51 protein-coding genes (2 of these 51 only partly in view) are annotated in these 57165 nt (G+C 67.5%); 26 read left to right on the top strand and 25 right to left on the bottom strand.

Features of this window, described 5'->3' with window-relative positions:
• Positions 1-317 carry the start of a nucleotide 5'-monophosphate nucleosidase PpnN gene (gene ppnN / locus ISF28_RS01020; protein WP_198115285.1) on the bottom strand. The gene continues 1054 nt to the left of window position 1, outside the view, so the window shows 317 of its 1371 coding nt (coding positions 1-317); its start codon is at positions 315-317; the stop codon falls past the left edge of the window.
• Between the two features lie 234 nt (positions 318-551).
• Here ppnN and ISF28_RS01015 point away from each other — a divergent pair, with 234 nt between their 5' ends.
• Positions 552-2054 (top strand): peptide MFS transporter, encoded by a 1503-nt coding sequence (locus ISF28_RS01015; RefSeq protein WP_198115284.1) that lies wholly within the window; start codon positions 552-554, stop codon positions 2052-2054.
• Between the two features lie 53 nt (positions 2055-2107).
• Here the strand turns inward: ISF28_RS01015 and ISF28_RS01010 are convergent, their stop codons facing one another.
• Positions 2108-3037 carry an NAD-dependent epimerase/dehydratase family protein gene (locus tag ISF28_RS01010; RefSeq protein WP_198115283.1) on the bottom strand — a complete coding sequence of 310 codons (930 nt, stop codon included), beginning with the start codon at positions 3035-3037 and terminating at the stop codon, positions 2108-2110.
• 129 nt (positions 3038-3166) lie between these two features.
• Between ISF28_RS01010 and ISF28_RS01005 the strand changes: the two genes are divergently transcribed.
• Positions 3167-4063, top strand: a complete 897-nt coding sequence (locus ISF28_RS01005; RefSeq protein WP_198115282.1) for a LysR substrate-binding domain-containing protein — start codon at positions 3167-3169, stop codon at positions 4061-4063.
• A 24-nt stretch (positions 4064-4087) separates the two neighbouring features.
• Here the strand turns inward: ISF28_RS01005 and ISF28_RS01000 are convergent, their stop codons facing one another.
• On the bottom strand, positions 4088-6355 hold the full coding sequence (locus tag ISF28_RS01000; RefSeq protein ID WP_198115281.1) for an OPT family oligopeptide transporter: 2268 nt from the start codon (positions 6353-6355) through the stop codon (positions 4088-4090).
• 191 nt (positions 6356-6546) lie between these two features.
• On the opposite strand from ISF28_RS01000, the gene ISF28_RS00995 reads away from it, so the two are divergent.
• The 7 genes from ISF28_RS00995 to ISF28_RS00965 all read left to right on the top strand — a co-directional run bounded on the left by ISF28_RS00995 (position 6547) and on the right by ISF28_RS00965 (position 19047).
• Positions 6547-8970: a penicillin-binding protein 1A gene (locus ISF28_RS00995; RefSeq protein WP_198115280.1), complete on the top strand. Its 2424-nt coding sequence runs from the start codon at positions 6547-6549 to the stop codon at positions 8968-8970.
• A gap of 184 nt (positions 8971-9154) precedes the next feature.
• Positions 9155-9436 (top strand): hypothetical protein, encoded by a 282-nt coding sequence (locus tag ISF28_RS00990; RefSeq protein ID WP_198115279.1) that lies wholly within the window; start codon positions 9155-9157, stop codon positions 9434-9436.
• Between the two features lie 126 nt (positions 9437-9562).
• Positions 9563-13018, top strand: coding sequence for a transcription-repair coupling factor (gene mfd / locus ISF28_RS00985; protein ID WP_198115278.1), 3456 nt, complete (start codon positions 9563-9565; stop codon positions 13016-13018).
• Between the two features lie 20 nt (positions 13019-13038).
• Complete coding sequence (serB, locus tag ISF28_RS00980; protein WP_198115277.1) at positions 13039-13887, top strand: phosphoserine phosphatase SerB; 849 nt, start codon at positions 13039-13041, stop codon at positions 13885-13887.
• Positions 13888-13965: 78 nt separating this feature from the next.
• Complete coding sequence (locus ISF28_RS00975; RefSeq protein ID WP_198115276.1) at positions 13966-15810, top strand: eCIS core domain-containing protein; 1845 nt, start codon at positions 13966-13968, stop codon at positions 15808-15810.
• Between the two features lie 55 nt (positions 15811-15865).
• Positions 15866-16237, top strand: coding sequence for a hypothetical protein (locus ISF28_RS00970; protein WP_198115275.1), 372 nt, complete (start codon positions 15866-15868; stop codon positions 16235-16237).
• Positions 16238-16536: 299 nt separating this feature from the next.
• Positions 16537-19047: a TonB-dependent receptor plug domain-containing protein gene (locus ISF28_RS00965; RefSeq protein WP_198115274.1), complete on the top strand. Its 2511-nt coding sequence runs from the start codon at positions 16537-16539 to the stop codon at positions 19045-19047.
• Between the two features lie 49 nt (positions 19048-19096).
• Here the strand turns inward: ISF28_RS00965 and ISF28_RS00960 are convergent, their stop codons facing one another.
• Together ISF28_RS00960 and ISF28_RS00955 are read right to left on the bottom strand one after the other, a co-directional pair.
• Positions 19097-20080: an aldo/keto reductase gene (locus ISF28_RS00960; RefSeq protein ID WP_198115273.1), complete on the bottom strand. Its 984-nt coding sequence runs from the start codon at positions 20078-20080 to the stop codon at positions 19097-19099.
• A gap of 82 nt (positions 20081-20162) precedes the next feature.
• Positions 20163-21080, bottom strand: coding sequence for an EamA family transporter (locus ISF28_RS00955; RefSeq protein ID WP_198115272.1), 918 nt, complete (start codon positions 21078-21080; stop codon positions 20163-20165).
• A gap of 191 nt (positions 21081-21271) precedes the next feature.
• Between ISF28_RS00955 and ISF28_RS00950 the strand changes: the two genes are divergently transcribed.
• The 5 genes from ISF28_RS00950 to ISF28_RS00930 all read left to right on the top strand — a co-directional run bounded on the left by ISF28_RS00950 (position 21272) and on the right by ISF28_RS00930 (position 26770).
• Positions 21272-21706 carry a hypothetical protein gene (locus ISF28_RS00950; RefSeq protein WP_198115271.1) on the top strand — a complete coding sequence of 145 codons (435 nt, stop codon included), beginning with the start codon at positions 21272-21274 and terminating at the stop codon, positions 21704-21706.
• Positions 21707-21962: 256 nt separating this feature from the next.
• On the top strand, positions 21963-23120 hold the full coding sequence (locus ISF28_RS00945) for an ABC transporter substrate-binding protein (RefSeq protein ID WP_198115270.1): 1158 nt from the start codon (positions 21963-21965) through the stop codon (positions 23118-23120).
• Between the two features lie 81 nt (positions 23121-23201).
• Positions 23202-24092: a branched-chain amino acid ABC transporter permease gene (locus ISF28_RS00940; protein WP_198115269.1), complete on the top strand. Its 891-nt coding sequence runs from the start codon at positions 23202-23204 to the stop codon at positions 24090-24092.
• Between the two features lie 2 nt (positions 24093-24094).
• Positions 24095-26038: a branched-chain amino acid ABC transporter ATP-binding protein/permease gene (locus ISF28_RS00935; protein WP_198115268.1), complete on the top strand. Its 1944-nt coding sequence runs from the start codon at positions 24095-24097 to the stop codon at positions 26036-26038.
• Between the two features lie 9 nt (positions 26039-26047).
• Positions 26048-26770 carry an ABC transporter ATP-binding protein gene (locus ISF28_RS00930; RefSeq protein WP_198115267.1) on the top strand — a complete coding sequence of 241 codons (723 nt, stop codon included), beginning with the start codon at positions 26048-26050 and terminating at the stop codon, positions 26768-26770.
• Here ISF28_RS00930 and ISF28_RS00925 read toward each other — a convergent pair.
• Both ISF28_RS00925 and ISF28_RS00920 read right to left on the bottom strand, forming a co-directional pair.
• Positions 26749-27915 carry an aminotransferase class V-fold PLP-dependent enzyme gene (locus tag ISF28_RS00925; RefSeq protein ID WP_198115266.1) on the bottom strand — a complete coding sequence of 389 codons (1167 nt, stop codon included), beginning with the start codon at positions 27913-27915 and terminating at the stop codon, positions 26749-26751. The genes ISF28_RS00930 and ISF28_RS00925 overlap by 22 nt on opposite strands.
• Positions 27916-27964: 49 nt before the next feature.
• Positions 27965-29113, bottom strand: a complete 1149-nt coding sequence (locus ISF28_RS00920; protein WP_198115265.1) for a glycerate kinase — start codon at positions 29111-29113, stop codon at positions 27965-27967.
• 60 nt (positions 29114-29173) lie between these two features.
• Between ISF28_RS00920 and ISF28_RS00915 the strand changes: the two genes are divergently transcribed.
• Genes ISF28_RS00915 through ISF28_RS00905 form a run of 3 tightly spaced genes read left to right on the top strand, consistent with a single transcriptional unit; the run spans position 29174 to position 31455 of the window.
• Positions 29174-30430: a hypothetical protein gene (locus ISF28_RS00915; protein WP_198115264.1), complete on the top strand. Its 1257-nt coding sequence runs from the start codon at positions 29174-29176 to the stop codon at positions 30428-30430.
• A gap of 27 nt (positions 30431-30457) precedes the next feature.
• Positions 30458-31057, top strand: a complete 600-nt coding sequence (locus ISF28_RS00910) for an ATP-binding cassette domain-containing protein (RefSeq protein WP_370663365.1) — start codon at positions 30458-30460, stop codon at positions 31055-31057.
• A 50-nt stretch (positions 31058-31107) separates the two neighbouring features.
• Positions 31108-31455: a hypothetical protein gene (locus ISF28_RS00905; protein ID WP_198115262.1), complete on the top strand. Its 348-nt coding sequence runs from the start codon at positions 31108-31110 to the stop codon at positions 31453-31455.
• Positions 31456-31477: 22 nt separating this feature from the next.
• Here ISF28_RS00905 and ISF28_RS00900 read toward each other — a convergent pair whose 3' ends face one another.
• From ISF28_RS00900 to ISF28_RS00890, 3 genes are read right to left on the bottom strand one after another with little or no spacing between them, the layout of a single operon-like run.
• Positions 31478-31891 carry a hypothetical protein gene (locus tag ISF28_RS00900; RefSeq protein WP_198115261.1) on the bottom strand — a complete coding sequence of 138 codons (414 nt, stop codon included), beginning with the start codon at positions 31889-31891 and terminating at the stop codon, positions 31478-31480.
• A gap of 4 nt (positions 31892-31895) precedes the next feature.
• Positions 31896-32702 (bottom strand): Mut7-C RNAse domain-containing protein, encoded by an 807-nt coding sequence (locus ISF28_RS00895; RefSeq protein ID WP_198115260.1) that lies wholly within the window; start codon positions 32700-32702, stop codon positions 31896-31898.
• Positions 32666-33451, bottom strand: coding sequence for a DUF72 domain-containing protein (locus tag ISF28_RS00890; RefSeq protein WP_198115259.1), 786 nt, complete (start codon positions 33449-33451; stop codon positions 32666-32668). The genes ISF28_RS00895 and ISF28_RS00890 overlap by 37 nt, the downstream gene beginning before the upstream one ends.
• Positions 33452-33562: 111 nt before the next feature.
• On the opposite strand from ISF28_RS00890, the gene trxC reads away from it, so the two are divergent.
• The 4 genes from trxC to ISF28_RS00870 all read left to right on the top strand — a co-directional run bounded on the left by trxC (position 33563) and on the right by ISF28_RS00870 (position 37887).
• Positions 33563-34006 (top strand): thioredoxin TrxC, encoded by a 444-nt coding sequence (gene trxC / locus ISF28_RS00885; RefSeq protein WP_198115258.1) that lies wholly within the window; start codon positions 33563-33565, stop codon positions 34004-34006.
• A gap of 259 nt (positions 34007-34265) precedes the next feature.
• Positions 34266-36293: a methyl-accepting chemotaxis protein gene (locus ISF28_RS00880; RefSeq protein ID WP_198115257.1), complete on the top strand. Its 2028-nt coding sequence runs from the start codon at positions 34266-34268 to the stop codon at positions 36291-36293.
• Positions 36286-37509 carry a hypothetical protein gene (locus ISF28_RS00875; RefSeq protein WP_198115256.1) on the top strand — a complete coding sequence of 408 codons (1224 nt, stop codon included), beginning with the start codon at positions 36286-36288 and terminating at the stop codon, positions 37507-37509. The genes ISF28_RS00880 and ISF28_RS00875 overlap by 8 nt, the downstream gene beginning before the upstream one ends.
• 15 nt (positions 37510-37524) lie before the next feature.
• On the top strand, positions 37525-37887 hold the full coding sequence (locus ISF28_RS00870) for a DUF4870 family protein (RefSeq protein ID WP_198115255.1): 363 nt from the start codon (positions 37525-37527) through the stop codon (positions 37885-37887).
• Here the strand turns inward: ISF28_RS00870 and ISF28_RS00865 are convergent, their stop codons facing one another.
• Both ISF28_RS00865 and rimO read right to left on the bottom strand, forming a co-directional pair.
• Positions 37888-39054, bottom strand: coding sequence for a cystathionine beta-lyase (locus ISF28_RS00865; RefSeq protein ID WP_198115254.1), 1167 nt, complete (start codon positions 39052-39054; stop codon positions 37888-37890).
• Between the two features lie 28 nt (positions 39055-39082).
• Positions 39083-40501: a 30S ribosomal protein S12 methylthiotransferase RimO gene (rimO, locus tag ISF28_RS00860; protein ID WP_198115253.1), complete on the bottom strand. Its 1419-nt coding sequence runs from the start codon at positions 40499-40501 to the stop codon at positions 39083-39085.
• 206 nt (positions 40502-40707) lie between these two features.
• Here rimO and ISF28_RS00855 point away from each other — a divergent pair, with 206 nt between their 5' ends.
• Positions 40708-41514, top strand: a complete 807-nt coding sequence (locus ISF28_RS00855) for a hypothetical protein (protein ID WP_198115252.1) — start codon at positions 40708-40710, stop codon at positions 41512-41514.
• 121 nt (positions 41515-41635) lie between these two features.
• On the opposite strand, the gene phaR is transcribed toward ISF28_RS00855, so the two are convergent.
• Together phaR and phaC are read right to left on the bottom strand one after the other, a co-directional pair.
• Positions 41636-42190 carry a polyhydroxyalkanoate synthesis repressor PhaR gene (gene phaR / locus ISF28_RS00850; RefSeq protein ID WP_198115251.1) on the bottom strand — a complete coding sequence of 185 codons (555 nt, stop codon included), beginning with the start codon at positions 42188-42190 and terminating at the stop codon, positions 41636-41638.
• Between the two features lie 176 nt (positions 42191-42366).
• Positions 42367-44121: a class I poly(R)-hydroxyalkanoic acid synthase gene (gene phaC / locus ISF28_RS00845; RefSeq protein ID WP_198115250.1), complete on the bottom strand. Its 1755-nt coding sequence runs from the start codon at positions 44119-44121 to the stop codon at positions 42367-42369.
• A gap of 50 nt (positions 44122-44171) precedes the next feature.
• Here phaC and ISF28_RS00840 point away from each other — a divergent pair, with 50 nt between their 5' ends.
• Positions 44172-44468 (top strand): hypothetical protein, encoded by a 297-nt coding sequence (locus tag ISF28_RS00840; RefSeq protein WP_198115691.1) that lies wholly within the window; start codon positions 44172-44174, stop codon positions 44466-44468.
• A gap of 42 nt (positions 44469-44510) precedes the next feature.
• Here ISF28_RS00840 and pgeF read toward each other — a convergent pair whose 3' ends face one another.
• The gene (gene pgeF / locus ISF28_RS00835) at positions 44511-45311 is read right to left on the bottom strand and encodes a peptidoglycan editing factor PgeF (protein ID WP_198115249.1); all 801 of its coding nucleotides are present in this window, start codon (positions 45309-45311) and stop codon (positions 44511-44513) included.
• Entirely contained in the window at positions 45311-46360 is a 1050-nt protein-coding gene (locus ISF28_RS00830; protein WP_198115248.1) for an RluA family pseudouridine synthase, read from the bottom strand. The genes pgeF and ISF28_RS00830 overlap by 1 nt, the downstream gene beginning before the upstream one ends.
• A gap of 66 nt (positions 46361-46426) precedes the next feature.
• On the opposite strand from ISF28_RS00830, the gene ISF28_RS00825 reads away from it, so the two are divergent.
• A complete protein-coding gene (locus tag ISF28_RS00825) occupies positions 46427-47266 on the top strand; it encodes an outer membrane protein assembly factor BamD (protein ID WP_198115247.1) in 840 nt (279 codons plus the stop codon).
• 277 nt (positions 47267-47543) lie between these two features.
• On the opposite strand, the gene yaaA is transcribed toward ISF28_RS00825, so the two are convergent.
• Entirely contained in the window at positions 47544-48314 is a 771-nt protein-coding gene (yaaA, locus tag ISF28_RS00820) for a peroxide stress protein YaaA (RefSeq protein WP_198115246.1), read from the bottom strand.
• 34 nt (positions 48315-48348) lie between these two features.
• Here yaaA and ISF28_RS00815 point away from each other — a divergent pair, with 34 nt between their 5' ends.
• Both ISF28_RS00815 and ISF28_RS00810 read left to right on the top strand, forming a co-directional pair.
• On the top strand, positions 48349-48804 hold the full coding sequence (locus ISF28_RS00815) for a putative toxin-antitoxin system toxin component, PIN family (RefSeq protein ID WP_198115245.1): 456 nt from the start codon (positions 48349-48351) through the stop codon (positions 48802-48804).
• Between the two features lie 28 nt (positions 48805-48832).
• Positions 48833-49990, top strand: coding sequence for a pyridoxal phosphate-dependent aminotransferase (locus ISF28_RS00810; RefSeq protein ID WP_198115244.1), 1158 nt, complete (start codon positions 48833-48835; stop codon positions 49988-49990).
• 88 nt (positions 49991-50078) lie between these two features.
• Here ISF28_RS00810 and ISF28_RS00805 read toward each other — a convergent pair whose 3' ends face one another.
• From ISF28_RS00805 to ISF28_RS30845, 8 genes are all read right to left on the bottom strand, one after another.
• Positions 50079-51308 (bottom strand): tetratricopeptide repeat protein, encoded by a 1230-nt coding sequence (locus tag ISF28_RS00805; RefSeq protein ID WP_198115243.1) that lies wholly within the window; start codon positions 51306-51308, stop codon positions 50079-50081.
• 11 nt (positions 51309-51319) lie between these two features.
• Positions 51320-52213 (bottom strand): ExeA family protein, encoded by an 894-nt coding sequence (locus ISF28_RS00800; RefSeq protein ID WP_198115242.1) that lies wholly within the window; start codon positions 52211-52213, stop codon positions 51320-51322.
• The gene (gene mshL / locus ISF28_RS00795) at positions 52214-54019 is read right to left on the bottom strand and encodes a pilus (MSHA type) biogenesis protein MshL (RefSeq protein ID WP_229518790.1); all 1806 of its coding nucleotides are present in this window, start codon (positions 54017-54019) and stop codon (positions 52214-52216) included.
• Positions 54020-54031: 12 nt separating this feature from the next.
• Positions 54032-54415: a hypothetical protein gene (locus tag ISF28_RS00790; RefSeq protein ID WP_198115241.1), complete on the bottom strand. Its 384-nt coding sequence runs from the start codon at positions 54413-54415 to the stop codon at positions 54032-54034.
• Positions 54400-55098 carry a hypothetical protein gene (locus ISF28_RS00785; RefSeq protein WP_198115240.1) on the bottom strand — a complete coding sequence of 233 codons (699 nt, stop codon included), beginning with the start codon at positions 55096-55098 and terminating at the stop codon, positions 54400-54402. Before ISF28_RS00785 ends, ISF28_RS00790 begins: the two co-directional genes overlap by 16 nt.
• Complete coding sequence (locus ISF28_RS00780) at positions 55095-55766, bottom strand: PilN domain-containing protein (RefSeq protein WP_198115239.1); 672 nt, start codon at positions 55764-55766, stop codon at positions 55095-55097. Before ISF28_RS00780 ends, ISF28_RS00785 begins: the two co-directional genes overlap by 4 nt.
• A complete protein-coding gene (gene pilM / locus ISF28_RS00775; RefSeq protein ID WP_198115238.1) occupies positions 55763-56710 on the bottom strand; it encodes a pilus assembly protein PilM in 948 nt (315 codons plus the stop codon). The genes ISF28_RS00780 and pilM overlap by 4 nt, the downstream gene beginning before the upstream one ends.
• A gap of 218 nt (positions 56711-56928) precedes the next feature.
• Positions 56929-57165 carry the 3' end of a type II secretion system protein gene (locus tag ISF28_RS30845; RefSeq protein ID WP_198115237.1) on the bottom strand. 279 nt of this gene lie beyond the right edge of the window, so the window shows 237 of its 516 coding nt (coding positions 280-516); the start codon falls outside the window, past its right edge; it ends in the stop codon at positions 56929-56931.

Raw genomic sequence — 57165 nt, 5'->3', positions numbered from 1 at the left:
AGCACCGAGAACAGGTGCTCGTGGATACCCTTGATCATCTTGCCGTCGACGAAGGCGTGCGCCGGCGCGCCGCGGATATCGAGCTTGATGCCGCGTTCGCGCTGGATGATCTTGATGTCGAAATCCTTGTAGCGCTCGAGCAGTTCCTTGCCGTCGTCGATCGAACTGCCGGAGTTGAGCACGGCCAGTGCGCATTTGCGAAAGATCTGGTACAGCCCGCCCTGGCTCGTATCGAGGAGCTTGGCCACCTCGGCCTTCGACAGGACTTCCAGACGTCCTTCCGGAGATATCAGCGTGTCGACAACGTCGTAATTCATGGTTAATTCCTTTTCTCTTCTGTGAATCGGTGAGGCTTTGCGCCAATATACGACAACTCACAGGAGTTTGGGCCACCCTTTTCGCCGTGGCCGCGCCGGCGTATGGACGCGCCGTAAAAAGCTGGCCCGGCATGCACGATTTACACTAAAATGCGACGCGGGGCCGCCGGCCTTACCCAGGCCGGACATGCCCCGATTACGCATTCATTCTTATAAAGATAGGGGAGGAACCGCATGAGCGGTGCAGCTACTACAACCGCCGAACCGAAAGCGGTACCGGAATTCAAACAGATCCTGGGGCATCCGGCCCCGCTGTGGATGCTGTTCATGACGGAATTCTGGGAACGATTCGCTTTCTACGGCATCCGTTGGGCCCTGGTGCTCTACATCGTCGCCCAATTCTACGGCGGCAGCGGCGTGGGCCAGGCCGACGCCAACCTGACCTACGGTTCCTACCTCGCCCTGGTGTACGCCGGCGCCGTGTTCGGCGGCTACATCGCCGACCGCGTGATCGGCTACCAGCGCTCGATCCTCGTCGGCGCATCGTTCATGATACTCGGGCTGTTCGCCATCACGATCCCGAACCCGGACGTGTTCAAGCTGGGCCTCGCCACCATCATCGTCGGCAACGGCATGTTCAAGCCGAACATCTCCGCCATGGTCGGACAACTGTACGGCATCAACGACCAGCGCCGCGATTCCGGCTTCACGATCTTCTACATGGGCATCAACGGCGGCGGCTTCCTCGCCCCGATCCTCACGGGCGTGCTGGCGGACGCGATGTCCAGCCAGACCGGCGTCCCGGCCTACAAGGTCGTGTTCTTCGCGTCCGGCGTGGGCATGTTCCTGTCGCTGATCTGGTTCCAGATCGGCCGCCGCATGCTGAAGGGCATCGGCGCCGCCACCGGCCCGCTGGCCAATCCGATGCGCGTCGTCGGCGTCGTCATCGGCTCGCTCGTCGTCACCCCCGTCGTCTACTTCGTGCTGAAGCTGGGCGCGGAAAAGCTGCAGGGCGTGCTGTCGGTCCTCTTCATCATCCTCGCGGTCATGCTGATGGTGGAAGGCATCCGCGGCGGCGCGGTCGTGCGCGACAAGACGATCGCGATGCTCGTCATCTTCTTCTTCAACGTGATGTTCTGGTGCTTCTTCGAGCAGGCCGGCAGCTCGTTCACCTTCCTGGCCGAATACATCGTGCGCCGCGACTTCGGCACCTGGGTGTTCCCGACCGGCTGGTTCCAGTCCGTCAATACGCTGGCCATCATCGTGATCGCGCCGATCGTCGCCGCCGTATGGACCGCGATGGGCCGCAACAATCCATCGATCCCGCGCAAGTTCGGCCTGGGCCTGATCTTCAACGGCCTCGCGTTCCTGCTGCTGATGTTCGCGCTGCAGCACCTCGTCGGCCCGGACAGCAAGATCCCGTTCTGGACGCTGTTCATGGTCTACGTGATCCAGTCCATCGGTGAACTGTGCCTGTCGCCGATCGGCCTGTCGATGGTGACCAAGCTGGCGCCGCCCCGCCTCGTCGGCCTGGGCATGGGCGGCTGGTTCCTGTCGACCGGCATCGGCAACAACCTGTCGGGCATCTTCGCGTCCGTCGTGTCGGGCGAAAAAGGCATGACCGTGGCCTCGGCGCTGTCCGGCTATACGTTCGGCTTCTGGGCCCTGATCGGCGCCGGCGTGCTGCTGTTCCTGATCGCGCCGCTGATCCAGAAACTGATGCACGGCGTTAAGTAGCGCTACGCCTCGCCACGATGACGGCGGCCTGCGGGCCGCCGTTGTCGTTCCGGTCATACGAACGCCAGGTCGTGCAGTTGAATCGTGTCGTCGATCCAGTCGTCGCAATGCCCGAACCGGTAGCCGAGCGCCTTCGCGCGCGACGTGTCGAGCACCATGGCGCCCGGCAGGTCGAACGGCGACAGGCGCCCCGGCTCCACCGGCGCCGCGGCCGGCCGCATCGTCACGTCCGTATCGAGCACGGCGCCGATCCGCTCGAACAGCCCGGCCGCCGACAGCGCGCCGTCGCACGCCGCGTTGACCGGCCCCGTGAAGTCCTGCATGCCCACCCAGGCGAGGAAATCGGCCGCGCCCTGCAGCGGCATGAAGGACAGCGCCGCGTCCGCGTTCGAATATTCCAGCGCCTCGCCGAGCCGCGCCAGTTCGACGTAGTGCGCGAGGCGGCCGGTAAAATCCTCCGGCCCGGCCAGCACGTGCGCCAGGCGCGGCGTGACGAGCGGCAGGGAGCCGTCGCGCACGAGATAGGCTTCGGCCTGCACCTTGCCCCTGACATAACACTCGGTGGCGCGGCACGGGTCGTGCCACGGGTAGCCCGTGTCGATCGTCTGCGCCCCGGCGGCCAGGTCCGATTCCGCCAGCGGCCGCCCCAGGCCATAGCCGAGGACGCGGTAGGCGTCGATCGTCGACGCCATCACGTAGCGGCCGACCTTGCCCGCGAACGTGCGCACGGCGATGGCCGCGTCGAGCGGGTTGTAGCACATCTGGTCGTAGACGATGTCGAACGGCCCGAGACCGGCGAACGCGTTGCGCATGGCGGTCTCGTTGCGGCGGTCGACGCGCACGCGCGCGATGCGCCCGCCGAACGGATCCGGCGCGTAGCCGCGGGTCGCGATGGTCACGCGATGGCCGGCGCGCAGCAGGCGCTGCACCAGCAGCTTGCCGATGTAACGGGTACCGCCGATCACCAAGATATCCTTAGGCATGGAGTCTTCCCTAGTCTGTGGGCATAGCACGGTCGAGATCAATCCGCTATATTTTGTAACCGGAAACGCAATTGTTCAAACTAGAAAAATAAACGGTATGAATAAGAAAAACTTATGCTGGAGTGAGCCTTGAAACCGCTGCGCAGCCTCTCCGGCCTGATCGATTTCGATTGCGCGGCGCGCTGGGGCAGCTTCAAGCTGGCCGCGCGCGAACTGCACAAGACGCCGGCCGCCGTCAGCCTGCAGGTCAAGCAGCTCGAGGAGGCCATCGGCTTTGCCCTGTTCGTGCGGCATCCGCGCCACATCGCGCTGACGGCCAAGGGCCAGGAACTGGCGATCGCCGTGGCGCGCATGCTGGCCGACCTGCGCACCAAGGTGGCGGCGCTGCAGCGCGGCAGCGACGAAGCCGTGCTGCGCATCTCGACGACGCACTCGTTCGCGATCAAGTGGCTGGTGCCGCGCATGTCGCGTTTCACGAAGCTGTACCCCGAGCTGGACCTGCGCATCGACTCCAACGACACGCCGGTCGACATCGAGGACGACGCCGTCGACGTGGCGATCCGCTACGGCCCGGTGAAGGACGGCGATCCCGCCCTGCTCTTCCGCGAGCGCCTCGTGCCCGTGTACAGTCCCGACCTGCTGGCCGATGGACAGGAAGCGCTGCAGCTATCGGACCTCACCCGCTTTCCGCTGCTGTGCGAGCGCACGCCGGAAACGTGGCTGCAGCTGCTCAACGAAAACCGCGCGCTGAAGGGCGACTACGATTTTGCGCGTACGTACAGCCACTGGGGCGTGCTGGCGCAGGCGGCGGTGGCGGGCCAGGGCATCGGCCTCGTGCCGTACGGGATCGCGTTCGAGGACATCCGCGCCGGCACCCTGCTGCAGCTCGCATGCAAGAGCGCGCCGTTCGGCTACGGCTACCGGCTCCTCGTCAATCCGCACAAGGAGGCGATGACGAAGGTCCAGCATTTCCGGGCGTGGATCCTGGCGGAGATGGAGTCGATGGCCGCGACGCTCGACGCGTGACGCGGCGTGCCCGCCATGCCGCGATCATTTCGCGGCCTTCTCCCGGCCGACGACGTACAGCAGCACGCAGATCACCGCATACGGAATCAGGGACAGCAGATCCGAAGTCGCGCCCGCGAAGAACGGATTCATCGCCTCGGCCCACTTGTTCATGGCCGTGTCGAAATCCGTCATCACGCCCGCCGTGACGGCGATGATGATGCCCGCCAGCGCCCCGCCCGCGATATACCCCGACGCCAGCAAGGTGCCCGCGCTGCGGTCGCCCGCGGCCTGCAGCTCGTCCTCGGACAGGCCCGTGTACTGCGGCAGCCGGTTGTTGCGGCGGTCGACCAGCCAGCGGATGATGCCGCCGACCGCGATCGGCAAGGTCGACACGAGCGGCAGGTACACGCCCACCGTGAACGCGAGCGACGCGACGCCGGACATCTCCAGCACGACGGCCACCATCACGCCGAACAGCACGAGGGTCCACGGCAGCTGGTGGCCGAGGATGCCCTTGATGATGTAGGACATCAGCACGGCCTTCGGCGCATCGTATTTCTTGACTTCGGAACCGTCCGGGCGCGTGTGGTACTGGCCGTTGATGCCCGGGTCGACGAGATAGGCCAGCGAACCGTCCGCGCGCACGAGGTATTTGCCGGCCGGGCCGCCGGCCGTGTCCGTCTTTTGCCAGACTTTGTACGTGGCGTGATCGGACGCCGCCTGCGGCCCCTGCAGCCGCATGGTTTCCGTCAGCTTCGACGCGTCCGTCGTCACGTGCGGCGCCACCTGCGCGGCCGGGACGTACACGGTGCCCGCGTCGTTCAGCTTGAGCAGGATCGGCCCCAGGACCAGCGCCGACGCGAGCGCGCCCGCCAGGATCGCGTACTGCTGCAGCTTCGGCGTGGAACCGACGAGGAAGCCCGTCTTGAGGTCTTGCGACGTCGTGCCCGCATTGCTTGCGGCGATGCAGACAATGGCGCCCACCGACAGCGCCGTCACGTAATAGCGCCCGCCCGTCCAGCCCATCAGAAGGAAGATGAGGCAGGTGAACAGCAGCGTGGCCACGGCCATGCCGGAAATCGGATTCGACGACGAGCCCACCTCGCCCGTCAGGCGCGACGACACGGTCGAAAACAGGAAGCCGAACACGAGGATCAGCAACGCGCCCAGCACGTTCATGTGCAGCGGCGCGGCGAACGTGATCGCGGCGATGATGCCCAGGCAGCCGATGACGACCCATTTCAGCGGGATGTCCTGCTCGGTGCGCAGCGACGTGTCGACCGCGGTGCCCTTGCCTGCGTTCCTGCCGATGCCGGCCAGCCCGCCCTTCAGGCCGTGCCAGATCGTGGGCATGGAGCGCACGAGCGAGATCAGGCCGCCGGCCGCCACGGCCCCCGCGCCGATGTACAGCACGTAGGCGCTGCGCACGTCGTCCGGGCTCATGTCGCGGATCAGCATCGTGCCCGGCGCCACGGGGACCGTCAGCCCGTCGCCGAAAAACTTGATCATCGGGATCAGGAGCAGGTAGGACAGCACGCCGCCGCCCGCCATGATCATCCCGAGGCGCGGGCCGATGATGTAGCCGACGCCCAGCAGCTCGGGCGAGATCTCGGCGCCGGCCGAACCGGCCTTCAACGGCGCGTCGAAGATGAAGTTGACCGTATCCTTCCACAGCTTGAGCGAGATGTTGAGGACCTTGTACAGCAGGCCGAGGCCGAAGCCGCCGAAGATGATGAAGGCGCGCAGGCGCGCTTCCTTCGCTTCGTCCGAGCCAGCCTCGCGCACCTCGCCGGCCGCCGCGCGCGACGTTTCCGTCGCCGCCGCCTTGAGCACTTCGGCGCAGGCCGTCCCTTCCGGGTATTTCAGTTCGCGGTGCTGGTCGACGATCATCGTGCGGCGCATCGGGATCATCATGAGGATGCCCAGCAGGCCGCCCAGCACGCCCACGAGCATGACGCGAGAAATTTCCAGGTCGAACCCGAGGATCATGATGGCGGGCATGGTGACGCCGAGGCCGAACGCGAGCGATTCGCCGGCCGAGCCGGCCGTCTGCGTGATGCTGTTCTCGAGGATCGTCGCTTCGCGCCCGCCGGCCTTTTTGGCGACGCCGAACAGCGTGATCGCGATGACGGCGACGGGAATCGAGGCGCTGACGGTGAGCCCCACCTTGAGCACGAGGTACAGCGACGACGCGCCGAAGATCATCCCGAGCACGGTGCCCATGATCAGCGCGCGCCAGGTCAGCTCCGGCAGCGTGCACGAGGCCGGTATGTAAGGCTTGACGACGGGCGGCACGGGATCGTAGGGCATGGGCGGAATTTCCTTCAGGCGCGGGTAGCGTGGAACGATACTGCCGGGATCGCCGGGCAGTCTTTGCAGGCGTGACTATCGCACATGCCGTAGTGGAAGAAAAGCGGATTATAATTTCCGCGTTTTCCTTTCTTTCGCCCGTATACACGGCCACAATCGGGTCTTTGGACCCGCATCAAGAGAGTTCAGTTTTGGCAACTACCCCCAAGCCGGCAACGCCGCGCGCCCGCCGCCAGCGCGGCTTCCTGATCCCGGCACTGGCCATCCTGGCCGCCGCCGTCGTCCTGTTCATCGCCGGCGTCGCCGGTTACATCGTGTTCCGCGTCCTGCCCAACGTGCCGGCGCTGGATGCCGTGACCGACTACCGGCCCAAGATTCCCCTGCGCGTCTACACGGCAGACAACGTCCTCATCGGCGAGTTCGGCGAAGAGCACCGCGATTTCGTCCCGATCAAGAAAATCCCCGACCTGATGAAGAAGTCGCTGCTCGCCATCGAGGACGCCCGCTTCTACGAGCACGGCGCCATCGACTGGAAACGGGCGCTGGGCGCCGTCGGGTCGAACCTGCGCGGCGGCTTCGGCAGGGGCGGCGCGTCGACGATCACGATGCAGGTGGCGCGCAACTTCTTCCTGTCGCGCGAAAAACGCCTGTCGCGCAAGATCAACGAAATCGCGCTCGCGTACAAGATCGAGGCGGCCTTGTCGAAGGACGAAATCCTCGAGCTGTACATGAACCAGATCTACCTGGGCCAGCGCGCCTACGGCTTCTCGAGTGCCGCGCGCATCTATTTCAACAAGACGCTGGACCAGCTGTCCGTCGCCGAAATGGCCATGCTGGCGGGCCTGCCGCAAAACCCGGCGCGCCACAATCCGGTCGCGAATCCCAAGCAGGCGCGCGTGCGCCAGCACGCGGTGCTGGCCCGCATGCGCGCGCTGAACTACATCACGGAAGAGCAATACCAGAAGGCGCTCGCCGAGCCGCTGCGCGTCAACCAGCGCGGCGTGCAGGAGTACGGCACGCACGCGGAATACGTCGCGGAACTGGCGCGCCTGGCCGTGTACAACCAGTTCAAGGAAGACGCCTACACGAAGGGCATCAGGGTCTACACGACGATCCTGAAACCCGAGCAGGACGCCGCGTATGCCTCCGTGCGCCGCAACGTGCTGACCTACGACCAGCGCCACGGCTGGCGCGGTCCGGAAGACCACATGGACCTGCCGTCCGACCCGGCCGAACGCGAGGACGCGATCAACGACACGCTCGGCAAGCGCCCCGTCAGCGATGGCCTGATCCCGGCCGTCGTGCTGGCCGCGACCGCGAAGACGGTGCGGGTCGAAACGGTCGACGGCGACGTCGTCGACCTGACCGGCGCGGGCCTGAAATTCGCCCAGGCCGGCCTGTCGGCCAACGCCAAGGAGAAGATGCGCCTGACGCCGGGCGCGATCATCCGCGTGGCCAAGGATGCGAAGGGCAACTGGAGCGTGACGCAGGTGCCGCAGGTCGCCGCCGCGTTCGTCGCCATCGACGCCGACACGGGCGCGTACCACGCCATGGTCGGCGGCTTCGACTACAACTTCCAGAAGTTCAACCACGTGACGCAGGCATGGCGCCAGCCCGGCTCCGGCATGAAGCCGTTCATCTACTCGGCCGCGATCGACAAGGGGTATTCGCCGGGCACGCTCATCCTCGACGCGCCGCTCGACATGCCGGGCGAGGACGCGGGCAAGACGTGGTCGCCGCAGAACGACGACGGCAAGTACGACGGGCCGATCACGCTGCGCCGCGCCCTGGCCGAATCGAAGAACGTGCCGTCCGTGCGCCTGCTGCGCGCGATCACGGTGCCGTATGCGCACGAATTCATCGGCAAGTTCGGCTTCGACCTCGCGCGCCAGCCGCAGAACTACACGCTGGCGCTGGGCACGGGCGCCGTGACGCCGCTGCAGATGGCCGGCGCCTACGCCGTCTTCGCCAACGGCGGCTACCGCGTGCAGCCTTACCTGATCGCCCGCATCGAGGACGCCGACGGCAAGATCATCCAGCAGACCAAGCCCGCCGCCGAACACACCGACGACCAGCGCGTGCTCGATCCGCGCAACGCGTTCATCACCGACAGCATGCTGCGCGACGTCACTCGCTACGGCACCGGCGCCGAAGCGACCAAGGCCCTCGGCCGCACGGACATCGCCGGCAAGACCGGCACGACGAGCGACGCGATGGACGGCTGGTTCTCGGGTTACGGCGGCAACGTCGTGGCCGTCGCGTGGATGGGCTACGACGACCCACGCTCGCTGGGCGGGCGCGAATTCGGCGCCACCGTCGGGTTGCCGATCTGGATCGACTACATGCGCGTGGCGCTTGCCGACAAGCCGCCGCAGGAAGAGCGCCTGGCACCGGACGGCGTGGTGCGCGACAACGACGACTGGGTCTACGCCGAGTTCGCCGAGACACCGGCGCTGAGGAGCATCGACCTCGACCAGGCACCGGATCCGAATGCCGTGCAGCCGGTCGACGGGACGGTGCCGCCGGGTGTGACGCCGCCGGGACAGCAGCCGCAGACGCAGGTGCAGCCGAAGCCGCAGCCGAAGCAACAGCAGCCGGCGAACACGCTGTTCTGACCTGTCGACGACCAGCCGGACGGGCCGCCGCGTGCGGCCCGTTTTTCGTTGGCAGAGCGTCAACCGCATTGCCACAAAACGAAGAGATCGTGCGCCCAGTCCTACACGTCTTTACGAACTGATCCTATTTCGTACGCGCATGTGTGCCCCCATGATGTCGACACTTTTACAACAGGAGTGAACGATGAAAACCTACCAAGCCCTTCTGATCGGCGGCCTGATGGCCGTGAGCCTGGCCGCATGCAGCTCGACCGCCACGACCGGCAGCGATGGGAGCAGCAGCATGGGCTCGAGCGCCACCGGCACGTCGGAATCCGGCACGATGGGCACCTCGAGCACGTCGAGCACGACCCCGACCGGCACCTCCGCCGTCGGCGCCGCCAACTCCGACGCCACCGGCCAGGGCACCAACACCCAAAACACGACCGGCCAAAGCACCACCGGCCAAAGCCCCACCGGCCACTGATCGCGCCGGCGCCGTCCGGTCCTGCCCCTGGCCGGACGGCTTCCCCATCGGCGCACCGGCGTACGCCGGGACGTTGTTCGTCTATAATGGACGCTCGTCCTGACGAACCCGTACAGCCACGCGTCAATGCCTTTCGATCTCACCCAACACCTTCCCAAACCCGGAACCCGTTTCGCCCTGCCCCAGCTGCACGGCTCGGCCGATGCCTATGCGCTCGCCGTCGCCGCCCTCGCGCTGAAAGCCAAGCGCCAGATGCTGACCGTGATCGTCGCGAACGCCAGCGACGGCCAGCGCCTGCTCGACGAGATTCCCTGGTTCGCCGAAGGCAAGCTGTCGTGCCACCTGCTGCCGGACTGGGAGACGCTCCCGTACGACGCGTTTTCGCCGCACCAGGACCTCGTCTCCGAACGCCTCGCCACCTTGCACGAAGTGCGCAACGGCCAGTGCGACGTGCTCGTCGTGCCCGCGACGACGGCCCTCGTGCGCCTGGCGCCGCCGTCATTCCTCGCCGCCTACACCTTCTTCTTCCGCCAGGGCGAACACCTGGACGAAGCGAAGCTCAAGGCGCAGCTGACGCTCGCCGGCTACACCCACGTCACGCAGGTGATGTCGCCGGGCGAGTATTCGGTGCGGGGCGGCCTGATCGACCTGTTCCCGATGGGGTCCGCGCTGCCGTACCGCCTCGACCTGTTCGGCGACGAAATCGAGACGATCCGCACGTTCGACGCCGACACCCAGCGCTCGCTCTACCCGGTCAAGGAAGTGCGCCTGCTGCCGGGCCGCGAATTCCCGATGGACGAACCATCGCGCACCGCGTTCCGCGGCCGCTGGCGCGAGCGCTTCGAAGGCGATCCGTCGCGCCAGCCGATCTACCGCGACATCGGCAACGGCATCGCGTCGGCCGGCATCGAATACTATCTGCCGCTGTTCTTCGACCAGACGGCGACCCTGTTCGACTACCTGCCGGACGCGTCGAGCCTCGCCCTCGTCGGCGACATCGAGGCGGCCATCCAGCGCTTCTGGCTCGACACGGAATCGCGCTACAAATTCCTCAAGACCGACCGCGACCGCCCGATCCTGGAACCGAAGGAGATCTTCCTCGGCGCCGAGGATTTCTTCGTGCGGGCCAAGCCGCACGGCCGCTGGGCCATCGCGCGCGATGCGTCCGCGGGCGCTTCCGAACTCTCCGCGGCGATTCCCGACATCGCCGTCAACCGCCGCCTCGACGATCCGCTCGCGAACCTGCGTGCCTACCTGATGCGCACGGGCGGCGACGGCAAGCGCGTGATGATCTGCGCGGAATCGGCCGGCCGCCGCGAGACCTTGCAGCAGTACTTCAACGAATACAAGCTGGACCTCGCATCGGTCGAGGGTTTCGACGGCCTGCGCGCCACGGATGCGAAGGTCGTGCTGGGCGTCGCGCCGCTGCAGGCCGGCTTCGAACTGATGGAGGCCGGCGCCGGCCACCTCGTGTTCATCACGGAGACGGAGCTGTACGCGGGCACCGGCCGGCGCGCGGGCAAGAAGAAACAGGAAGCGGGTTCGCAGGTCGAATCGATGGTGCGCGACCTGTCCGAGCTGAAGATCGGCGACCCCGTCGTGCACATCAACCACGGCATCGGCCGCTACCTGGGCCTGGTGAGCATGGACCTGGGCGAAGGCGAGACGGAATTCCTGCACCTGGAATACGCGAAAGAGTCCAAGCTGTACGTGCCGGTATCGCAGCTGCACGTGATCTCGCGCTATTCCGGCGCCTCGCCGGAAGACGCACCGCTGCATACGCTCGGCTCCGGCCAGTGGGACAAGGCCAAGAGAAAGGCCGCGGAACAGGTGCGCGACACGGCGGCCGAACTCCTGAACCTGTACGCGCGCCGCGCCGCGCGCCAGGGCCACGCGTTCGAATACTCCGCCACCGACTACGAGAACTTCGCACAGAGCTTCGGCTTCGACGAAACGCCGGACCAGCGCGCCGCCATCGCGGCCGTCCTCCAGGACATGACGTCGGGCCGGCCGATGGACCGCCTCGTGTGCGGCGACGTCGGCTTCGGCAAGACGGAAGTCGCGCTGCGCGCCGCGTTCATCGCCGTCATGGGCGGCAAGCAGGTCGCGATCCTCGCGCCCACGACCCTGCTCGCGGAGCAGCACGCGCAGACGTTCTCCGACCGCTTCGCCGACTGGCCCGTGCGCATCGCGGAGTTGTCGCGCTTTCGCACCGGCAAGGAGATCAACAACGCGATCAAGGGCATGGCCGACGGCACCGTCGACATCGTGATCGGCACCCATAAGCTGCTGTCGCCGGACGTGAAGTTCACCCGCCTGGGGCTCGTCATCATCGACGAGGAGCACCGCTTCGGCGTGCGCCAGAAGGAAGCGCTGAAGGCCCTGCGCGCGGAAGTCGACGTGCTGACGTTGACCGCCACGCCGATCCCGCGCACCCTGGGCATGGCGCTGGAAGGCCTGCGCGACTTTTCCGTCATCGCGACGGCGCCGCAGAAGCGCCTCGCAATCAAGACGTTCGTGCGCAGCGAGGACGGCTCCATCATCCGCGAAGCCTGCCTGCGCGAGCTGAAACGGGGCGGCCAGATCTACTTCCTGCACAACGAAGTCGAGACCATCGAGAACCGCCTCGCCATGCTGCGCGAGCTGCTGCCGGAAGCGCGCATCGCCGTCGCGCACGGACAGATGCACGAGCGCGACCTGGAAAAGGTGATGCGCGATTTCGTCGCCCAGCGCTACAACATCCTGCTGTGCACGACGATCATCGAAACCGGCATCGACGTGCCGACCGCGAACACGATCATCATGCACCGCGCCGACAAGTTCGGCCTCGCCCAGCTGCACCAGCTGCGCGGCCGCGTCGGCCGCTCGCACCACCAGGCCTATGCCTACCTGCTGGTGAACGACGTCCTCGGCCTGTCGAAACAGGCGCAGCGCCGGCTCGACGCCATCCAGGCGATGGAAGAACTGGGCAGCGGCTTCTATCTCGCCATGCACGACCTGGAAATCCGCGGCGCCGGCGAGGTGCTGGGCGAGAACCAGTCGGGCGAGATGCTGGAAATCGGCTTCCAGCTGTATTCCGACATGCTGAACGAAGCGGTGAAGGCCCTGAAGGCGGGCCGCGAGCCGGACATGAGCGCGCCGCTGTCGTCGACGACGGAGATCAACCTGCACGTGCCCGCCCTGCTGCCGGCGGACTTCTGCGGCGACGTGCACGAACGCCTGTCGATCTACAAGCGCCTCGCGAACTGCGAAGAGCAAGGCCGCATCGACGACATGCAGGAAGAACTGATCGACCGCTTCGGCAAGCTGCCGGACGCCGTGAAGGCGCTGATCGAGACGCACCGCCTGCGCATCGCGGCGAAGGCCGTCGGCATCGTCAAGATCGACGCGCACGCGGATGCGGCCAGCCTGCAGTTCATGGAAAAGCCGCCGATCGACCCGATCAGGATCATCACGCTCATCCAGAAGAACCGCCAGGTCAAGCTGGCCGGCCAGGACAAGCTGCGCATCACGGCCAATATGCCGGACCTGGCCGCGCGCGTGAACCAGGTCAAGCAGACCATCAAACAACTCCTCGCTTAACGCAGAACGTAGAACACATCATGTCCAAGAAGCTCGTACTCCAGGGTCCCGACGCCGATCAGGCAGCGCTCGCGCGCGTTGCCCAACTCGCCCGTCCCGCGTCCACCACCGAACTCCACGCCCGCGCGCTGCGCTGCGACGGATTCGACTTCACGCCGGAACTGAAGGCGGCCGTCGACGCGGCCGCCCACGCCGCCGGCATCGACGCCTGCTTCGTCGACGCGGACTTGTCCCTGGCCGACTTCAAGCTGGTCGCGATGGACATGGATTCCACCTTGATCACCATCGAATGCATCGACGAGATCGCGGACATGCAGGGCCTCAAGCCCCAGGTGTCGGCAATCACGGAAGCGGCGATGCGCGGCGAGCTGGATTTCTCGGAAAGCCTCGCGCGCCGCGTCGCGCTGCTGGAAGGCCTGCCCACGAGCGCGCTGCAGCGCGTGTACGAGGAACGCCTGCGCATCTCGCTGGGCGGCGAAGCGATGCTGCAGGGCGTGCAGGCCGCCGGTCTCAAGACCCTGCTGGTGTCGGGCGGCTTCACGTTCTTCACCGAACGCCTCAAGACGCGCCTGGGCCTCGACTACACGCACGCGAACGTGCTGGAAGCGGCCGGCGGCGTCCTGACCGGCAAGGTCGTCGGCGGCATCGTCGACGCCGACGAAAAGAAGCGCACCGTCGAACGCGTATGCGCCGAACTGGGCGTCGCCACGAAGCAGGCGATCGTCATGGGCGACGGCGCCAACGACCTCAGGATGATGGGCGTGTCCGGCCTGTCCGTCGCATTCCGCGCCAAGCCCGTCGTGCGCGCGCAGGCCGACGTCGCGCTGAACTTCAGCGGCCTGGACGCCTTGCTGACCATCCTCGTCTGAATCCACCGGCGCTTGCCCGAATGCTGGTACGCCGCCGCGGACTGCTCTACAATCGGTCGTCAACCATGAGGAGCCCTTATGCGTACGGTTACTCGCCTTCCGGCGGCACAAGACAAACGGGACGGAGCCCCTGCAAAGGCGCATGCCGCCCGGGCGCCCGATCCTGCGGCGCACGGCGCGCGCGGGGCCGTCCAGCGCCAGCTCGCCGACGTCGCGTCGCACAGCCCGCGTGCGGCGGCCCAGCGCCGGCTCGCCGACCTCGTCGCGCATAGTCCGCGCGTGGTCGCGCAGCGGACGCAAGGCGAGTCCGTCGACACCGCGGTGCGGTCCGCCAACCGGACTGGCCTGCCGGACGCCTTGAAGGCGGGCGCCGAACGGCTCGGCGGCATGAGCCTCGACCACGTCAGGGTGCATTACAACTCGCACAAGCCGGCCCAGTTGAACGCCCTCGCCTATGCGCAGGGCAGCGACATCCACCTGGCGCCGGGGCAGGAGCGCCATCTTCCGCACGAGACCTGGCACGTGGTCCAACAGGCGCAAGGGCGGGTCGCGCCCACCCTGCAAGCCAGGTCGGGGACACCGATCAACGACGACGCCGCCCTCGAAACCGAGGCGGATGCAATGGGAGCGCGCGCGCTGCGCGCCTCCGACGCGAGCCAGGCGGCGCCGGCGCGCGCGCCGGCCGTCCAGCGCCATCAGCCGATCCAGAGAAAATGGCGCGAGACGTCGCTGTCCAAGGAGCATTATCAATGGGACCGGCTGCTCGCGGGCGTGCGCTGGTACGCCAACAAGGCGAACGATACGATGTACTTCATCGTGGAGTCGCCGAACGAGGAAAACCGGCACCTGATTCCCCTCCAGGGCGAAGTGCGATCCTTCAACGCATGGCTGGACACCGGCATGTTCAGGGTAGCGACGGGCGACAACTCGGTCCAACCCGGGACGGACCATGAGACGACGCCGGCCGACCTCGTCGGCAAGGACTTCGACCTCCACATATTCCGGCCCGTCGCCCATGCGCTGGCCAAGCCGAAGCCGGAGGATAAGTATCCGAGGATGGAGGTCAAGACCGCCCATTACGACAGGCGTACGCAGGACGAGTTCGAAAACGACACCGGCGCGGCCTTGAGCAAGCATGGCGGCAGGAAGCCCGGCGAACCCAACCTCGCCATGCAAAGAGACGTCAACCTGGGCAGGATGGTGTATCACCTGACGACGCTGAAAAACCTGATGTTCGATCCGGAAAAGGGACACCGGAAGCCCGGCATCCTGTACCTCGGCCTGGATCCGGCCAAGGGCGGCGGGAAAGGCGGTGCCTGCGAGACCTGCACGGTATTGAACGACGTCGAGATGTACGAAGGATCCAAGGCGCACTCGAAAGGCGTCGTTGCGGTCACGACGTCGCGCATCAACATCAAGATGTATGCGAATCAGCGGGTCGAGCACGGCCAGAGCGAACTCGCCAAAGGCACGATGGTGCCGCGCGACCTCCTGATGCGCGAATCGATTCTTCTTCGTTTCGCGCTCACCGCGGAGCACCTGGCCCAGATGGCGATCGACCCCAAGCATCCGAAGGACGATACGGTAAGGTTGATACGCGGGATTCCGATCAAGCCGAACATGCTCGAGGCGTTGACGTCGGACGGATGGAAGCCGCTGCTGAACCTGCAAGCGGCCGTGTGGGAAATGTTCGGCGATGACGTCAAGGAACGCGGCACCCTGTTCGCGAAAGCGCAAGAAATCGACGCGCTGCCGCCACGGGACATGCACACCGAATGGGGCAACCTCCCGCCGGAGACACGCGAGGCGTTGCGCGAGATCGTCCTCGATTCGCCGACGGTGTTTCCAGAATTTTACGGGAACATCTTCCATCGACAGCGGCGGGAAGCCGGACAGGGCCTGGCCGGTTACGCGCAGCGATGACATCCGGCCGAAACCGGGTGTACAATTAACGTACGGCAACTAACGGGAAATCATCATGAACATTTCCTCTCTCACGTCGACGGCCTCCTCGCCGACCTACGCGACGAGCACGCCCACGACGACGCCCACCGCGACGACGAGCGTCACCCTGTCCACGCTGTCCCAGCAAGCCAGCATCGTAGCGACGCTGGGCAGCAGCCAGTCCACGTTCCAGCCTTATGACGCGACCGGCCTGCTGAACCTGGTGAACCAGGCCAACACGGCGAGCACCGGCCCGTCATCCGGCCAGGCGACGGTGCCGTCCGCCACCTCGTCCCCCGCGCCCGACTGGGGCACCATCCTCAAGGCCAATCCGGCACTCACGAGCGTGGCCGTCGCCGACGCCGTCGCGCAAGGCATCGTCAACACGATCGACGTCTACGCCTGACCGGGCGGCGCGCCCGTTCGCCGGGTGCGATTGTTACATTCCACGTATATGCATATCTGGAATTCTCATACTCGTTCGCGCGGTTTCCGAGGCTGATAGCTCTCCCATCGTGGCCAGAATAGACGCATTCCGTCTATTTCAACAAGCAAGATTGCTACGTATGCATCAATTTCACAACAGTATAGACAGGTCACGATTGTGAATACGGCCGGGCGATCGTTACACTGGACCACGCCCGGCCGCACCACACCGGTGCGCCGGGCGTTCGCACAACAACAACCATCGACGAGAGATCCAGGATGACCCAACTCCGTGCCGTACCCGTTTTCACCCGCACCTTGCTCGCTTCTTCGCTCCTCCTTGCCTTTGCCCCCGCCTGGTCCCAGGACACGCCCGCCGATCCTCCCGCAGCCCCGCAAGCCGCCAACGCGCCGAGCAAACCCGTGCCGGATGCCGGCATCGAGTCCGTCGTCGTGCTCGGCTCGCGCTCGACGGCGCGCACGGCGCTGGACTCGGCCGCGCCGGTCGGCCTGATCAGCGGCAAGGACATGGCGATGGCCGGCCCCGTCGAACTGGGCAAGCTGCTGCAGACGCTCGACCCGTCGTTCAACTTCTCCACCACGTTCATCAGCGACGGCACCGACATCATCCGTCCCGCCACCCTGCGCTCGCTCGGCCCGGACCAGCTGCTCGTGCTCGTGAACGGCAAGCGCCGCCACCAGCAGGCGCTCGTCAACGTCCAGCAGACCATCGGCCGCGGCTCGGCCGGCACCGACATCAACGCGATCCCGATGTCGGCGATCCAGCGCATCGAGGTGCTGCGCGACGGCGCCGCCGCGCAGTACGGCTCGGACGCCATCGCCGGCGTGATCAACATCGTGCTGAAAAACCAGACCAAGGAAACGCAGCTGTCCGGCACCGTCGGCGGCACGACGGAAGGCGGCGGCGAACTGCGCCAGGGCAGCGTCAACAAGGGCTGGACGGTCGGCGACGGCGGCTACGTCAACCTGACGGCGGAAGCGCGCTACCGCGGCGAAACGAACCGCGCCGGCGTCGATACGCTGCGCGTGAATCCGCCGCGCGTCACCCAGCGCATCGGCGACAGCCTCGCGAAGGACCAGTACTTCTGGTGGAACTCGGCCATCCCGGTGGCCCAGGACGGCGAGGTCTACGTGTTCGGCGGCGTGTCGCACCGCACCGGCGATTCGTCCGGCTTCTTCCGCTCCGCCGGCGACGGCCGCAACGTGCCGGACGTGTACCCGAACGGCTTCCTGCCGAACATCCGCACCACCGTCAAGGACGCGTCGCTGGCCGTCGGCTACCGCCGCGACCTCTGGAACGACTGGAAGGCCGACTTCTCCATCAACCACGGCAAGAGCGAGCTCGATTTCCACGAAAAGCAGACGATCAACGTCAGCTACTGGTACGAGCCGAAACCGGGCGGCGGCATCTACGCCGAGTCGCCGCTGGAAGCCGACACCGGCAAGCTGAAATTCAAGCAGACCACGTTCAACGCCGACTTGAACGGCCCCCTGGACCTGTTCGGCCGCAAGATCAACTTCGCCACCGGCTTCGAATGGCGCCGCGACGGCTATGCGATCGACGCCGGCGATCCGGTCTCGTACCAGTACGGCCGCACGAACAATCCGGCCATCGTCATCCAGGACCAGACGGGCGGCGCCGCCGCGTCGGGCACGCAGGGCTTCCCCGGCTACACGCCCGCGACGGCCGTCGACGACGCCCGCCACAACATCGCGCTGTACGCCGACGTCGAACACAACATCACGCCGAAGCTGCTGATCGGCGCGGCCGCGCGCTGGGAAAAATACTCGGACTTCGGCAGCACGACGACGGGCAAGCTGTCGCTGCGCTACGACCCGACCCGCCAGGTGGGCTTCCGCGGCACGCTGTCGACGGGCTTCCGCGCGCCCAGCGTGCAGCAGAAGTTCTACAGTTCCGTGTCGACCAACCTGAACGCGGCCGGCGTGTTGACCGAGACCCTGACGGCGCGCGAAGGCAGCGCCGTCACCAAGGCCTTCGGCATCCCGAACCTGAAGCAGGAGACGTCGAAGAACGGCAGCGTGGGCATCGTGCTGCGGCCGGCCTCGAACTTCTCGGTGACGGCCGACCTGTGGCGCATCGACATCGACAACCGCATCGTGTTCTCGTCGAACATCGCGCCGGAATCGGGTCCGTGCCCGACGGCCGCAGCGTGCCCGATCAAGGCGGTCCTCGATCCGCTCAAGGTGGGCCAGGCGCAGTTCTTCACGAACGCGATCGACACGCAGACGAAAGGCCTGGACATCGTCGCCGACCACACGACCCGCTGGCCGGGTTCGACCCTCGTGCTGTCCGCGCAGCTGGACTTCAACCGCACGGAAGTCACGGGCCGCCACTCGGATTCGCCGGTGCTGACGGGCACCCAGCTGTTCGACGACTCGCAGGTGACGCTGATCGAACACGGCCAGCCGCGCCAGCACCACGTGCTGTCGGCCGACTACACGCACGACCAGTGGAACGGCAACGTGCGCGCCAACTGGTACGGCGCCGTCCAGGGCCAGGGCTTCACCGCCCCGTTCGTGCAAACCTGGGACGGCAAGTGGATCGTGGACGCCACCGTGCGCTACAACTTCTCCAAGTCGACCAGCCTGACCGTCGGTTCGAACAACATCTTCAACACGTTCCCGACCAAGTGGGACCCGGTCAAGGCTGCGCCGTTCCCGCAGCTGGGCTTCACGTACTGCTGGGAGACCTGCCCGTTCGGCATCAACGGCCGGTCGTGGTCGGCCCGGCTGGACGTCGCGCTGTAACGCGAAGATGGGACTTCCCGCGCGCGCCGCGCGCGGGGCAGCAACCCTGTCAGTACGGCCCGCGGATGAAGTCGCGCACGTGGGCGCGGTACGCCGCCGCCAGCTTCTCGTGGAGCTCGGCCGGCAGCGGCGCAACGCGCGCCGCGTCCACGTTCGCGCGGACCTGGTCCGGGCGGCTCGCGCCCGGGATCACCACCGACACCTGCGGGTGATCCAGAATCCAGCGCAGCGCCATCTGCGCCATCGTCATCCCGGCCGGGACCAGCGCCGCCACCCGCTCGGTGACCGCGATGCCCCGCTCCAGTTCCAGGCCCGCGAACGTCTCCCCGACGTTGAACATGGCGCCGTCGCGGTTGAAATTGCGGTGGTCGTCGTCGCGGAACGTCGTCGCCCGCGTGATCTTCCCGCCCAAGAGACCGCTCGCGAGCGGCAGCCGCACGATGATCCCGACCTTCCGGTCCGCCGCGCGCGGGAACAGTTCCTCGGCCGGCTTCTGGCGGAAGATGTTGAAGATGACCTGCAGCGACGCCAGGCCGTCCTGCGCCAGGCAGATCAGGCCTTCCTCGACGGATTCCACGCTGGCGCCCCAGCGCTTGATCAGGCCTTCCTGCTGCAGTTCGCGCAGCCAGTCGAACACGTGGCCCTGGCGCAGCACGTCGGTCGGGACGCAATGCAGCTGCGTGAGGTCCAGCGCATCCACGCGCAGGCGTTCCAGCGAACGCTGCGTCGCCTCGCGCAGCGACGCGCGCGTGTAGCCGTCCGGGTAGATGCCGGCGCGTCCCAGCTTGGTCGCGACGACGATATCGGTGTCCTGGCGGGCGGCGAGGAAGCGCCCGATCGAGCGCTCGCTGGCGCCGTCGCCGTAGACGTCGGCCGTGTCGATGAAGCGCACGCCCGCGTCAAAGGCCGCCTGCAAGGTCTGCTGCGCGATGTCGTCGTTCCAGTCGTTGCCCCAGCCGCCGCCCAGTTGCCAGCATCCCAGGCCGATCTCCGGCACCGTCAGGCCGTCCGGGCCCAGTTGTCGTCGTTGCATAGTCTTCCTCGGTGTTCGATTTGTTGAAGCCGCTACTCTACCCTAGCGCGCCGATCCCCGCCCACGCCGCTTGGCGTGCCGCCTACACCGGCACCGGCGGTTCGGCATCGGCGGGACGCCCGCGCGCGGCCAGGCTGGCGCTCGTCGCCGCGCCGATCGACGACGCGACGATCAAGGCGATGGCCAGCCATTGCGCGCCGTCCAGGTGCTCGCCGAGCAGCACGAGTCCCATCAGCGCGCCGATGGCCGGCTCCGCGCTGAGCAGCGTGCTGAATGTGTTGGCGGGCAGGCGGCGCAGTGCGATCATCTCGAGCGAGTACGGGATCGCGCTGGACAGCACGGCCACGGCGAGCCCCAGCAGCAGCACGGATGGCGCCAGCAACGCCGCCCCGGCGTGCGCGACGCCGACCGGACCCGCGACCAGCGCGCCCAGCGCCGTGCCCCAGCTCGACGCCGCCGGCCCGTACGCGGCGCTCGCGCGCTTGCCGGCGAGGATGTACACGGCCCAGCACGCGCCCGCCACGAGCGCGCACGCGACGCCGCGCCAGTCGACGGCGGCCGCGCCGCCCCGCAGCGGCAGCAGCAGCGCGAGACCGGCGCAGGCGACGCCGATCCAGGCGAAGTCCAGGCGCCGGCGCGACGTCGCCACGGCCACGACGAGCGGCCCGGTGAACTCGACGGCGATCGCGATCCCCAGCGGCACGTAGGCGAGTGCCGCATAAAAGCTGAGGTTCATCGCGCCCAGCGACAGGCCGTATTGCAGCAGCGCGCGCACGTCGCCCCGCTGCTTGCGGCGCCACGGCCGGAACACGAGGGCGAGGATCACGGCGGCGAAGGTCAGCCGCATCGCGGTGGCGCCGGACGCGCCGACCACGGGAAACAGCTGCTTGGCGAGCGAGGCGCCCGTCGTCAGCGAGACGAGGGAGCCCAGGAGGGCGGCGTACGGCAGCCAGGCCGACAGCCCGGCCGGGGCCGCGCGCGATGGGGAGGATGAAGACATCGAAAAGCGCCAGTTCAGCGAAACCCGACACGATATCATCAAACCGGTCCGGTCTGCCGGGCGCTAAGCTGGGCCGGGCCGGGCCGGGCCGGCGCGGCCGTTGTACCAAAACGTGGACAGGTGTAACAGCCTGTAAATCCATAGCCGCGCGCCGCGCCAATCCGTATAGTTAGCAGTTGAGGAGAACCGCCATGAAACAGCTCGCCATTATCGCTTCGCTGGCCGCAGCCTTGAGCGGCTGCGCCACCTATTACCCGGCGCCGGCCAACTACGGCACGCGCGCCGCCTATTCCCAGCCCGATGCCGACGGCTGGCAAGTCGTTTCCGTGACGCCGGTCGCACCCGGCACCGGCGCCGCCGCGGCCGCGTCGGGCGACGCCGGCCGCGTCACCTACTCGCCGGCCCCCGCCACCGTCGTGACCCAGCCGGTGTACGTCGCGCCGCCCCCCGTCTACGCGCCCGCGCCGGTCTACGCGCCCTATGGGCCCGTGTACGCGGATCCGCTGTGGTATCCGCCGATCTCGATCGGCCTCGGCTTCAGCTGGAGCCACTGGAGCGGCGGCCACCGCGGCGGCTGGGGCCATGGCGGCTGGGGCCATCACGGCGGCTGGCGCGGTCACCGCTGACATCCGCCGACCGTCCGCCCGACGAAGGCTGCGCCCCGGCGCGGCCTTTTTTACGCCCTCCCCCTTCTGCCCGACGCATTCCTTACGCATTCCTTACGCATTCCTTACACATTGGTATGAATGACGCATGTTGCATCGCGTCACATCAATCGTTTGCTGTTGCCTGATTGCCATTCTACAATCCGCGACGATGGGCCCGGCGCCGGTCCTCGGCGTCCCAGCGTAAAACGAACGAAAAATGACTACGGAGACGGCAATGAATTTCAGGATGAAAGCATTGGTTGCAGGGGTAGTTCTGGGTTTTTCGGTGTCCGCCATGGCGGCGGAGGCGATCAAGATCGGCGTGTCCGGTCCATTCACGGGCGGTTCGGCCCCGATGGGCGTGTCGATGCGCGACGGCGTCCGTCTCGCCGTCAATGAAATCAATGCCAAGGGCGGCGTGTTGGGCCGCAAGATCGAACTGGTCGAACGCGACGACGAAGCGAAGAACGAACGCGGCGTGCAGGTCGCGCAGGAACTCATCAACAAGGAACGGGTCGTCGCCACCGTCGGCTACATCAACACGGGCGTCGCCCTCGCCTCGCAGCGCTTTTACCAGCAGGCCAGGATCCCCGTCATGAACAACGTGGCGACCGGCTCCATCGTCACCAAGCAGTTCGCCAGCCAGCCGGAAAACTACGTGTTCCGCAATTCGGCGAGCGACACGATCCAGTCCGCGATGATCGTCGAGGAAGCCATCGGCCGGCGCGGCTTCAAGAAGCCCGCGATCCTCGCCGACTCGACCAACTACGGCCAGCTGGGCCGCGAGGACCTGGAAAAGACGCTGGCGAAGAAAGGCGTGAAGCCGGTCGCCGTCGAAAAATACAACATCGGCGACGTCGACATGACGGCGCAGCTGCTGCGCGCCAAGCAGGCCGGCGCCGACGTCGTGCTCACCTACGGCATCGGCCCCGAGCTGGCGCAGATCGCCAACGGCATGCAGAAGCTGGGCTGGAAAGTGCCGATCGTCGGCAGCTGGACGCTCGCGATGGCCAACTTCATCGACAACGCCGGCAAGAACGGCGACGGCACGCGCATGCCGCAGACCTTTATCCAGAATCCGGACACGCCCAAGCGCAAGGCCTTCATCGACGCCTACGTCAAGGCCTACAACCCGCCGGGCGGCCGCATGCCGTCCGCCGTGTCGGCCGCGCAGGGCTACGATTCCGTGTACCTGCTGGCCGCCGCCATCAAGCAGGCCGGCAGTACGGACGGCCCGAAGATCGCCGCCGCGCTGGAAAACCTCAAGACGCCGGTCGAAGGCGTCGTCACCACCTACAACAAGCCGTACACGCATACGGACCACGAGGCCATCAACTTCGAGAACACCAAGTTCGGCGAAGTGCGCGACGGGCGCGTGGTGCTGGCCAAGTAAGAGCGATCAGCGCATCGGCGTCGTTCCCCGCCTGGCCGGGGACGACGTAGCCATATTCACGCGTTTGCTCGTGGAGGAACCATGGAGATCCTGCTCCAACTCGTCGTGTCCGGCATCGCGCTCGGCATGATCTATGCCGTGATCGCGTTCGGCTACCAGCTGACGTTCGCCACGTCCGGCACCCTCAACTTCGGCCAGGGCGAAGCGCTGATGCTCGGCGCCCTCGTCGGCCTGTCGCTCGTCGGCACCATCCACGGCGGCCCGTACCTGAGCTACTGGCTGATGATTCCCGTCGTCGTCGTGTTCGGCGCGCTGCAGGGGATCTTCGTCGAATGGATCGCGGTGCGGCCCGCGATCCGCATCAAGTCGGAATTCGGCTGGATCATGTCGACCATCGCCCTCGCCATCATCTTCAAGAACGTGGCCGAGAACATCTGGGGCAAGGACGTGCTGCCGTTCCCGTCGCCGCTGTCGTCGGAACCGTTCACGGTGCTGGGTGCGAACGTGCAGCCGATGCAGGTCGCCGTCGTCGGCGGCGCGCTCGCCATCATGCTCGCCGTCGAGATCTTCAACCGCAAGTCGATCTACGGCAAGGCCGTCGTCGCCACCGCGAACGACCGCGACGCGGCGGGCCTCATGGGCATCGATACGCGCATGGTCATCACGTTCTCGTACGCGCTGTCGTCCGCCACGGCGGCCTTCGCGGGCGCCCTCGTCGCCCCGCTCACGCTCACCAGCGCCACGATGGGCGCGTCGCTGGGGCTGAAGGCCTTCGCCGTCGCGATCATCGGCGGGCTGACGTCGGGCATGGGCGCCATCGTCGGCGGCATCATCCTCGGCATCGCGGAAACGGCGACGGGCTTCTACCTGTCGACCGGCTACAAGGAAGTGCCGGGCCTGGTCCTGCTGCTGCTCGTGCTGGCCGTGAAGCCGTCCGGCCTGTTCGGCAAGGCCGCCATCAAGAAGGTGTGACGATGAACAAGCTGACTTCCGGCGCGGCCGTCGCCGGCATCGCGCTGCTGGCCGCGTTTCCCGTGCTGGTCGGGAACCCGTATTACCTCCACCTCGTCGAGACGATCCTGATCTACGCGATCCTGCTGTTCGGCCTCGACATCGTCGTCGGCTACACGGGCCAGGTGTCGCTAGGCCATGCCGGATTATTCGGCGTGGGCTCGTACGTGACGGGCGTGCTCGTGATGAAGCTGTCCGCCGCCTGGTGGCTGACGCTCCCCGCCAGCGTCGCCGGCGCCGCCCTGTTCGGCGCCATCCTCGCCCTGCCCGCGCTGCGCGTGACGGGACCCTACCTCGCGATGGTGACGCTGGCGTTCGGCACCATCGTGCAGATCCTCATCAACGAGATGACCTTCCTCACCGACGGCCCGATGGGCATCATGCTCACGAAACCCAGCGTGGCCGGGCACGAGCTGACGGAGGGCGAGTTCTACTATGCCGTGGCGGCGTTGATGGTCGTGTCGCTGGTGCTCGTGCACCGGTTGCTCAAATCGCACATCGGGCGTGCGTTCGAAGCCCTGCGCGACAGCCCCATCGCGTCGGACTGCATGGGCGTGTCCGTCTACCGCTACAAGGTCTACGCCTTCGTCATCAGCGCCGGCTTCGCGGGCCTGGCGGGCAGCCTGTACGCCTATTCGGAACAGTACATCTCGCCGAACACGTACAACTTCGAGCTGACGATCCTGTTCCTGCTGGCCGTGATCATGGGCGGCCGCAAGACGCGCAGCGGCGCCCTGATCGGCGCCGTGATCGTCGTGATGCTGCCGAGCCTCCTGGCCGACATCGACCTGTTCCGCCGCATCGCCGTCGGCGCCGCGCTCCTCGCCGTCGTCGCGTCCGGCGTGCTGCTGGCGCGCCGCAAAACGACGTTGTCCCGCGTCGCCGTTCCCGTCGCCGCCACGCTGGCCATGGCCGCCGTCTCGTACAAGCTGGAGAGCATGGTCGACTGGCGCCTGACGATCTTCGGCCTCATGACGCTGTTCGTCGTCTACTACCTGCAGGAGGGCATCGTCGGCTTTTTCCGCGGCCTGCTCGGACGCGGTCCCGCGCACGCGCACGCGATCGCGGACCGCGACGGCGATCCGTTCGCGGGCATCCCGGCGGCCGCACACGCCGGCGGCGACCTGCTGCGCGTGGACCGGGTACTGATGCAGTTCGGCGGCCTGAAGGCGCTGAACCAGGTCGACCTGACGGTGGCGCGGGGCACCGTGCACGGCCTGATCGGCCCGAACGGCTCGGGCAAGAGCACGATGATGAACGTCCTCACGGGCATCTACAAGCCGACGGCGGGCCGCGTGGCTTTCGCGGGCACCGGCATCACGGGGCGCACGCCGGCGCAGATCGCGCTGGGCGGCATCGCGCGCACGTTCCAGAACGTGCAGCTGTTCGGCGAGATGACGGCGACGGAAAACATCCTCGTCGGCCTGCACCACAGCTTCCGCTCGACCGTGTTCGACGCCATGCTGCACACGCCGCGCCGCCGGCGCGAGGAGCGGGCCGCGCGGGCGCGCGCGGCCGCGATCCTGCGCTTCGTGGGCCTGGCCCACCTGGCCGACGAGGAAGCGCGCAACCTCCCCTACGGCAAGCAGCGCCTGCTGGAGATCGGCCGCGCGCTGGCGCTCGATCCGCGCCTGCTGCTGCTGGACGAACCGGCCGCCGGCCTCACGGCGCCGGACATCCGCGAGCTGATGGCCATCATCCGCAAGATCCGCGACCACGGCATCACCATCGTCCTCATCGAGCACCACATGGACGTCGTGATGTCGATCTCGGACACCGTCACCGTGCTCGATTTCGGCCAGAAGATCGCCGAGGGCACGCCGGCGCAGGTGCAATCCGACCCGCGCGTCATCGAAGCCTACCTGGGCGGCGCCGGCGCAGCGGCCGAGTCCACGGCCGCCGTCTGAGGAGACATCATGCTCACCATCGACAATCTGCACGCGGCCTACGGCAAGGTCGAAGTGCTGCACGGGATCTCGCTGGAGGTCCCGAAGGGCAAGCTCGTCACGCTGATCGGCTCCAACGGCGCCGGCAAGACGACGACCATGCGCGCCATCTCCGGCATGCTCAAGCCGCGCGCCGGCAAGGTGCTGCTGGCGGGCCGCGACATCACGGGCATGGACTCGCACCGCATCGCGCGCGCGGGCCTCGCCCACTCGCCGGAAGGACGGCGCGTGTTCGCGACGATGACCGTCACCGACAACCTGCTGCTGGGCGCCTTTCCCCGCTTTACGCGCGCCCGGCCCAGGGGCGACGTGGCGCGCGACCTGGAGCGCGCCCTCGAGCTGTTCCCCCGGCTGAAGGAACGCCGCACGCAGCTGGCGGGCACGCTGTCCGGCGGCGAGCAGCAGATGCTGGCGATGGCGCGCGCCGTCATGCTGAATCCCGACGTCGTGCTGCTGGACGAGCCGTCGATGGGCCTCGCGCCCATCCTCGTCGACGAAGTCTTCCGCATCATCGCGCGCCTGAAGGCCGAAGGGGTCACGATGCTGCTCGTCGAGCAGTTCGCCCAGGCCGCGCTGAACGTGGCCGATTACGGCTATGTGCTGGAGAACGGCGGCATCGCCGTACACGGCCCTGCCGCGAGCCTCCGCAACGATCCCAAGGTCGTCGCCGCCTACCTGGGCGGCGCCCACTGACGGATCGCCGCCGCCAGCGCGTCGAGGTCCGCGGGGCCGTTGTGCAGGTGCGGCGTGACGCGCACGGCCTCGACGTCGCCGAGCCTGCGCACGACGGTGAAGATGCGATGTTCCTCCAGCAGCCGGCGCACGACCTCCGCCGCCGGCATGCCCTCGATGCCGAACGCGCCCAGCGCGCAGTGCAGGCGCGCATCGCGCGGCGTGTACAGGCGCACGCCGGGGACGTCCGCCACCTGGTCCATCCAGCGCCGCGCGAGCCAGCGCAGGCGCGCTTCCTTGTTGCGCCCCCCGATCGCGGCGTGGAACGCGAGCGCGTCCTCGACGGCCATGATCGGCGCCGGCGGCACCGTGCCCACGTGGCCGAACTTGTCGATGTCGTCGCGGGCGAACGACACGTCGCCGTACAGCGGGGCGATGTCCGCGATGCGCTCGCGCGCCACGTACAGCAGGCCCGTGCCCAGCGGCGCGCCGACCCATTTGTGCAGGTTGAACGCGGCGAACTGCGCGCCCAGTTGCGGGATCGTGTAATCGAGCTGGGCGAGCGCGTGGGCGCCGTCGACGATGGCGTCGATGCCGCGCCCGCGCGCCAGCGCGGCCAGGCGCGCCACCGGCATGATGCGGCCCGTGCGGTGCACGATGTGCGTGACGAGCAGCACGCGCGTGCGCGGCGTGATCGCGTCCGCGTACAGCGCCGCGACGGCATCCTCGTCTTCCAGGTCGTAAGGCACGTCCACCTGGATGACGGTGAGACCCTTGCGCGCGGCCAGCATGCGGACGATGTCGTGGCTGCTGTCGTAATCGTGGCGCGCCATCAGGATCGCGTCGCCCGCCTCGAACGGATAGCCCTGCAGCAGGATGTTCATCGACTCGACGGCGCTGCGCGTGATCAGGAGTTCGTCCGCAGCGACGCCGGTGAATCCGGCCAGCAGCGCCTTCACGCGCGCGATCCGCCCGGGCCAGCGCATGCGCAGGAAGAAAGAGTTCTCGCGGTCGACCTCGTCCTGGTAGCGCGCGAACGCCGCGCGCACGGGATCGGCCGGCATGCCGAAGTAGCCGTTTTCCAGGTTGATGAAGTCGGCCGAGCGCGTGTACTGCGCGCGGACGGTGGACCAGTACGATTCGTCGTCGGGAAGGATGTCGGTCAAGGGGCTCTCCTGTCGGCCGTGGGGCAACCGACATCATAGCCCGCCCGGCTCATTGCCGCAGACGGGCTCCCAGCGCCAGCGCGGCCGCGAGATTGCGCGCGGCCCGGCGCAGGTTGGCGTCGGCGCCGGCCAGCGCTTCGGCCACGGAGCACGGCCGCGCGACGGCCGCCACCACCACCTCGATGCCCTCCGCGTGCACGGCGTCGGCATCCGGCGCCAGGCTGCCCCCGATGGCGACGACGGGTTTGCCGTGCCGGCGCGCCAACCGCGCCACGCCCATCGGGGTCTTGCCGTTGACGGTCTGGCCGTCGATGCGGCCTTCGCCCGTCACCACGAGGTCGGCGTCGCGCACGGCCGCGTCCAGCCCGACGGCTTCCGTGACGATCTCGATGCCGGGCCTCAGCTGCCCGTCCAGGAACACGACCATCGCCGCCGCGATGCCGCCGCCCGCGCCGGCACCGGGCATCTGCGCGACGTCGCGGCCGAGGTCGCGCTTGACGATGTCCGCGTAGTGCGCGAGCGCGGCGTCGAGCTGGGCGACCATCGCGGGCGTCGCGCCCTTCTGCGGCCCGAACACGGCGGACGCGCCGCGCGGGCCCGTGAGCGGGTTGTCGACGTCGCAGGCGATGCGGAACTCCGCCTCGCGCACGCGCGCGTCGAGCCCGGACGCGTCGATGCGCGCCAGTTGCGCGAGCGCCGCGCCGCCCGGGCCGATGTCGCGGCCGGCATCGTCGAGCAGGCGCACGCCGAGCGCCTGCAGCATGCCGGCGCCGCCGTCGTTCGTCGCGCTGCCGCCCACGCCCAGCACGAAGCGGCGCGCGCCGGCGTCCAGCGCGGCACGGATCAGTTCACCCGTGCCGCGGCTCGTGGCCGTGCGCGGATCGCGCAGGTCCGGCGGCACGCCTTCCAGGCCGCTGGCGGCCGCCATCTCGATCACGGCGAGGCCGTCGGCGCCGCCCGCCCGGCCGTAGAACGCGTCCACCGTCTGGCCCAGGGGCCCCGTCACGCGCACGTCCACGCGCCGGCCGCCGGTCGCGTCGATCATGGCCTGCACGGTGCCCTCGCCGCCGTCGGCCACGGGCACCTTGACGTAGGCCGCGTCGGGCCAGACTTCGCGCATGCCGGCCTCGATGGCATGCGCCACCTGCAGGGCGGTCAGGCTTTCCTTGAACGAATCGGGGGCGATGACGATCTTCATGGATTGTCCTTGATATCGATGCCCGCAAGGATATACGAGACCGGACCGACGCGGCAAATATTGCTTTATCGACAAAAAATCGTCGATAATCCGGCCACCGATTCGAAGGAGACCGCCATCCGATCACCGCTCCTGCGCCTGCGCCTGCGCTGGTATGCCGTCAGCACGGCGCGCCTGTTGCTGCGCCGCTGGCAGGCCGTCACGCTCATCGCCGGAGTACTCGCGTCGGCGAACGCGTCCGCCTTCGGCAACCTCGACACGCTCGCCCGCCCGCTGCTGACCCTGCTGACGCCGGGGCACGGCGCCGCGTGGCGCATCGGCTATCTGCTCGCTGTGCAGGCAGTGGCTGGCGCGTGGGCCGCCATGCAGCGCGAACAGATCGCGGGCGGCCCGTTCATGGCATTCGCCGGATCGCTGCCGTTCACCCCGCGCCAGCGCCGCGATGCCGATCTGGCCGTGCTGATGCTGGCCGATTCGCCGCTGCTGCTCATCGCCGCCAGCGCGCTGGGGCTGACGGCGGGCCGCGGCGCACCGGCCGCGCACGACGTGCTGCTGTGCGACGTCGCGCTGCTGGCCCTCGTCGCACAACAGGCCGTGCTGGAACGGCGGCCGGGCGCGTGGGCGGGGGTGGCGGCGGGCGCCGTGCTGGCGGGCGCGTGCTTCGGCACGTCCCTGGATCTCGCGGCGAACCTGTGCGTGGGCGCGGCGGCCGCGCTCGCGCTGGCCGTGCCGCCGCGGCCGCGCGCACCGCGGCGCGCGCGACGGAACATCGCGCACGGCAGCAGCCCGCTCACCATCGGCCGGCACCGTGGCGCCGCGCTGCACATATCGCTCGCCATCCTGCTGCGCGAACGCCGCGGCGAGACGATCGCCAAGGCCCTGACGGCCAGTGCCGTCACGGCGGCCGCCATCGGCCTCGTCTTCGTGTTCGAGCGGGATACGCGCAGCTTTCCGACCATCTTGCTCGCCGACGGTGCCATCGCACTGACGTTCAGCGGCCTGTTTCGCGGCTTGCACATGGCGCACCGCGCCAGCACGGGCTACGTGGGTGCGCTGCCGTTGGCCGCCGGTTGGTGGCGCCCGTTCGACCTGGCGGCCGTGCTCGCGGCAGCCCTGCCGTTCCTGGCCGCGCCGGCGGCGTTCGCATGCGCCATCGGCGCCGCGCGGCCAACGGTCGCGCTGGCCGCGCTGGTGTCGAACGCAGTTCTGCTGTGCGCACTGCGCCCATTCCAGTTGTTCAGCGACCGGCATGCCGTCGTCCTCGCGACCGTGCTGGCCGGCTGCTGGACCGCGGCGACGATCGCCTGCCTGCTTTAGGAGACCACCTTGCTGTGCTTTGAGAACGTGAGCAAATCCTATGGATCCCGGACCGTCCTGCAAGGGCGAACGGGACGCTTCGCCAGCGGCGCCTATGCGCTGCGGGGTCCGAACGGCATCGGCAAGTCGACCCTGCTGCGGGTGCTCGCCGGCGTGGACGAGGCGGACGGCGGCGACATCGTCATCGACGGACATTCCCTCCGTGCGCAGCCCGCCGCCGCGAAAGGCCGGCTGGCCTATGCGCCGGACGAGTGCCCCGTGTATCCGTTCGTGACGGGCCGCGAGCTGCTCGCTTTCGTCGCCTGGGCCAAGGGCTGCGCCATCCCCGACAAGGTCGTCCACATCGTCGAGCGCTTCGGCCTGGACCGCCATCTCGACACCCGCTGCGGCGCGATGTCGCTGGGGACGCAAAAGAAGCTGATGCTGGCGGCGGCCTGGATCGGCGATCCCGCCGTGTTGCTGCTCGACGAACCGTCGAACGGCCTCGACGCCGACGCCCGCGCCGTCCTCGCCGCGCTGCTCGCCGGGCAACGGGAAACGTCGGTCGTCTTCATGTCCACGCACGACAGGGCATTCGCGGACGCGGTCGGCGCGACCGAGGTCGAATTCGAGACGCTCACCGGCTGAGCGCCGCCACGATATCGGACGGCGCGCGCCGAAGTGGTATGCTTGGCGCCATGACTACCGATTCAGACATCGAGCTGTCCGGCCCCTTCCAGGCCAAGGACGGCAACGGCCGCACCCTCGACGTCAAGTCGATCCGCATCTTCGACGAGGGCTACGGGATCATCGACGTGTACGTGACGTTCAAGGACCGGCTCGAACCCGGCGCCTGGAAGGATCCCATCCTCGTGCGCGCCATCATCGACCGGCTGCGCGCCGTCGGCTACCGGGGGCCGGACTTCGGCCACAGCGATCCGGGCCTGCAGGAGAGCCGCGTGATCGTGCTCGAGGCGCCCGAGGAATTCGCGCCGTTCGCCAAGAGCCGCGGCTGGAAGAATCTCGCCGAAGACTTCGACGATTGATGGCGCCGCCGGACAATCCGGGCTAGCCGCCCGGCGCCCCGAACAGGTCGTTCGCGTCGAGGATCGCGTACGTGATCTCGGGATGCCGCGTCAGTACCCGGCGCACGGCGGCCGGCACGGATTGGCGCACCTTCTTGCACAGGCCCGGGCGGTCTTCCAGTACGATGAGGATGCCGCGCACGGTGCGCACCTCGTTCGGGCCGGGCGCGATCCTGAGTTCCGCGCCGAGGTTGGCGCGGATGCGCTCCTGCAGGCGCTTGAGCTCCCCGTAGCTGGTCACGGCGTCGATGCGCTCGAGCAGGCGCTGTTCTTCCGTGCGCGTGAGGCGCAGCGGACGCAGATCGGCGTCCGGATCGGCCAGCAGGATCTCGCGCTCGCAGATGCAGGCGCCGGGAGGACATTCGGTGCGGATGGGTATCGGGTCTTGTTGCAACATGGGCTCACGCCGTCGACGGATGGCTCGTCCGGGTAGGTAGTGTATCGCAATGCGGGCCGTCGGCGTCTGCCGCGTCGCGCAGGATCGTGTCCAGCACGCCCGCCATGCGCTGCCAGTGCGAGCCTTTCCAGAACACGCGGTGGCAGCAGTCGCACGTACTGAACTCGTCCTGCGTCGCGGCCACGCGGGGCGGCAGCCGGTCCAGCACGTCCGCCTTCGCCACGGGCCGCAGCGGGGCATTGCACGACAAGCACAGCGTGAACGGCCGCATGCGCTCGGCCAGGCCGAAACGGTCGACCACCTCGCGCAACTGGTCTTCCGCCTTCAACGCCCGCACGTAGCAGCCATAGTCGATGCCGCGCCGCTTGAGCAGTTCGCGGTCGCGCGTCAGCACGGCGCGGGTATCAATCACGGCGATCGCCTCGACCTCGGCATCGTTCAACGTATTGCGGTAGACGGTGTCGAACCCCGCCATCCGCAACAGCCGCGCGAGACCACCGAGATGCGCGTCCGCGACGAAGCGCACGCGGCCCGGCGGACGCTGGCTCAGGCGCGCCACGTCGGCCACGGGAAAGGTCGTGAAGCGCGGGTAGACGGCCACGCGGTCGCCCTCTTCCAGGATGTCGTCCAGCCCCGCCGGTTCGCCGTTCACGAGCACCAGCTCGACCTCCGTGTGCGGCACGCCCAGCGCTTCCACCATGTGCTTGGTCGTCGCGGCGCGCGCGCACGGCGTCGCGAACGCGTGGCCGCGCCGCTCGCGCGCGAGGAAGTCGTTCAATTCGCCGTAGAAGCGGAACGTCGCGCTGACCATGATTCGCCGACGGCGCGCAGCACGTCCAGTGCGTTCGGCACCGAATGGCCCTCGGCCGTGTTATCGAAGATGCACCAGAGATCCGCGCCGGGCCGCGCCATGGCCGCGATCCGCCGCTCGACGTCGCGCAGGAATTCCGGCGGATACGCCGAGTAGTAGACGCGCGGCGTGCCGTGCAGGCGGATGTAGGTCGAGTCGGTGGTCGGCACGTGCGGGCCGGGCTGGCCGGCCGGCGGGTCCGCGATCACGCGCGCGACGCCGTGTTCGCGCAGCAGTGCCGTCGCCGTGTCGCGGAACCACGTCGGGTGGCGGCCCTCCAGCGCGAGCATGCAGCGAAAACGGGCGCGCAGGCGCGGCAGGAAGTCCGCGACGACGTCCGCGTCGAACACGCCGCTGGGCGGCAGCTGGACCAGCACGCAGCCGAGCTTGGGCCCCAGTTCGCCGGCCTCGCGCGCGAAGCGGTCGAGCAGCGCGTCGGCGTCCGCCAGCCTGGCCTCGTGCGTGATCGCCTTCGGCAGCTTGACGGCAAACCGGAATCCGGCGGGCACGCTGGCGGCCCAGCGCGCGTACGTCTGCGGCTGGTGCGGCCGGTAGAACGACGAATTGATCTCGACGGCCGGGAACACGGCCGCGTAGCGTTCCAGGTGGCTGCCCTCGACCGGGAAGGCGGCCGCCGCGTCCTTCGGGATGCCCCAGCCGGCGCAGCCGATCAGGGGCCGGTTGTCTGCCGTGGATTGCAATTCGCTCATCTGGACCCATGTTGGAGGGCATCCGCCCGGCATCCGATTCTATGCCGAAGGGCATGACGGACGGCGCACGCGCCGCGGGCATTCCGACACTCATTGCAAACAGGAGGAAACATGGCCGACCCGTACCACATCGTCTGCCCGCACTGCGACGCCGTCAACCGCGTCGCCGGCGAGCGCCTGGCCGACCAGCCCGTCTGCGGCAAATGCGCGAAGGCGCTGTTCACCGGCCAGCCCACGGACGTCTCGTCCGCCCGCTTCGACAAGCACGTGGGGCGCAACGACATCCCCGTCCTCGTCGACTTCTGGGCCGAATGGTGCGGCCCGTGCCGCATGATGGCGCCCCAGTACGCCCAGGCCGCCGGCCGGCTGGAGCCGCGGGTGCGGCTGCTGAAGGTCGACACGGAAGCGTCGCAGGACCTGGCGGCACGCTACGGCATCCGCAGCATCCCCACCATCGCGCTGTTCCAGGGTGGCCGCGAGATCGCGCGCCAGGCGGGGGCGATGGATGCGAACCGCCTCGTCGCGTGGGTCCAGCAGGCCGCGCGCGGCGCCTGACCGCGCGTTTCCATCTTCACACGGTCCGGCCCCGGCATGGCGTCATGCCGGGGCCGCCGCCCCGCCGCGCCACCGGGCGCACACTCGTGCTTTTAATTTGTTGTATGTAGCGAATGGAAACGAAAAGTGTGGCTCTCATGCCGCATCGGCGTAATCGCGGAAGTTTTTTGCAGGCATTTTGCGCTATCGCAAGGAATCCCAGTCTAGAATTTCCATACGGAATTATTTGACTACCCTCCCGTCACTATCGAGAGTTTCCATGAGATCAAGCCCGACCCTGCGGCCGCACACCACATCCTTCGCACTGAGCCTGAACGCCAAGATCTGCCTGACGGCGACCGTGCTCGTGATCCTCAGCCTGGCGGCCACGTCGACCGTCACCGGCATCCGCAGCAGCCACAGCGCCGAGGCATCGAGCATGAACCTGGCGCGCACGACAGCGCGCGAGGCCGCCGTGGCGGTGCAGGCGCGCATGGGGGCGCACCTGACGACCGTCGTCAGCCTGGCACGCGACATGCGCGCCACGCGCGCCTCCGACATCGCCCTGACGCGCGCCCAGATGAGCGAGATCGAAAAGGCGACGCTGCTGGACTCGGAAGACCTGAACGGCGTGACCGTGACCTGGGAGCCCAATGCGCTGGACGGCAAGGACGCCGACTATGCCGGCAAACTGCCGGAGTACGACGACACGGGACGCGCCATGCCCTATTACTCGCGCGAGGCGTCGGGCGGCATCCACATCGAGCCGATCGTGTTTTCGACCAAGCCGCATTCCAACGACTGGTATGACGTGCCCAAGAACACCCGCAAGATCTACATGACCGAGCCGCATACCTATCCGATCAACGGCAAGCCCGTGGCGATGACGTCCATCAACGTGCCCCTGATGATCAAAGGCCAGTTCCAGGGCGTGGCCTGCGTCGACTTCGGCCTCGTCAAGCTGGGCGAGATCCTGGCCGGCCTCAAGGTCATCGACGGCGGCCGCCTGGCGCTCGTGTCGAACGGCGGCCTGTACGCCAGCAATCCGGACGCCGCACTGACCGGCAAGAAGGCCGCCGACATCCCGGCCGCCGGGCTCGAGGCCATCCGCACTGGCCAGACGTATGAGTACGCGGACGACCGCGGCGTGATGCACCTGCTGCAGCCGATCCAGCTGCATGCGGACATCGCGCCGTGGGCCATCGAGCTCAGTTTCCCGCAACGCGTGGTGACCGCGGACGCCCGCGACCTGCTGCGCTATACGCTGCTGGTCTCGATCCTGTGCGCGGCGGCCGCCGCGGCCGTGCTGGTGTCGACGCTGAACCGCCTCACCAAGCCGCTGCGCGTGCTGGGCACGGCGATGGACGGCCTGGCCGGCGGCAACGCCGACCTCACCGCGCGCCTGGAAGTCAAGGGCAACGACGAACTGGCCCGGATCGCGGGCGGCTTCAACCAATTCGTCGGCAAGCTCGAAGGCGTGCTGGCGCGGGTGCGCCGCAGCTCGGACAGCGTGGCGCTGGCCAGCACCGAGATCAGCCAGGGCAACGCCGACCTGTCGTCCCGCACCGAGCAGCAGGCCAGCGCGCTGGAAGAAACGGCAGCGTCGATGGAAGAGCTGACGTCCACGGTCAGGCAGAACGCGGACAACGCGCGCCAGGCCAACCAGCTTGCCCAGGGCGCGTCCGACATCGCCGCGCGCGGCAGCGTCGTCGTCGCCCAGGTGGTGGACACGATGGGCTCGATCAAGGCGTCGTCGCAGAAGATCGTCGACATCATCGGCGTGATCGACGGCATCGCGTTCCAGACGAACATCCTGGCGCTGAACGCCGCCGTCGAAGCGGCTAGAGCCGGCGAACAGGGCCGCGGCTTCGCGGTCGTCGCCGGCGAGGTGCGCAACCTGGCGCAGCGCTCGGCCGCCGCCGCCAAGGAAATCAAGGCGCTGATCGGCGACTCCGTCGACAAGGTCGGCGCCGGCAGCACGCTCGTCGGCGAGGCGGGCCGCACGATGGAAGAGATCCTGGAAAGCGTGAAGCGCGTGACCGCCATCGTCGTCGACATCAGCGCCGCCAGCGCCGAGCAAAGCAACGGCATCGCCCAGGTCAACCAGGCCATCGCGCAAATGGACGGCACCACGCAACAGAACGCAGCGCTCGTCGAAGAGGCCGCCGCCGCGGCCGAGAGCCTGCACCAGCAGGCGGCGCTGCTCGTGTCCCTCGTCGGCGAATTCGGCATCGAAGCCGACGCACCGGGCGCCGGCCACGGCCAACCCCAGTTGCCGCGAGCGGCAAGGAAACAGATCAATGGTTAATTTGAAAGACACCACGGCGCTCAAGATCGCCGTCACGGGCGCGTGCCTCGTCGTCTGGGCGGGCGCCCGCGCGGACGACACGCCCAAGGACGCGTTGACATTCGACGGCGCGGTCCGGATGTGGGTGGAGGCACTGAGCTGGAACGACCAGCGCAAGGGCACGCCCGAATTCGACACCGCCCGCCTCGGGTTCAAGTACGACGACGGCCGCTTCCTCGCGGCCGGCCGCGAGCGGTATTACTACTACACCCGCCGCCAGACCGGCGCCGCCAAGGGCGCCAGCATGCTGTTCAACGAGTACCTGTGGGCCGGCTACCGGTTCGCGGACAAGAGCGAATTGCATGCCGGCCAGGAGCGCATGCCGTTCGGCCTCCTGCCCTACGCGTCGAATAATTTCTTCGAGTCGATGGCATGGTATGCCGGCTATGAAGACACGTACGCGCTGGGCCTGCAATATCTTCACAAGACCGGCGCCCTCAGCATGAACCTCGGCTTCTTCCCGTCCGATGGCCGCCATCTGCTGGCCTGGACGGACAGCAACGGCGAACTGGACGGCCTGGATTCGGTGCGCTTCAGCAACCACCTGATGAAAAGCTATGGCCGCGCGGAAAAAAATACCGTCGTGGGCCGGCTCGCCTACGCCATACCCGTCGCCGGCGGCAAGACCGAGATCGGCGCGTCCGTGCTGGCCGGCCGGCTGGCCGCGACGAATCCCGCGCTGGCGGACGGCAACCGCCGGGCCGGGGCATTGCACTTCACGGGCGAGTTCGGGAAATTCGGTCTCCAGTTGGAGACGATCGCCTACCGCAACGATTTCCGTGGCAATGGCTCCATCGCGGGCGACTGGTATGGCGCGTGCGACGGCGACTGCGTCGTGATCGGCGCGTTCGGCTTCTCGAACCGCATGGCGGCCCGGGGCCATATCGACATCGCCAACGTCAGCTACAAGATCCCGGGTTCGCTCGGCCCCTTCAGCGGTTTCGTCGTGTACAACGACTGGAGCCGCTTGAGGAAATCCGCGCCCGGCTATGCCGACAGCGATCAGAACGTGACCGGCGTGTCGTTCTCGTCGGGCGGCTGGTTCATGATGGTCGACGTCGCGAACGCCACGAACCAGCCGTATCTGTCGCCCGGATTCGGCAACGCGCTCGCCGCGGGCCGCACGGCCAAGGCGTCCGGTCATCGGTTCAATGCTAATATCGGCTATTACTTCTGATTTCAGAGGGATAGCATGGCCCAGGAACTCGTCTACGAACGCAGCCTCGAGGACGCCAAGCAGTTCGCCCGCATCCTGTACATCGCGCACGCGGCCACTTTTTTCTTTTCGCTCGGCACGCTGTCGATTCTCGTGCTGATCGTCAACTACATCCGCCGGCCGGACACGGCCGGGACGATGGTGTACAGCCACCACACCTGGATGATCCGGTCGTTCTGGTTCTATCTGCTGTGGATGGTCGTCGCGGTGATCCTGGCGATCACGATCATCGGGATTCCGCTGGCGTGGCTCGTCGGGGCCGGCGCGTGGCTGTGGATGGCGTACCGGATCATCCGCGGCTTCCTCGACCTCAACAACAACCGGCCGATGCCGGTGTGATCAGAGCTTGGCGAGCGCCTGAGCAAGATCGGCGATGAGGTCGTCCGGGCCCTCGAGCCCGATATTCAGGCGCACGAGCGCGCCGGCGTCCGTCCAGTCGCGCCGCATGCCCTGCATGCGGTACGGCACGGCCAGGCTGTGCGTGCCGCCCCAGCTGTAGCCGATGCCGAACAGCTCCAGCGCATCGACGAAGCGGTCGACCTGCTCGCCCGAGTAGCGCGCGTCGAACACCACGGAGAACAAGCCGCCGGCGCCCGTGAAATCGCGCCGCCACACGTCGTGGCCCGGGCAATCGTCGAACGCGGGGTGCAGGACCTTCGCGATCTCGGGCCGCGTCTTGAGCCAGCCGGCCACCTTGCGCGCGGCCGCGTCGTGCGCGTCGAAGCGCAGCTTCATCGTTTCCAGGCCGCGCAGCACGAGGTAGGCATCGTCCCCGCCCACGCCCATGCCGAGCCGCATGTGCGCCATCGACAGGTGTTCGTTCAGTGCGGCGTCGCGCGTGATCGCGGCGCCCATCAGCACGTCGGAGCCGCCCGACTGGTATTTCGTCAGCGCCTGCATGACGATGTCGGCACCCACGTCGAACCCGCGCAGCGCGAGCCCCGCGGCCCACGTGTTGTCCAGCGCGACCGGAATCCCCTTCGCCCGCGCCGCCGCGCAGATCGCCGGCAGGTCCGGCACTTCCATCGACACGGAGCCCGGCGCCTCGGTCCAGATCAGCTTCGTCTGCGGCCGGATCAGGTCCGCGATGGCGCCGCCCACCAGCGGATCGTAGAAACGCGCCGACACGCCGAAGTCGCGTTCCAGCCAGCGGCCCAGTTCGCGCGTGGGGTTGTAGACGTTGTCGGGCAACAGGACGTCGTCGCCCGCCTTCAGCAGCGCGAGCAGGATCATCGAGATCGCGGCAAGCCCGGACGGCGCCAGCAGGCAGTGCTTGCCGCCTTCGATGGCGGCCAGGCGCGCTTCCAGCGTGAACGTCGTGGGCGTGCCGTGCAGCCCGTAGGTATAGGCCGTCTTGTTGCGCCAATCGCCCGCACGCAGGCTCGCCACGTCCTTGAACAGGACCGTGGACGCGTGGTGGATCGCGGTCGGGTACGCGGCGAAGCCGGCCGGCGGCCGGTAGTCGCTGTGGGTCAGCGTGGTCTGGATCGACTTCTTGCTGGTCACGTCGGCGCCTCCCGATCCGTCGGTCCGGTTACGCGACCGTCGCCCACAGGTCGTGCGCGTCCGCCTTGGTCACGACGACGTCGATGAATTCGCCCACGGCCGGCTTGGCCTTGCCCGGCGCGAGGGCGCGCTTGATGTGGACGACGCCGTCGATTTCCGGCGCGTCCGCGCTGGAGCGGCCGAGCGCCTCGCGCGCGCCCACTTCGTCGACGAGCACGCGGATCGTCTTGCCGACCTTCGCCTGCAGCCGCTTGGCCGAGATCTCTTCCTGCAGCAGCATCACCCGGGCGCGGCGCTCTTCCTTGACCTCGTCCGGCACCGGATTCGCGAGCGCGTTCGCCGTCGCGCCTTCGACCGGCGAGTACGCGAAGCAGCCCAGCCGGTCGATCTGCGCTTCCTTCAGGAAGTCCAGCAGGTATTCGAATTCCGCCTCCGTCTCGCCCGGGAAGCCGGCGATGAACGTGGAGCGGATCGTCAGGTCGGGATTCATCTTGCGCCAGGCCTGGATGCGGTCGAGGTTCTTTTCGCCGCTCGCGGGACGCTTCATGCGCTTGAGGACGTCCGGGTGCGCGTGCTGCAGCGGGATGTCCAGGTAGGGCACGACGTGTTCGCCCATGAACGGGATCACCTCGTCCACGTGCGGGTACGGGTACACATAGTGCAGGCGCACCCACGCGCCGTACTGCTTGGCCATCTGGCCCAGCGCTTCCGTCAACTGCGTCATGTGCGTCTTGACGGGGCGGCCGTTCCAGAAGCCCGTGCGGAACTTGACGTCGACGCCGTATGCGCTCGTGTCCTGCGAGATCACGAGGAGTTCCTTCACGCCCGCCCTGAACAGGTTTTCCGCTTCCTGCAGCACGTCGTGGATGGGGCGCGACACGAGGTCGCCGCGCATCGACGGGATGATGCAGAAGCTGCAGCGGTGGTTGCAGCCTTCGGAAATCTTGAGGTAAGCGTAGTGCTTCGGGGTCAGCTTGACGCCGTGGTCCGGCACGAGGTCGATGAACGGGTCGTGCGGCTTGGGCAGGTGCGTGTGCACGGAGTCCATCACCTCGGCCACGGCGTGCGGGCCGGTCACGGCGAGCACCTTGGGGTGCACCTTCGTGATGATGTCGCCGCCCGCCGCATCCTTCTTGGCGCCGAGGCAGCCGGTGACGATCACCTTGCCGTTTTCCGCGAGCGCTTCGCCGATCGCATCCAGCGATTCCTGCACGGCCGCGTCGATGAAGCCGCAGGTGTTGACGATCACGAGGTCGGCGCCGGCGTACGACTTGGCGGTCTCGTAACCCTCCGCGCGCAGCTGCGTGAGGATCTGTTCGGAGTCGACCAGCGCCTTGGGGCAGCCGAGCGAGACGAAACCGACCTTGGGCGCGGCCGGCGTTGGCGGCGTCGCGCTGCCGGTAGTGTCCGTGTTGGCGGGAAGAGGATTGCGGCGGAGTTCTTGCATTGTCAAAGTGCGGCAAAAATTTTGGGCAATCCGCGATTTTACAGCAAGTGGAGGCGGACAGCACCATGCCAAGCAAAATGCCGCGGGCGCCGCACGACAAGCATTTAACGAATCCGTGACCATGCGCGCATTTCTGCGCATTATCCATGTGCTAACATGCATTTCCCCATGCCAACAATACCCTGCCGCGCGTTACCGCGCCGACCATGGGCATACCATTTATCGTCCACAACATGATCACGAAACTCATTCGCTTCCTCGCCGCGCTCGCTGCGTGCTGCGTCGTCACCGGCTGCGCGACCGTCAATCCGATGGCGTTCGACAAGCAGACCAAGGCCATCGACACCAAGGACAAATCGATCGTCCTGATGACCGTCGTCGTCTCCCGCCCCGATCGCAGCCGCTTCGAACCGGTTCCGTACGTCGTCCACATCGAAAAGCCGGACGCGCAGAGCAAGGAAGACCGCCAGAACTTCAAGATCGACAAGGATGCCGACTCGCTGCACGCGAACGGCCAGGACTTGTACCTGCTGCGCCTGGCCCTCGTCGCGGGCGAATACAAGCTCATCGACATCTTCGGCATGGCGCGCGCCTTCCCGATCAACGGCATGTTCAGCGTGCCCCTCCTCGCCAAGCTGAACGTCAAGCCGAATTCCGTGACGTACATCGGCCGCGTGACGGCGAAGCTGCGCCACCGCGTGGGCGGCGAATTCCGCGCCGGCCCCGTCATACCGCTGCTGGACCAGGCCATCGCCGGCATGTCCGGCAGCACCTGGGACATCGCGATCGACAACCTCGCCGACCAGGACATCGGCCTGTTCAAGACCACCTATCCCGTGTTGAACAATGTGACGATCGAGACCGCCGCGCTGGCGCCGTTCGACCGCGCGGCCGCACAGCACTGGTGGGACGGCGAATCGACGCCGGCCGACAAATCGGCCGAGCCGGCAATGGCGTCCGTGCCGGCGTCGGTCGCGGCGCCGGCTCCTGCCCAGCAGGCTGCACCGCGCTGACGGGGCGCCGTCCGGCAGTGCCGGACGATGCGCCGGCAAACAAGAATGCCACCCGAGGGTGGCATTCTTGTTTGCGCACGCCGGCCGGGCCGGGACGTTGCCCGGAACAGCCAGATGCAGTCTATTTCTTTTCTGGCGGCACGCCGAACGGAAACGCCCCGAACATCGCCTTGCTCTGGCTCTGCATCTGCTCCTGCATCTGCAGGAACAGGTTCTTGCTCTGGTCGATGTAGTTGTTCATCATGCCCTGCATCATCGGGCCCTGGATATTCATGAACTGGGTCCACATTTCCGTGCTGAACGGCTTACCTTCCAGCGCGCCCGTGGCCGAGCCGACGAACTTGTTCTGGATGTCGGTGAACGCCTGCACGTTCTTTTCCAGGTAGGAGCCCATCATGCCCTGCATCGCATGGCCATAGTAACGGATGATCTGGGACAACACGCCACTGGAGAACATCGGCACGCCGTGCGCTTCCTCTTCGAGAATGATCTGCAGGAGGATGCTGCGGGTCAGGTCTTCGTTCGTCTTGGCGTCGACGACCGTGAACTCGTCGGAATCGAGCACGAGTTGCTTTACGTCGGACAAGGTGATGTAAGAACTGGTCTGGGTGTCGTACAGCCGGCGATTCGGATACTTCTTGATCAGGCGTTCAGTGCTTTTTTTGACACTACTCATCTCATTTCCATGTACAGCGCCGTAGCGCATTTATTATGCGGCGACCGTGGGGATCTCCCGCGGCGTCTCCGATTCCAAGAGGATATCCTCTAAAAATACCACGTTGCGAACGCAGGTGCAGCAATTATTCGCTGAGCAACTGAATGATTTATTTCGCAATGTCGATCGAACCCTCGTCAATCGGCCCTGGCCTTGACATAACTGCCGGGCGCCGGTTCGAGCGGCGGGAACTGCGCATTGCCCGGCTGCGCAGGCGGCGCAACTTCCTTGCCGCCATGTTCGACGAGGAACTGCGCCCATGCCGGCCACCAGCTGCCCTTCTTCTCGACCGCACCGTCAAACCAGTCAGCCGCCGTCTTGGGACGGGTGCGGCCCCCTTCGTTGATCCAGTAGCTACGCTTGTTCTTCGACGCCGGATTGATCACGCCCGCGATGTGGCCGGACGCGCCCAGCACGAAGCGGTTGTTCTTCGGCTTCTTGGGATTCAGCAAGCCCATCGACGCGAACGCCGCGTCCCACGGCACGATATGGTCTTCCTTCGAGCCGTACAGGAAGGTCGGGCAATCGATGGCGCCCAGGTCGACCTTGACGCCCGCCACGGTCAGCGCGCCCGGCACCTTGAGCTTGTCTTCGAGATAAGTATTGCGCAGATACCAGCAATACATCGGGCCCGGCAGGTTCGTGCTGTCCGCATTCCAGTACAGCAGGTCGAACGCGGGCGGCGTCTTGCCTTTCAGGTAGTTCTGTTGGACATAGTTCCACACGAGATCGTTCGGACGCAGCGCCGAGAACGTCGTCGCCAGGTCGCGTCCCGGCATCAAGCCGCCCCGCGCCAACTGCTGTTCGCGCAGCCTCACCTGCGTGTCGTCGACGAAGACATCCAGCACGCCCGTGTCGGAAAAATCGAGCAGCGTCGTGAACAGCGACAGGCTCGCGGCGGGCTTCTGGCCGCGCGCGGCCAGCACGGCCAGCGCCGTCGCGGCAATCGTGCCGCCCACGCAGAAGCCGAACACGTTCACCTTGTCCTCGCCCGTGATCGCGCGGGTCACCTCCAGCGCGCGGATCGCGCCCTGCTCCACGTAATCGTCCCACGTCGTGCCCGCGAGACTCTGGTCCGGGTTACGCCAGGACAGCATGAACACCGTGTTGCCCTGCTCCACGAGGTAGCGGACGAGCGAATTTTCCGGCTGCAGGTCGAGGATGTAGTATTTGTTGATGCACGGCGGAACCATCAGCAGCGGTACCTCGTGCACGGTCGGGGTCGCCGGCGTGTACTGTATCAGCTGGAACAACGGGTTCTCGAACACGACCGTGCCGGGTGTGACGCCGACGTTGCGCCCGACTTCGAACGCGGACTCGTCCGACTGCGAGATGCGGCCCTTCTGCAAGTCGGCCAGCATGTTCTGCAGACCCTTCGTGAGACTTTCGCCCTTGGTCTCGATCATTTTCTGCTGGGCTTCCGGATTCGTCGCGAGGAAGTTGGCGGGCGACATCGCGTCGACGATCTGCTGGACGGCGAACCGGATCTTCTGCTTCTCGCGCGGCGGCGCCTCGACGGCCTCGGCGAGCGCGACGAGGAATTCGGAGTTCAGAAGGTACGAGGCGACGCTGTACGCGGACATCGGATTCGCCGTCCATTCCGGCGCGGAAAAACGGCGGTCGCTGAACGAAGGCAGCTTGCCCGAGACAAAATCCTGCCACAGCTTCGTGGCCTTCTGGACGTAATCGTCGCGCAGCGCTTCCAGCTTCGCCGGCGACAGCCCGGCACCGACATCGCCGAGCATTTTTGCCACCGGTGCGAACGCTGCCGTGCCGTCGGCGCCGTCGGGAAGCTTCATCCACGACTGCCAGGCGGAGGGATCGGTGAATTGCGCGAACGGCGCCATCCAGGGAGCGGCGAGCATCTGCGGGGTAGCATCAGGCGTATTCATAAGGCGTCCATTGTGTAGAATCGATTTGTCGACAGCAACCGGAGCATCGCATGTGGATCATCGCCATAGGATGGATGTACGTCGTAACCCTGATGGCGGCGACGGAGCCGACTGTGGTTGGCGGCATTATGACTTTTTTCGGCTATGGCGTGTTGCCATTCTCACTCGTATTTTACCTTGCGGGATCAAGGCGGCGGCGGGCACGCGCGGCCCGGACGGCCCCGCACGCGGCCGATGGCGCGACGATCGTGCCCGTGGCGGCTGGCGTGCCGGGTGCGGATGGCGCCACGGCCGGGCACAGCTGCACCGACGCGGGCGCGGCGGGACGTGACGGCGGGACGCACTGAACCGCCCCGCTGCTGAGCCGTTCCGCTGGCCGGCCGTTGTCGCTATTTCAGCCAGATGAGGCTGGCCAGGCGGCCGCTGACGCCGTCACGCCGGTAGGAATAAAACCAATCGGACTCGATCGCCGTGCAGCGCCCGCCCCCGTGCACGCGCGTGACCCCGGCGCGGGCCAGCATGCGCCTCGCCAGCAAATAAATGTCCGCCAAATACTTGCCCGGCCGGCCAGGATACGGCCGGAAGGCATCCGCCACCTGTCCCGGCAACGCCGCTTCGAAGGCGGCCAGGACGTCGGGGCCGACCTCGAACGCGTCCGGACCGATCGCCGGCCCCAGCCACGCCGTGATCTCGCCCGCGCCCGCCGCGCGCATGGCGGCGACCGTCTGCCCCAGCACGCCGCCGGCCAGGCCGCGCCAGCCGGCGTGCGCGGCGCCCGCGACCTTGCCGCCCAGGTCCGCGAACAGCACGGGCAGGCAATCGGCCGTCAGGATGGCGCAGACGACGCCCGGCACCGTCGCGATGCTCGCGTCGCCCGTGCGCACGGGCCCGTCCGGTTGGACGGTCTCCGCGTCGACGACGTCGGCACCGTGCACCTGCGCGATCCATGCGGGCGCCCCGGGCAGCCGTGCCTGCAGGCGCGCGCGGTTGGCCTGCACGGCGCCGGGATCGTCGCCCACGTGGCGGCCCAGGTTCAGGCCACCGCCGCCCCGGCCATCGCCGTACGGGCCCATGCTGACGCCGCCGCGCCGCGTCGTGGCCAAGGCACCGAACGCGTCAGGCAGATCGGGCCATTGGTCGCGCGTGACCGGGAGAATCAGATCGGCGTCCTGCAGATCGGATCCGGTCATCAGATCGCTTCCGGTTCTTCGATCCCGGCCTGTTCCAGAAGTTCCGCGAAATCGTCGGCCAGCGGCACGATCCATTCCACGTGCTCGCCGGTCACGGGATGCGTGAGGCCGAGGCGGCGCGCCTGCAGAGCCTGGCGGTGGAAGAACGACCGCAGGTGCTGCTTGCCGTACACGGTGTCGCCGACGAGGCTGAAGCCGAGCGACTGCATGTGCACGCGGATCTGGTGCGTGCGGCCCGTCTCCAGGCGGCATTGCACGAGGCTGACGGGACGGCGGTCCAGCTCGCCCGTCTCGATCACCTCGTAGTGCGTGATGGCGGGCTTGGCCAGCGGGCTGTTCGACACGGCCATCTTGACGCGGTCCTTCGGGTCGCGGCTGATCGCCGAATCGATGGTGCCGTAGGCCCGCGGCGTGCCCCACACGAGGGCGAAGTATTCGCGCTTGACGGTGCGCGCCTGCAACTGGCGCACGAGGTCGGTCTGCGCTTCAAGCGTCTTGCCGACGACCATCAGGCCGCTCGTGTCCTTGTCGAGCCGGTGCACGATGCCGGCGCGCGGCACCGAGACCAACTGCGGGCAGTGGTGCAAGAGGCCGTTCAGCAGGGTGCCGGACCAGTTGCCCGAGCCCGGATGCACGACGAGGCCGGCCGGCTTGTTGATGACGATGATGGCGTCGTCCTCGTGGACGATGTCCAGTTCCATCGCTTCCGGCGTATAGGCCGTGTCCTCGGGCGCGGGCTGCGGGACCACGACGACGGTCTCGTCGCCGTACGCCGTGCCCTTGCCCTTGGCCGGCTTGCCGTCGACGGTGATGTGGCCTTCGTCGAACCATTGCTGCAGGCGGCTGCGCGAGAATTGCGGCACCAATCCGGCCACGACCTTGTCCAACCGCTGCCCGCAGTGTTCGGGCCCCAGTTCCAGCGTAATGGGAGAATAGTCGGGGCCACCGGCATCGGAGTCGAATGCGGCGTCGAGCTCGGCGTCGAGGTCCTCGTCCAGGTCGGGGTCGAAAAGGTTTTCCGCCGAATTCGGCGTAGCAGTTAATATCACGTCAGTCCCATCGGCTATAATCAGCCGTTCGTTGAATCTCGGTAAAACTTTCTTGCACCAGAGCTTATGCAAAAAAAATTGTCTGTATTAGTCGTGACTAGCGTCCTGCTCAGTTTGTCAGCTTGCGGTTTGTTGCCGGAAAGATCCGACGAAAACAAGAACGTGTCAGCATCGAAATTATACGCTGACGCGCAAGAGGAAATGGATGGCGGCCACTATGAAGCCGCGATCAAGCTGTTCGAGCGACTCGAGTCCAACTACCCGTTCGGCACCTACGCCGCCCAGGCGCAGATGGAAATCGCCTATGCGCACTACAAGGCGCAGGACCAGGCCGAGGCGCTGGCGGCCGTCGAACGCTTCATCAAGCTGCACCCGAACCATCCGCAGGTCGACTATATGTACTACTTGCGCGGCCTGATCAACTTCAACGACCAGATCGGCTTCCTCAGCTTCATCTACGCCCAGGATCCGACCGAGCGCGATCCGAAGGCGACGCGCGAAGCGTTTGCCGCGTTCAAGGAACTGGTCGACAAATTCCCGAACAGCAAATACGCGCCGGACTCGATCGCCCGCATGAACTACCTGATCGACGCGATGGCGGAGTACGAAGTGCACGTGGCCAACTACTACTACCGCCGCGGCGCCTACCTGGCCGCGCTGAACCGCGCGCAGAACGCGGTGACGCAGTTCAGCCAGGCGACGGCGCGCGAAGAAGCCCTGTTCATCATGATCCGCTGCTACGACAAGCTGGGCATGTTCGACCTGCGCGACGACACGCAACGCATCTTCGCGAAAAACTACCCGAACAGCCGCTTCATGGGCGGCAAGGGCTCGGGCGACGCCCCGTGGTGGAAGTTCTGGGCCAAAGCCGGCCCGAAACCGGCGCCGAAAGACGCCGTGCAGTAAAGACGACAATGCCCGCAATCTCGCGGGCATTTTTTTCACCCCCAAGAATTCGGGGTCAGAGCATAAATTCGGGGTCAGAGCACATTTCGGATCAATGTCGCGATGCGAAGGCATCCCAGTCGCGCCGGCCCGCTGTCGGGCTGCAGACGGCGCGGGCCGTCATCGATTCGCGTGTAAATTTTCCGCGAAGATCATGCACCGAAATGTGCTCTGACCCCAAAATTTGCCGAAATGTGCTCTGACCCCGAATTTGCCGGCGTTGGGTACTGGCTCGCGGTCAGACGTCCAGCCGGCGGCGGAATACCCACGCCTTGTCGGTCGACACGCTCTCGTCGAACGCATAGCCGTCGACGTCGAATGCCTTCAGCCGTTCGACGTCCGTGATGCCGTTCTCGGCCGCATAGCGCGCCATCATCCCGCGCGCCCGCTTGGCGAAGAACGAGATGATCTTGTACTTGCCGTTCTTCCAGTCCTCGAACACGGGCGTGATCACCGGCACGTCCAGCAGCTTCGGCTTCACGGACCGGAAATACTCTTCCGACGCCAGGTTCACGAGGACAGTCGCGCCCGCGTCCTTCAGGTCGGCATTCAGCGCCGCCGTCACGCGTTCGCCCCAGAAGGCATACAGGTCCTTGCCGCGCGGGTTCGCGAGGCGCGTGCCCATCTCCAGGCGGTACGGATGCATGCCGTCCAGCGGGCGCAGCACGCCGTACAGGCCGGACAGGATGCGCACCCTGCCCTGCACGTACGCCAGCGCGCGCGCATCGAGCGTGCGGGCGGCCAGGCCCGTGTAGACGTCGCCGTCGAACGACATGATCGCCTGGCGCGCCGCGGCGTGGTCCGGATGCCAGTCCGCGTAACGCGTCACGTTTAATACAGATAATTGATCCGAGATATCCATCAGCGCGCCGATCTCGGCCGGCGACTTGGGTTTCAGGATCCGGATCAGTTCGGCCGCTTCGTCGATGAAGCGCGGCGTCGTGCGTGCGCGGGTGGTGGGCGGGGAATCGAGGTCGAGGGATTTGGCGGGCGAAAGGACGATCAGCATTGTTGAAACACGCACAGCGGGTAAAATTGCTGACATGATACCTGCTCCAGCGAAACCCATCGTCATTGACACCAACGTCTGCCTCGACCTGTTCGTTTTCCGCGATCCGCGCTGGGCGCCGTTGCTGGCCGCCCTCGAGTCCGGCCGCGTGCGCGCCGTCACCCGCGCCGACTGCCGCGACGAATACCGCATCGTCCTGCATTACGCGCACCTGCCCCTCGACGACGCGACGCGTCCGGAGGCGGCCAGCCGCTTCGACGCGCTGATCGAGGTCGTGGCGCCCACCTCGCGCGCGCTGCGCCTGCCCGTCTGCACGGACCGCGACGACCAGAAATTCCTGGAAATCGCGCGCGACGCCGACGCCGCCGTCCTCATCACGAAGGACAAGGCCCTGCTCAAGCTGGCCCGGCGCGCCGCGCGCGACAACCTGTTCCGCATCATGACGCCCGACGCCTGGGTCAAGACCGAGGCGCCGGCCACGGTAGAATGACCCGACCATCGTCCACGCCATCCGCACCATGACCACACCCGCCCTGCAATCGCGCCTGCCGGCCGTCGGCACCACCGTGTTCACCCTGATGTCCGCCCTCGCCCATGAACACGGCGCCGTCAACCTGGGACAGGGCTTCCCCGACTTTTCGTGCGACGCGCGCCTGCTGGACGCCGTCGACGCCGCCATGCGCGCCGGCCACAACCAGTACGCGCCGATGACGGGCCTGCCGCAATTGCGCGCGGCCGTCGCCGCCAAGGTCGCCGCGCTGTACGGCCACGCGTACGACGCCAACGCCGAGATCACGGTCACGGCCGGCGCCACGCAAGGCATCATCACGGCGATCCTGTGCGCCGTGCATCCGGGCGACGAAGTGATCGTCATCGAGCCCTGCTACGACAGCTACCAGCCGTCGATCGCGCTGGCCGGCGGCGTGGCCGTGCCCGTCGCGATGCGCGTCGACGCGAACGGCTACAGCGTGCCGTGGGACGCCGTGGCCGCCGCCGTCACGCCGAAGACCCGGATGATCGTCGTGAACACGCCGCACAACCCGACGGGCACCATCCTGCGCCAGGCCGACCTCGACGCCCTGGCGGACATCGTGGACGGCACGGACATCCTGGTCCTGTCGGACGAGGTCTACGAACACATGGTCTACGACGGCCAGCCGCATGCGTCCGTGAGCCGCCATCCCGTACTGGCCGAGCGCGCGTTCGTCGTCTCCAGCTTCGGCAAGACCTATCACGTGACGGGCTGGAAGGTCGGTTACGTGGCAGCGCCGGCGTCCCTGATGGCGGAATTCCGCAAGGTCCACCAATACAATGTGTTCAGCGTGAACACGCCGATGCAGGCCGGACTGGCGGACTTCATGCGCGATCCGGCGCCGTGGCGCGACCTGCCCGCGTTCTACCAGCGCAAGCGCGACCTGTTCCGCGCGGGACTGGCGCGCACGCGTTTTACGCTGCTGCCGGCGGACGGCACGTATTTCCAGTGCGTGCGTTATGTCGGGATTTCGGATCTGTCCGAGTCCGAGTTCGCGCAGTGGCTCACGCGCGAGGTCAAGGTGGCGGCGATTCCCGTGTCGGCGTTTTACAGCCGGCCGACGGAATCGGGGATCGTGCGGTTTTGTTTTGCGAAGAAGGACGAGACGTTGGCACTGGCACTCGACCGCTTGTCCAAGGTGTGACGTAAGCGAAAGTGGGCGCGGGGCGCCCACCCTACGGCGCCATACGTAGGGTGGGCACCCCGTGCCCACCGAACACCGAAAACAGCCTTCAGCGTCCGAGCTGCTGGACGCGCCGCTCCACGAATCCCTGCAATTCCTGCGACAACCCGCCGCTCGCGCGCGCCCGCTGGAAGGCGTCCAGCGCCTCGGCGTTGCGCTTCTCGGCCTGCAGTGAAATGCCGAGCCCCATCCACCACACGCCGTTCGACGGCATCGCGCGCACGGCCAGCTGGTACTGCTCGGCCGCCTCGCGGTGACGCTGCTGGCGCGCCAGCGCGGCGGCCAGGAAGGCGTGGTAATCCGGATCGTTGCCCGCGTAGGGCAGCGTGCGCAGCAAGGTGTCGATGCCGCTGCCGCCCCGCTCGATCTGCAGGCGCGCGAGCAGCATCGCCATCGCCGGCTGGCGCGCATCCAGCGTGAGGCCGAGCTGCAACTGGCGCATCGCCTCGTCCGGGCGGTTCCCTTCGATCAGCAGGCCGACCAGCGTCTGGCGCGCCGCCTCGTGCGCCGGATCGTACTTCAGGGCCTGCTCGAGCGATGCCACCGTGTCGCCCATGCGGCCATCCTGCAGGCTCGCCAGCGCGCGCCGGTATTCGCTTTCGGCGCGCTGCGCACCCGTTTCCTGGCGGCCTTGCGCCGCATGCTTGCCCTGCCGCGCACCATCGTCCCTTGCGGCCGCGCGGGCGGCGGCGAGCAGCGCGGCGGAGCGCTTGCCCGCCGCCTTGCCGCGCGCCGCGAGCACCTGCGCGATCGCGCGCCGCGCCTCGCGCGCTTCCGCGCTGTCCGGCTCCATCGGCGCGACGGCCTGCGGGTGCACGACGGCCCGCTCTTCCTTGCGCTGCGCGGCGGCACGCGCCCGCTCGGCACGCCGTTCGGCACGCGTCATGGGCTTCTCTGCCCCGTCGTCGAAAGCGGCGGCGGCCGGCGGCGCTACCGGATCGGCATGCGGCACCGCTGCCGGCGGGACCGCGTTCGACGCGGCCGCGGCGGGCGCGTTCGGCGCCCGCACGGGCCCCGTCACGACCGGCGCCACCTTGACGGGCGCCGCCGCGACGGGCGCCGGCGCCGCGGGCAGCGGATGCGCGGCGCGCTGCAGCCGGGTCCACCCCAACCAGGCCAGCGCCAGCACGGCCACGGCGGCGCAGACGGCGACCGCGATCGTCCGGCGACCAGGCCGTGACGGCACGTGTCCGACGGGCTTGACCTGGCCGGGCAGCGCGCCATCCTTGGGCGTCCCGCGCGCATCCAGGTCCTGCAGCATCTTGTTAATCAGGCTCATTCGGCTCCCCGTCAATGGCTCAGCGCCCACGCGACGCCGCCGCCGGCGGCGACCAGCGCGGCCGCGAGCACGGCCCAGGGCCACAGGCGGCGCCGGCTCGTCGCGAGCGTGTCGCGCGCGGCCGCGCTCACGTGCGCGCGCGCGACCTGCTGGCGGCCCTGGCCATAGCACAGCATCATGGCCTTGTGCGCGAGGATGTTGACGAGGCGCGGCACGCCGCCGCTGGCCGCGTACAGGCGCGCCACCGCGCCGCGCGAGAACAGGCGCGCGCCATCATATCCCGCCACGCGCAGGCGGTGCGCGACGTAGTAATCGAGGTCGTCGCGCGACAGGGGTCCGAGGTGGTAGTGGAACGTGATACGCTGCGCCAGCTGGCGGATGGATTGCAGTTCGAGCTTGCGGTTCAGTTCCGGCTGGCCGAACAGCACGATCTGCAGCAGCTTGCGCTTTTCCGTTTCGAGGTTCGTCAGCAGGCGCAGCGCTTCCAGGGTCTCGACGGGCATCGCCTGCGCCTCGTCGAGGCACAACAGGACGCGCTTGCCGTCGGCCGCCAGGCGCAGCAGCCGGTGCGTGATCGCTTTCAGAACCTGGTGCTGGTCGGCGTCCTTGTCGTAGCCGACTTCCAGCTCGTCCGCCAGCGCCAGCATCAGCGTGCGCGGTTCCAGGTACGGGTTCGGGATATACGCGGTGACGAACTCCGGTCCCAGGGTCGACATGAACTTGCGGCACAACAGGGTCTTGCCGGTGCCGACTTCGCCCGTGATCTTGATGAAGCCTTCGCCGGTGCGCGCCGCGACGAGCAGCGTGTTCAGGGCCTCCTGCGAATGCGGGCTGCCGAAGAAAAAGCTGGTGTCGGGCGTGATCCCGAACGGCAGCTCGCGCAGGCCGAAGTGCGCCGTGTACATTTAGCGGTTCCCCCGTCTGCGCGGGTCGAGCTGCTCGATGCGGCGGTTGGTGTCGAGCAGGTCGTCGTTCCAGTTGTTGATGCCTTCGACAATCGTCGGCTTGATCAGCACGACCAGTTCGCGCTTCTGGTTCACGCGCTTCTTCGCGCCGAACAGCGCGGACAGCACCGGCACGCTGCTCGTCCCGGGCACGCCCGTGTCGTCGGCCGTCGAGGACTGGCGCATCAAGCCGCCGATGGCGACGACCTGGCCGTTCTGGCCGCGCACGATGCTGTCCAGCTCAGACGTGGCCGACGCCGCCAGCGGCAGATTCAGGCTGCCGGCCGTGCCGAGGTTGACGGACTTGTTGATCGTCGAGACCTGGCTCACGGACGGGTGCACGTGCAGCAGGATGTTGCCCTGCTCGTCGATCTGCGGCGTGACGTCGAGCACGACGCCGGAAAAGAACGGCTGCAGGGTGACGCTCGGCGACACCGTGTTGCCGGTCGTCGTGGAATTCGTCGTGGTCTGCACGCCCGTCACGTAGAACTCGTCCGTGCCGATCTTCAGCACCGCCTTCTGGTTGTTGACGGCCGCCACGCGGGGGCTAGACAGCACGTGCACGGTGCCCTGCGTCTCGAGGAAGGAGATCAGCGCGGCGAAGTTCGACGTCTGCACGGCCAGGCCGAACATCGACCCCGCCGTCGCCGCCGCGTTCGACAGCGAGAAGCCGGTGCTGGCCGCCAGGCCCGTGCTCGGATCCGAGATCGTGCCCGGCTGCCCGCCGCCGAACGGCAGCGGCGTGAGCGTGGCGCCCGGCGAAAGCAGGCCGCCGGACACGCGGTTGTCATGGCCGCTCTTGATCGACGCGAACGACGCCCAGTTGACGCCGCTCTGGTAGCTGTCGTTCAGCTCCACCTCGAGGATCTTCGCTTCCAGGATCACCTGGCGGTCGACGGCGAGCTGCGTCGCCTTCAGGTAGGCGTCGACGTTGCGCAGTTCCTCCGGCATGGCGCGGATCACGATCACGCCCGACTGCGGGCTGACGACGACGCTGCGGCCGCCCTCCTTCGAACCCACGATGGCTTCGATGGACTGCTTCAGATCGGTCCAGAAGTCGTTGGTCGACGAGGTCGCGACGTCCGTGCTGTCCATCTGGCCGCCGCCCTGGCCGTTCTGGTTGTTGCCGTTGTTGTTCTGGCCGCCCTGGTTGCCGAACGGGCTTTGGCCGCCCTGGTTGTTCTGGTTGTTGCCGTTGTTGTTGTTGGCGGCGTTCGACACGGACGTCGACGTCACGCGCGTCATCGACATGCCGGCCCGCTTGCCGACCAGGTAGTTCACGTGGAACATCTTGGTCTGCATCGTCAGCGGCTTGATCGAGATGCGGTTGCCCTCGATCTTGTAGTCGTAGCCGTACATCTCGCGGATCGCGTCGAGCGTCTCCGGCAGCGTGACGTCCTTCAGGTTCGCCGTGATGGTGCCGGCGACGTCCGGATGCACGAGGATGTTGTAGCGCGTGCCCGCGACGATCGAGCGGAAGAACTGCTGCGCCGGCACGTTGTTGAAGGAGACGTTGAAACGCTCTTCCAACGCGGGCCGCGCTTTCGGCAGTTGCGTGGCCAGCGCGGCGGCCGGAGGCAGCAGCGCGTCGGCCACGGCCGCGTCCACGGCCGGCGCGGCGGCCGGACGCTTGCTCACGCTGCCCGCCATCTCGCCCTTGATCTTGTCGTAGGTGGCCGTGCTGGGCGTCGTCTGGCAGCCGCACAGGACCAGCACGGCGGCTATCGACACCGCCACGGTACGCATCCGGGTACGCTTGTCGTTCATCCTCATCCTTTGTCAGCGCCGCGCGGCATGCGCCGGGGTCATCCCGTCGGCGGCGTCGGCATACAGGCGCAGCACCTGGCGCTCGCCGCCGCGCACCAGTTCGACCTCGTTGTCGCCGATGCGCGCGACCTTCGCCCCGTGGAAGCTGTCGCCCGGGCGCACGGTCTCGCCGTCGATGACGGCCAGGTGGCGCCCGCCGGCCGCGCGGCCGATCAGGATCGTCTGCAGTTGCGGACCGCTGCCGGCGCCCGCGGGCCCCGCCGCCACCGGAATGGCGCCGGCGGGCGGCCGGGTCGGGTCCTGCAGGGCCTGCGCATGGGCGCCGGCGCACAGCAGGGCGAGGAACGCGGCGCCGAGGGCGCGCTTGGTCGTCGTCGTGATCACAGCTTCATCCATTTCGGGTCCAGGCTCAGGGTGTACAAGGTCAAAGTGAGGCGCACGTTCGGGTACTCTTCCGCGTCCAGCTGCGCCTTGCCCCAGAACAGCTGGGTGGGCAGCGTCTCCAGCGCGTGCATGTAGTCGACCATGTCGAGATAGCTCCCGCGCACCGTCAGCTCGACGCCGTGGCGGTACAGCAGGTCCGCCGACTTCCCGGCGGACGACGTGGGCTGCGGCACCGGTGCCGCAACGGACGTCGCAGGTGCCGGGCTGTCGTTCAGCGTCGTCACGGGCAGCGTCTTGAGCGACACGAGTTTCAGCCGGCCGTTCGCGCGCAGGATGGCTTCCAGCAGCGGCGCGATGCGCTCCGGCGGCACGAGGCCCTTCTGCATCGTGCGCAGCGCTTCGCTGGTGCGTGCCGTCTCGGCGCGCACGTCGGCCAGGCGCTTGCGCAGCGCCTCGTTCGGATCGTTGCCGAAGGCGCGCGCCTTCGCCGTGATCTCGGCGTCGACGCCGTCGATGGTCGCGGTCTGCTGCCGCACCGTCTGGCGCAGCGCGCTCTCCTTGCGCGCGAGCGGCGCGAACACGAGCGCGTTCGCGAGGAACACGAGCACGACGACGGTGGCGCCGAAGGCCATGATGCGTTCGCGCGGCTGCAGCGCTTCCACGCGCGCCGCGAACTGGAGCCAGCGGCGCTTCATTGCCGCCCTCCGCCGCTCGCTCCGGCGGGCGCCGACGCGGCGGCCGACTGCAGCGTGAATTCGACGTACGGCGCGGGCGCCTCCGTCTCCTTGCCGTCGGCGCCGCGCACCTTGACGGTGGGCGCCTGGCCGATCTGCATGCTGCCGACCGGCGTGCCTTGCAGGACGCGCTCGTTGCGCAATCGCGCCAGGTAGCCCGGGACGAGGGCCGGATCGAGGGCGCGCCCGCGCACGCCGATCTCCGCGCCGGCGCCGGCGATGGATACGCCCGTCAGCCACAGCCCGTCCATGCTCTGGCGCGCCAGCGCGCGGAAGTATTCGGCATAGCCCTGGGTGTTGCCCAGGTCACCGCGCTCGATCACGTCGGCCACGCGGCGCAGCGCGTCGCGCTCGGCCTGGGCGTCGGCCAGTTCGGCTTCGAGCCGGCTGTCCATCGCGCGCGGGGCGAATGCGGCGGTTGCGCTCTCCAGGCGCTTCTGCGCCGCTTGCACGCGCGCTTCGCCCTGCGCGACCTGCGTCTCCAGTTGCATCACGCGCACCTTGGCGTAGACGCCGGCACCGACGAGTCCCAGCACCAGCACGCCGAGCGCGGCGGCCATCGAATTGACCGACAGGATCTTCTTCTGCGGCTGGAACTGCGGGTTGAACAGATTGATCTGCTGGCTCATGCGGCCCCCGCCTCCACGCGCAGCGCGGCCCCGATGGGCACGAAGAAGCGCTGCTGGCGTCCCGGATCCGCGAGCTCGGGCACGCGCTCGAGGTCGACCACGTCGGCCAGGTCGAGCGTCTCGACGCGCGTGTACAGATTGCTCGACAGGTATTCGTCCAGGCCGACGGCGCCGGTCGGCGCCAGCACCAGCTTGGCCACGCTGATGAACGCGAACTGGCGCTCGAAGTTGTCGAGGGAGCGCTGCAGCTCGAGCGTGATCTTGTCGAAGCTCTGGTGCTTGCGGTCGTGGTCGTCGTCCAGGATCTGCGCGAGGGTCACGTCGATGCGGCGCGACAGGTACAACTCGCCGCGCCAGGACACCGTCAGGAGCCCACCGTCCTCGCCGAACGACAGCATGGCGACGCCGCGGCCTTCCGGCTCCAGCAGGGCCGACACGTTACGCTGGGCCATCTCGGGGATGTCGATCACGCGCAGCTTGACCTTGGCCGCGTTGAACATCTTCTGGCGCGCCGCAATCACGCCGTTGCGCGCGGCGATGGCGAACACGCTCTGCTGCGGACGCGCGACGGCGTTCGGATCGAGCGGGATGTCGAGGACGTCGAACGTCGCGTCGTCGATGGGGAAATCGAGGATGTCCTTGAGGCGCCAGCGCATGGCGCTTTTCAGCTCCTCGCGCGGGACGTTCGGCGACTCGACCGACATGAACTGGTAGTCGCCGCCGGCCAGCACCGTCGTGCAGCGGTAGCTCGCGCTGTGCATCTCCTTCGCGGCCTTGTCGAGGGCGTCGGCGGACGGCGCACCGGGGAAGAAGGCGGCGTGCGTCAGGGCCGGTTTCGCGCCCTCCCCCGCGCCACGGCGCACGCTGGCCGCGGCGATGCCATCGCGCTGCGGCACCATGGCCAGCCAGGCTGCATTGTGCTGTGCTTTACTGAAAAAACCCATGCGTGGCGGTGGTATCCGTGACCGAGTCGAGATAGATGAGCTAGAGGCTTGATTATATTCAAGCGGTGGGGAAAACCGATACCAAAATTTTACTCTGGAAGAATATTTCTGGTTTTCCGTGTGGAACTACTAATGGGTGTTGTCCACGCGCCGCACCCTGGCCGTAAACGACAATCGGGACCGCTTTGTTGCGGTCCCGATCAATCAGGCGGAAACGATCAGTTGCAGTTGTCCGCGGTCGCTGTCGCCGGAACCGTCACGGTCGGCGGCGCCGAGGCCGTCGCCGTGTAAATGATGTAGCAGTTCGCTGCGCTGGCGGCGCTGAGACTTGCCGGAACGACCGCCAATTGATCGGCTGCCAGGGCCGTCACGGGGTTGCCGGCATCGCCTTTCACATACGTTTTGTAGTCGCCGGTACCGAGGCCGGCCGCAAGTGCCGTGGCACTTTCCGCTTT

Origin of the sequence: Massilia rhizosphaerae (assembly GCF_016093545.1) — a bacterium.
GTDB lineage: Bacteria > Pseudomonadota > Gammaproteobacteria > Burkholderiales > Burkholderiaceae_D > Telluria > Telluria rhizosphaerae.
Note: the sequence above shows the minus strand (reverse complement) of the source record. Positions and strands in the feature narration are given on the sequence as shown.

Excerpts from the sequence above, each read along its gene's own strand:
- ISF28_RS01015 (WP_198115284.1), top strand. The coding sequence starts at position 552 with ATGAGCGGTGCAGCTACTACAACCGCCGAACCGAAAGCGGTACCGGAA.
- ISF28_RS01010 (WP_198115283.1), bottom strand. The coding sequence starts at position 3,037 with ATGCCTAAGGATATCTTGGTGATCGGCGGTACCCGTTACATCGGCAAG.
- ISF28_RS01000 (WP_198115281.1), bottom strand. The coding sequence starts at position 6,355 with ATGCCCTACGATCCCGTGCCGCCCGTCGTCAAGCCTTACATACCGGCC.
- ISF28_RS00990 (WP_198115279.1), top strand. The coding sequence starts at position 9,155 with ATGAAAACCTACCAAGCCCTTCTGATCGGCGGCCTGATGGCCGTGAGC.
- mfd (WP_198115278.1), top strand. The coding sequence starts at position 9,563 with ATGCCTTTCGATCTCACCCAACACCTTCCCAAACCCGGAACCCGTTTC.
- serB (WP_198115277.1), top strand. The coding sequence starts at position 13,039 with ATGTCCAAGAAGCTCGTACTCCAGGGTCCCGACGCCGATCAGGCAGCG.
- ISF28_RS00975 (WP_198115276.1), top strand. The coding sequence starts at position 13,966 with ATGCGTACGGTTACTCGCCTTCCGGCGGCACAAGACAAACGGGACGGA.
- ISF28_RS00970 (WP_198115275.1), top strand. The coding sequence starts at position 15,866 with ATGAACATTTCCTCTCTCACGTCGACGGCCTCCTCGCCGACCTACGCG.
- ISF28_RS00965 (WP_198115274.1), top strand. The coding sequence starts at position 16,537 with ATGACCCAACTCCGTGCCGTACCCGTTTTCACCCGCACCTTGCTCGCT.
- ISF28_RS00960 (WP_198115273.1), bottom strand. The coding sequence starts at position 20,080 with ATGCAACGACGACAACTGGGCCCGGACGGCCTGACGGTGCCGGAGATC.
- ISF28_RS00955 (WP_198115272.1), bottom strand. The coding sequence starts at position 21,080 with ATGTCTTCATCCTCCCCATCGCGCGCGGCCCCGGCCGGGCTGTCGGCC.
- ISF28_RS00950 (WP_198115271.1), top strand. The coding sequence starts at position 21,272 with ATGAAACAGCTCGCCATTATCGCTTCGCTGGCCGCAGCCTTGAGCGGC.
- ISF28_RS00945 (WP_198115270.1), top strand. The coding sequence starts at position 21,963 with ATGAATTTCAGGATGAAAGCATTGGTTGCAGGGGTAGTTCTGGGTTTT.
- ISF28_RS00940 (WP_198115269.1), top strand. The coding sequence starts at position 23,202 with ATGGAGATCCTGCTCCAACTCGTCGTGTCCGGCATCGCGCTCGGCATG.
- ISF28_RS00935 (WP_198115268.1), top strand. The coding sequence starts at position 24,095 with ATGAACAAGCTGACTTCCGGCGCGGCCGTCGCCGGCATCGCGCTGCTG.
- ISF28_RS00930 (WP_198115267.1), top strand. The coding sequence starts at position 26,048 with ATGCTCACCATCGACAATCTGCACGCGGCCTACGGCAAGGTCGAAGTG.
- ISF28_RS00920 (WP_198115265.1), bottom strand. The coding sequence starts at position 29,113 with ATGAAGATCGTCATCGCCCCCGATTCGTTCAAGGAAAGCCTGACCGCC.
- ISF28_RS00905 (WP_198115262.1), top strand. The coding sequence starts at position 31,108 with ATGACTACCGATTCAGACATCGAGCTGTCCGGCCCCTTCCAGGCCAAG.
- ISF28_RS00900 (WP_198115261.1), bottom strand. The coding sequence starts at position 31,891 with ATGTTGCAACAAGACCCGATACCCATCCGCACCGAATGTCCTCCCGGC.
- ISF28_RS00895 (WP_198115260.1), bottom strand. The coding sequence starts at position 32,702 with ATGGTCAGCGCGACGTTCCGCTTCTACGGCGAATTGAACGACTTCCTC.
- ISF28_RS00890 (WP_198115259.1), bottom strand. The coding sequence starts at position 33,451 with ATGAGCGAATTGCAATCCACGGCAGACAACCGGCCCCTGATCGGCTGC.
- trxC (WP_198115258.1), top strand. The coding sequence starts at position 33,563 with ATGGCCGACCCGTACCACATCGTCTGCCCGCACTGCGACGCCGTCAAC.
- ISF28_RS00880 (WP_198115257.1), top strand. The coding sequence starts at position 34,266 with ATGAGATCAAGCCCGACCCTGCGGCCGCACACCACATCCTTCGCACTG.
- ISF28_RS00875 (WP_198115256.1), top strand. The coding sequence starts at position 36,286 with ATGGTTAATTTGAAAGACACCACGGCGCTCAAGATCGCCGTCACGGGC.
- ISF28_RS00870 (WP_198115255.1), top strand. The coding sequence starts at position 37,525 with ATGGCCCAGGAACTCGTCTACGAACGCAGCCTCGAGGACGCCAAGCAG.
- rimO (WP_198115253.1), bottom strand. The coding sequence starts at position 40,501 with ATGCAAGAACTCCGCCGCAATCCTCTTCCCGCCAACACGGACACTACC.
- ISF28_RS00855 (WP_198115252.1), top strand. The coding sequence starts at position 40,708 with ATGGGCATACCATTTATCGTCCACAACATGATCACGAAACTCATTCGC.
- phaR (WP_198115251.1), bottom strand. The coding sequence starts at position 42,190 with ATGAGTAGTGTCAAAAAAAGCACTGAACGCCTGATCAAGAAGTATCCG.
- phaC (WP_198115250.1), bottom strand. The coding sequence starts at position 44,121 with ATGAATACGCCTGATGCTACCCCGCAGATGCTCGCCGCTCCCTGGATG.
- ISF28_RS00840 (WP_198115691.1), top strand. The coding sequence starts at position 44,172 with ATGTGGATCATCGCCATAGGATGGATGTACGTCGTAACCCTGATGGCG.
- pgeF (WP_198115249.1), bottom strand. The coding sequence starts at position 45,311 with ATGACCGGATCCGATCTGCAGGACGCCGATCTGATTCTCCCGGTCACG.
- ISF28_RS00825 (WP_198115247.1), top strand. The coding sequence starts at position 46,427 with ATGCAAAAAAAATTGTCTGTATTAGTCGTGACTAGCGTCCTGCTCAGT.
- yaaA (WP_198115246.1), bottom strand. The coding sequence starts at position 48,314 with ATGCTGATCGTCCTTTCGCCCGCCAAATCCCTCGACCTCGATTCCCCG.
- ISF28_RS00815 (WP_198115245.1), top strand. The coding sequence starts at position 48,349 with ATGATACCTGCTCCAGCGAAACCCATCGTCATTGACACCAACGTCTGC.
- ISF28_RS00810 (WP_198115244.1), top strand. The coding sequence starts at position 48,833 with ATGACCACACCCGCCCTGCAATCGCGCCTGCCGGCCGTCGGCACCACC.
- ISF28_RS00805 (WP_198115243.1), bottom strand. The coding sequence starts at position 51,308 with ATGAGCCTGATTAACAAGATGCTGCAGGACCTGGATGCGCGCGGGACG.
- ISF28_RS00800 (WP_198115242.1), bottom strand. The coding sequence starts at position 52,213 with ATGTACACGGCGCACTTCGGCCTGCGCGAGCTGCCGTTCGGGATCACG.
- mshL (WP_229518790.1), bottom strand. The coding sequence starts at position 54,019 with ATGAACGACAAGCGTACCCGGATGCGTACCGTGGCGGTGTCGATAGCC.
- ISF28_RS00790 (WP_198115241.1), bottom strand. The coding sequence starts at position 54,415 with ATGGATGAAGCTGTGATCACGACGACGACCAAGCGCGCCCTCGGCGCC.
- ISF28_RS00785 (WP_198115240.1), bottom strand. The coding sequence starts at position 55,098 with ATGAAGCGCCGCTGGCTCCAGTTCGCGGCGCGCGTGGAAGCGCTGCAG.
- ISF28_RS00780 (WP_198115239.1), bottom strand. The coding sequence starts at position 55,766 with ATGAGCCAGCAGATCAATCTGTTCAACCCGCAGTTCCAGCCGCAGAAG.
- pilM (WP_198115238.1), bottom strand. The coding sequence starts at position 56,710 with ATGGGTTTTTTCAGTAAAGCACAGCACAATGCAGCCTGGCTGGCCATG.